Genomic DNA, 47,011 nt, shown 5'->3' on the forward strand with positions numbered 1-47,011 from the left:
CACATAAGCGAGATCATCCGGTTGCCCTTTCTCCGGCAATGCGCTTCGGTCTCCTGCCTCCCAATCGATTTGATCCAGCCACAATACCCGGTCAACCCATTCCTCTGGCACATCCACGCCACGCTCGGCCAACAACAGCTTCGCTTGTGCGTCCGCCAGCATATAGCGAATCCGCTCCTCCGGGTACTCGACATCGATCGGCAGATAAGCCGCCCCTGCCTTCAACACCCCAAGCGTCCCGACCACCATCGCCAATGATGGACGCACCATGATCCCGATAATCTCTTCCCGCTTCACCTCTCGCTCTTGTAGCAAACGGGCCAGTCGATTGGCACGGGCATCCAATTCGCCGTAGGTCAGCGTTTCCTCCCGGTGCACCACTGCCGTCCGTTCGGGCGTGCGCGCCGCCTGTTCCGCTATACACTCGTGCAGGGTTCGGTCTCTTGGATACTCTGCTTCCGTTGCGTTAAACGCGTTCAGCAACCGATCTGCTTCTGCTTCATCCATCAGAGTGAATGATTGGAGTTCCTTTTCTGTACCCGAAACTACCTGCTCCAGCAACCGTATATAATAGCCAATCCACCGTTCAACCGTCGCCCGCTTAAATAAAGAAGTGTTGTATTCTACGGTGAAATGAAGGGTTTCCTGTTCCTCCGCTTCCCATGTCATATCAAACATGGATTGCTTCCATTTCCACCCCGTAAACGGCTTTACATCGATCCCCGGCAATGCGAATGGCTCTTTGTCGACATTTTGCAATACAAACACTGTGTCGAACAATGGGTTGCGACTGCCGTCTTTTGCGCTGGGGAGCGTCGCCAGCTCTTCCAATGGATATTCTCCATGTCCATACGCGGCCAGGACGTTTTGTTTCACCTCTGCAAGGTATTGGTGGAAGGTAAGCTCCGGTGTCGGTTGCGACCTGAGCGGCAACGTATTGACAAACATGCCGAAAATCTGCTCCGCTTCCGCCTGGGTGCGGCCGGCAACGGGAAAGCCTACCGCCAGATCGGTTTGCCCCGACAATTTGGCCAGCATCACCTTATATGCCGCAAGCAAAACCATAAACAGCGTGGCCCCTTCTCGTTCACTCACCCGTTTCAGTTGATGAGTCAATTCCACGTCCAAACGGAACCGAACCTTTTCTCCTGCAAACTGTTGGAGCTTCGGACGCGGCCGATCAGTCGGCAGTTCCAGAACAGGCCATTCCTCATTAAACTGTTGCGCCCAGTATTCCCCCTGTTTTTGGCAAGCGGGGGTGCGCTTCCATTCCTCTTGCCACACCGCCACATCTTTGTAGTGCAGAGCGAGCGGAGGCAATGTTTCCCCGCGGTACAGCTTGCTCAGCTCGCGGCGAAAAATCCGCTCGATAGAAAAGCCGTCTGAAACAATGTGATGAATGTCAATCACCAACACATGCCGCTCTTTTCCCAAATGGATCAGGCCCGCTCGCAATAGAGGTGCTTGCCGCAAATCAAACGGGCGGATAAATTGCTCGATCCATGTTGCGGCCTCTGCTTCATCCTTTGCCTCACATTGTTCCCAAGGCACTGGCACCGCCGGCTCCACTTTTTGCATCACCTCGTCCTCAACCAAGTGGAAGGAGGTACGCAATGATTCATGCCTGTCCACCACAGCCTGCAAGCTTTGGCGCAGACGTGCTACATCCAACCCGCCCGACAGTTCCAGCACCACGGGGTTATGGTAGGTTACCCCGATATTGCCACGTTGCTCCATCGCGTACAATCGGCGTTGCACCGAAGTCACTGGATAATACTCCCGCTCCGCCACGGGTTGGAGCGAAGCGGTGGTATCATGATTCGCTTCCCGCACCATTGCCGCCATTTCGCTTAGCGTAGAGCATTCAAAGAGGCGGGCGATATGAGCATCCATCCCAAATTCGGCACGGATGCGCGCTGCCAGCATCATCAGGTGCAATGAATGCCCACCCAACGCGAAAAACTGATCATTTAATCCAACCCGATCTACTTGCAACACTTCTTGCCACAGCCCGGCCAGCTTCACCTCGACTGGATCTGACGGCGCTACATACCTACTCTCCGGCGTTGTGTTCGCCACTGGCTCCGGCAACGCTTTCCGGTCCACCTTGCCATTGGGGGTAAGCGGCAACCGCTCCAAACGGATAATATGAGCAGGGATCATATATTCAGGCAATTCCTGTGCCAGATGCGCTCGCAACTCGCTGTCACCCACCGGCTCAGTCTCAACCACATATGCACACAAAACAGACTGGCCTGAGGAATCTGCGCGCGCCACCACAACACCATCTTCAATGGCAGGGTGCTGCAACAGCACATTGGTGATTTCTCCGGGTTCAATCCGGTATCCGCGGATTTTCACCTGGTCGTCGATCCGCCCTAAGAACTCCAAATTCCCGTCGGGCAACCACCGAACCAAATCCCCCGTTTTATACATGCGTTCTCCCGGTGCAAACGGATGGGGGACGAATTTGCTCGAAGTAAGATCATCGCGCCCCAAATAACCCCGAGCCAAACTGTCTCCGGCCAGGCAAAGCTCTCCCGGGACGCCAATGGGCTGCAATTGCCCTTCCTCACTCAGCACAAACGCTTGGTTATTGGCAATCGGCCTACCGATCAAAATCGGCCCCTCCGGCTTCACTTCATAGCAAGTGGCGACAACCGTGTTTTCTGTCGGACCGTAGTTGTTAAACAGCCGGTACGGTTGCCGACGCACCTGCCGCAACCGGTCTCCACCTGTCAAGAGCCTGGTCAAGGTGCGGTTCTCCAAACGCATAAACTGCTCCGCCACCGGTGTTGGAAGAAAGCTGATGCTCACCTTCTCCGCTTCCATGTATCGGTTCAACGCCTCCACATCTAAACGGAGCTCTTCAGGGATGACAATCAGCGTCGCTCCTGCGATCAAATAGGGGAAAATCTCCCATACAGAAGCGTCAAATCCAAATCCGGCGTATTTCGTAGCCCGATCCTGCGCCGTCACTGCAAACCGTCTCACATGCCAACTGGCCAAATTTACCAGCGCTCGATGTTCAACCATGACTCCTTTTGGCTTGCCAGTCGACCCCGATGTATAAATCACATAAGCCAACTGATCAGGACTCCCTGGTGTTTCAACGTCGAAGAGGCTTCCTTCTTCCCAAGCAATGCGATCCAAGAATAGTTTGCGCTCCTTCCAGCCGACAGGAAGGGGAAGTCCGGTTTGTGTAAGCAACAGGGAGGCACGGCTGTCCTGCAACATGTAATCAATACGCTCCAACGGATAGTGAGGATCAATGGGCAAAAAGGCGGCCCCTGCTTTTAACACCCCCAAAATGCTAACGATCATCTCCAGTGAAGGCTTTGCCAAAACCCCCACGATCTCTTCCCGTTCCACGCCCCGGTCGCGCAAAGCACGAGCCAGTTGACTTGCCCGCTCGTTCAATTGCCGATAAGTCAATTTTTCCTCTTTGAATACCACCGCCACTTGATCTGGTGTGCGCTCCGCCTGTCGTTCAAACAAGGCATGGATGGTCTGGTCGTGGGAATAAGGCATCGACGTATCATTAAAGGCGCGCACCAAAGCCTCTTTTTCAGCCTCAGTCAGCAAATCGATGGCATGCAATGCTTGCTCAGGATGATAGACAAAGGCTTGAATCACTCGCGCGAAGTGTTGGCCAATGCGCCCAATCCATTCTGAGTCAAAACGTCTTCGGTCAAATGCAAAACGCAAAGTTAACGTGTGGCTAATCCAAATCTGAGTATGCAATCTAAAAATGGAATCATTAGATATAAGTAAATGTTTATTGTATTCAGAAAATATATTTTGCTGATTATCCATCTCATCCAAGTCAGACTCAATCACCCACAAAAGATGCTGCAAAGCATCCGGAGCGATCCCTGTCCACTTCTCCAATTCCGACAACAAGACGGCCTCAACCTCTGGATGCCCCATATTCTTAGCAACCACATCGTAAACCGTCTCCCCTTTGGTGCATTGCACCCGGCGTAATTGGATAGCCAGCTCATCATCGCTTTCCTTTCCGCCCAAAGGGGAAACCGAAGCGAACACCACATCATCCACACGATTGTATTTCTGCAACAAGACTCCCCACATCAAACTGATCAATGTGGGAACCGAGACATTCATTTTATCTGCCAAAGCGCTGATTTCTTTAGTCAACAGGGAATCCAACTGCAAGAAGCCCACACCGTTATGGTCGCCAGCCTCATGCCATGGACCTTCCGCGATCCGTTCTGGTACGATCGGAATGCTATCATTATACCCACGCAAATATTCTTTGTAATATGTCCGATCTTTCCGCTCTGGTTGAACCAATTCATTATAGGACATAATTACCCTCCGACATCGGTTTGATGGTAAATTTATATTATTTTCAAATTGCAACTACGAGTTTATCGGAATTTTCAATCCATGTCAACGTTTGATGGATTTATTCTCCGCAACAACAAATGACCAGATTTAATTTTAAAAAACGAATAAATACATTAACTAACAACAAAATAAACTAAGTATCCCACAAAAATATTTATACTTATTGCAAATCGAATCATTTATACCCCTCTTCTCTAAACCACCTCTTTTCTTTTAAAAAAAACATCCTCCACCCGGCCTGATTTTCTATATTTTTCCTATTTTATAATTCTATCTCTTCCTTATCTCCCCTCCTCATAGAATAAAACAGCAAGAGATCGCCGCGATTTTTGAAGCGATCTCTTGCCAATGTCTTTCAAACCATGTTGCCGCCATACAAAATGAAGCGACCCTTGCCAAAATCAGCAAGAGCCGCTCCGTCCGGTCATACCCAGTTTCCATTGCGAAACAGCGGCACCACCCGTCCCTCTACCGTTACGGCATCGATGTCCAGTTCTGCTGTGCCAACCATGAAGTCCACATGAATGACGCTTTCATTCAACCCATTGCCCGCTCTTTCTTCCTTGGACATCGTTACACCATCCTCAATGCAAAACGGATAAGCCGCTCCGAGGGCAAAATGACATGAGGCATTTTCGTCAAACAAGGTGTTTCGGAAAACCACGCCCAACTTGGACAGAACCGAATCATGGGGCACCAAGGCGACCTCCCCCAAATGAGCGGCACCAGCATCCATCTGAAGCAACGCCTGAAGCGAAGCATTCCCTGTCTCCGCTTCTGCCTGCACAACCCGCCCGTTTTCAAAAGTCAGTGTGAAACCGTCGATTACCTGGCCATGATATACCAACGGCTTACTGTTCCGCACCCGCCCATTTACTCCGTTACGCACTGGCGCGGTGAACACTTCCTCCGTCGGGATGTTGGGAAGAAAGTAGACGCCTTGTCTGTTCTTTAATCCTCCGCCCAACCAGCGGTGGTTTTTAGGCAGTTCCACTGTAAGCTCTGTTCCAGGCCCCCGGTATTGTAACCGCGTGAATTGTTGATCATTTAACCAAGCCGTCCGCTCTTCCAATCGGTTGGCGTATGCTTGCCAATAAGCCAATGGATCGCCATGGTCCAAACGCGTTGCCAATTTGATACTCTCCCACAGTTTGGCCAGAGCCGCTTCTTCCCCCAACTCCGGAAATACCACATTAGCCCATTCCGCTGTGGGCACCACTCCGATCGTCCAGCTTATTTCCCCACCTTGCGCCAGTTCTTGATATTTTTTCATCGCTTTGCCCATCGCCTTCGTCACGGTGGCGATGCGCGATGTTTCCACATCTTTCAACAATTCTGGTTTGGGGGTCAAAATAGAAATGACCGCCGCCCCTCCCTCAATCATGCGGATGAAGTCCTCCACTTTGCCTTCAGGCACGAAAGCAAGCGTTTCCTCCGGCGCCATGCGCAACCGGATACGATTGATCTCATCATCAGACCAATCAACCAATACATGGGGCGCCCCGGATTCATAAGCCACCTCAACCAGTTTGTGCACCAGCGGCGCGGCATCGGTTGACGCCCGAATAGCCAGGTTTTGACCCGGTTGCAAGTTGACACCAAGTTGGACCAACAACCTGGCGTAAGTGGTCAATTCTTTTGCTTTCAACATCGTCTCTACCTCATTCCGCCCCCATATATTACGTATCGCAGGGAATAGTCAGCTTATCTGATGGTTTGTTTTTCGTTTGTATTATAAAGCGTGACCGCGAGGGCTCACAAGACGGTGCGCGTACCTCCTCTTTGTCACCCGCGCGTTGGCGCCAGATGGTTGGCAGTACTTGGCATGGAGGGCGGAAACAGACCCCCTCTGGCAGTTCAGACTACAATTCGCCTAATTTCATCAACCCAGCAAACACGACTCAGTTTGTGCGGGATTTTACTTGTTCCCGCTGGTAATAACGCATCAATTCCGGTGTCAACGATTGGCTAATCAGACGATTAGCCTCCGCTTCGCCCTGCGCTTCGATCAGAGTCACCTTGCGGCTCGTTTCCGCTTCATTCAGACGCTGTCGGGCCAATTGCTCTTTATTGGCCGTCTCGCGCAATATGTATTGATGTTCAATATCAGACTCAACAAGCTTCTGCAAACGTTGCCGCATCCGCTCATCAACGCGCAAATCAGTCAAGGCCAATCCTTCCAATCCAATTCCGTCTTTCGCCAATTCCCGTTTCACCTCGGCTTCGATCTCCCGGCAGACAGTCTCTCTTTGTGTGGCAAACAGACTGACCACCGAATGCCGAAGCGCCACTGTCTGCATGGCAGCTTGCAACCGCCCCCGCAAAATTTGCTGCCGCGCATCTTCCCAATCCTCCTGATGCAAACGTTGCATCAACCCGGGCAAGCGGGCGGGTTGCAAGTGATAGCTCATAAACACATCGATCTGCACCCGTTGTCCGTCCTTACTCACCACAGATACGGCTTGTCCCTTTGCAAACGTTGCCATTTCGGTAGAAACAGGATACGCCGTCACCGATTCCCACGGCCAATGAAGGTGCAACCCATCTCCCAACACTTGCGGCTGAACGCCACTGAAATAGTTGAATACCACGCCTTGGTGACCGGCTTCTACCATTGACAGGCAGCTCCCCAGCAACAAAACAATCAGTATGTAGCAAACCAACACCGCAGCAAATCCGATCCACTGCTTTTTGCGCTTTTTATGTGATTTGACTGGCATCCTTGCGTTTGGTCCCCCCTTTTTTCCGCGGAATCTTCTTTTTTTCAATCGATTCGCACTTCGTCAGCAAGTAATTGCCCATCCGTTCATACCACGGATACAAACCGACCAACAATAACCCTCCTAAAAATAGGACCAGAAGTATGGACACCGTTCTCCCCTTTTCTTTAAAAATATAAAATCCTCACACCATAAAAAAAACAATAAGGACAATGCTCTTTTATTATAAGGGAAACAAGCGTCAGGTCAAATCCCTCTATTAAAAAACTGAAAAAATTTCTGCATCCGTTTCATATTACAAAAAAATGACCAAAACACCAATGAACGAGAATTTTGATAATGTCTATCTTCCATTTCATAAAAAGACATCTATTACATTTTCAGGGATACTCCCTCGGCCAGAGTCTCCCCATTGTCAGCTCTCATACTTTCTCCCTGCACATATCACACTACCTGTAAATGGACAGCCAAAGGAGGGTCTTCGGTGCCGTTGATCGAAGCAAATGGAACAAGGTTGCATTATCATCTTGCAGGACAAGGTCCCGCTCTGGTTTTCATCCATCCTCCCCTTATCACCAGCGCGGTATTTCGCTATCAGATAGCTGAACTCACGACGTCCTTTCGCGTTCTGACATTTGACATTCGGGGTCACGGAGCCAGCGACCCGTCCCCCACTCCGCTGACATATCCATTGATCGCTGAGGATATCAGGCAACTGCTTAACAAACTAGGCATTGAAGAAGCTTACTTATGTGGATATTCCACCGGTGGAAGCATTGTGCTAGAAGCATTGCTTGCCCATCCGGATCGCTTTGCAGGAGGGATTCTAATCAGCGCCATGTCGGAAGTCAGCACACTGTACCTCAAAGCGGCCATTAGAGCAGCGACCCACTTATGCACACCCCTCTGTTTCCGGTCTTTGGCCACTATCTTGTCCTGGAGCAATGCCGATACGCCATTGACATTTGCCAATCTCCACCGCGCCGCGTGCCAAGGCGATCCAAAAAACATCCAGCAATATTTCGCATTTAGCCAACAGTACAATTGCACCAAGCGACTGATAGAGATAAAGCAACCGATATTACTTCTTTATGGAAGTAAAGATCGTAGTTTTCACAAATACACCAAGCTACTTCAAGCCCGGCTTCCTCAAGTGACTACCCAAGAAATCAAGGGCAAACGCCACCAACTTCCCACCAAAGCCTGGCGGCAATGCAACCAGCTCATCTCCGACTGGCTCACGGCAATCACCAACAATACAGGCCCCGTCAACACGGTCTAATGAATCACTCTCATAACAACCTGCTTTCGAACATGCAGACAAAGGGCTGACGGGTCCTTTTTCCGGTGCCGCATGTTTTTCCTGGTTTCGAACGATACTATCATCGGATGATGTTTTTAGGGAGGCGTTGTGATGATCTTATCGCTTGAAGAGATGAACATCCTGTCTGAGCGTTTGGAGAAAGAAGAAGCCCGGTTGCACGAAGCCAATATGCGCGAACCAGGCCGTAAAGAAGCGGAGCACAGCTTAAATTTGATCAGTAGCTTGCAACGCAAGTTGCGCGATGTGGATGCCGACCTGACCGAACAGGAACGCACCTATATCATTGACTTGTTGCGAGAAGAAGTGTCCCATATACACGGATCAGGAACCGGAGTATATCACTCCATCATCAATAAAATGGAACTCTGAGTTACAAACGGGAAGCATCTATCCTTTCGCACAAACAAATCCCCCTCTAACGTGGATGCGGGTCATCAAAATGGCAATGCCCGTGCACCAAACGATTGTGGTGCACGGGCATCCGGTTTTGGATACTTAAACCGCCGCCTCGTTGCGATGTATTCATCGCACCCTTAAGGCCATTCATGAACAGTTGATGGACAACAAACGTAAAATTTAAGTTCTCACATGGTCATCAGAGTTGAGAAAATGCACAAACCGGCCTCGTTCATTGTATTCAATCAAATGAATCCCCGCTTCACTGGTATGAAAATAGTAGTCGTGATGAACTGGCAAACCTAAAAAACTTTCCAATATCCGTGAAATCATCCCTTCATGGGAGACAATCGCGATACGACGATAAGGTTTACTATAATGTTTAATATATGAAAATACGTGCTCGGCTCGCGCACGAAATTCAATACCTGATTCTCCTGTCTCACCCAATTTCACATGTGGGGGGAGGTTCCTGGGAACCGATTTGCCCGCCTGCGAACGGCCAGCAAGCTTTCCGTTGTTATGCTCTTCCAATTCGGGGAGATAGTTAATAGGACAACCAATCGCCCTGGCCAAAATGGATGCCGTTTCACTTGCTCTTTTTAATGTGCTCCCCCAAATATATTCGGGCGGAAACGCTTCCTTCACCCGCTCCGCCATCTTATGCGCCTGTTCCACACCTGCCGGGGTCAACGGAAAGTCAACCCTGCCCTCGTGCACCTCCAATGCATCCGCTTCGGATTGTCCATGCCGGATCAACAAAATTTGCATTACTTCTTCCTCCTTCTAAAGCAGGCACTGTCGCCACGTAACCGGTTTCGTTCCGGCAGTTTGTAGCTCATGCTCTGTTGTCGATTTCCCCTTGATGTAAATATCCTTTCATCGTTCCCGCGCCTGAAGAAGTTACGGCCTTAAGCAAAATGGACTAAAGTGACACTGATGTCACACCATCGGGGCGGTTCGCTTGTCTTCCATGTGATTCGCCACGGGTTGTCGTGTTTTTAGAACACTGCCTCAGTTCATTATAATGAGAACAATCCCGCGCCATGTCTTTTGATTTCTTTTTCTCAAATGCAGTCACACTCCCCCCGATCGTTCCACATCTATTGCTAAAACTGATTGGATCTGATGAAAAATCAGCTTGATTCACCGGACATTCCCAGATCGCCTTTCCAGTGTCATTTTACACTAACATAACCAGTTTAAACTACTTTCTCCCAAGATCCTCTATCAAACGCATTAAAAAAGAGAGCAGAACCTCGCTGCTCTCCAAATTTGCTTCTCTCACCCTGAGCCATTTACAAGGCTTAAAGGGTGATTTCCCTCTTTTGTCATGCTCTTTGCTCATCCAAATCGTGAACGGGGAGAATCTTCACTTCTTGCGGATTGGATTCGCTGTGGACGCGCACTTTTTCTGCGCTTTCATCCACCATCTCGATCCATACCGGCTCGCCACGGTAGGTCACGGCAATTTTCTCCGGCGACTGCAAAATCTCCTTTGCCCGATCGATTTGCATCAAGTCACCTCCCTATCAGAGAATCCATCTCAGATCATTTGTTTGCTCAGCAAAACAATCATGCTAACTTCGCTCTTAGGTTGTGTCAAAGATAGAGAGTTATGCACATGAAACTGGTCGAGATGATGGTTCATAACAAAACGCTCCGAGCGTGAAGAACGCCAAACCCTGTACCTTTCTTTATTAAATAAAAAAATTCATTTTTTTGAAAATATCAGTTGTACTATAACAGTTGCTGTGTTAGTATAGAAAACGAAAAGGAAATCTGTTATATAACATAATGGCACCCAGGAGGGGATCCGGTTTGTTGCGAAAAGTATCATGCCCGGAAAGAGTTGAGATCATAGGCCCAGTCACTGATGCCTATGCCGAAGTTCTCACCTTCTCAGCCTTGCAATTCATTGCTGATCTTACACGACGCTTCCGCGATCAACGCGATCGTCTGTTGCATAACAGAAAAGAACGGTCGGTAAAACTAAAAACTGAACTGCCCGATTTTCTGGATGAGACGAGAGCCATTCGGGAAGGAAATTGGTCCATCGCCCCCTTGCCCCAGGATTTGCTTGACCGGCGGGTGGAGATCACCGGTCCTGCTGGAGATCGCAAAATGGTAATTAATGCTCTCAACTCAGGGGCCCAGGGTTTCATGGCAGATTTTGAAGATGCCAACTCCCCCACTTGGCACAACACCGTGCAAGGGCAAATTAACTTGCGTGACGCAATTCGAGGGACACTCACCTACATGAGCCCCCAAGGAAAATGGTATAAAGTAAACCCCGATCCTGCTGTGCTCCATGTGCGGCCGCGCGGATGGCATCTGGATGAAAAACACGTCCTTGTTGACGGAAAACCGGTTCCAGCCAGCCTGTTTGATTTCGGACTTTATTTCTACCACAATGCAAAGGCCTTGGTGGCCAAAGGATCAGGCCCTTATTTTTACCTCCCAAAAATGGAAAGCCATTTGGAAGCCCGTTTGTGGAATGACGTATTTATTTATGCCCAACAAGTGAAAGGGATTAAACAAGGCACCATCAAAGCGACTGTATTGATCGAAACGATCTTGGCCGCGTTTGAAATGGACGAGATATTGTACGAATTGAGAGAACATTCAGCCGGATTAAACTGCGGCCGCTGGGATTATATCTTCAGTTACATGAAACACTTGCAAAACCATCGTGCCATATTGTTGCCTGACCGCTCGCTTGTCACGATGACAACCCCCTTTATGAAAGCTTATACCCAATTGGCAATCCAAACATGTCACAAGCGCAATGCCCCTTGCATTGGCGGAATGGCCGCTCACATTCCGAGCAGGAAAAACCCCGAAGCGACTCAACGGGCATTTGAATTAGTGCGCGCCGATAAAGAGAGGGAAGCCCAAGCCGGGCATGATGGCACATGGGTAGCTCATCCCGGCCTTGTCCAACTGGCCCGGGAAGTGTTTGATCACTGGATGCCAGACCCCAATCAAATCAGTCGAAAGCAAGAAGAAGTAACCATCACACAAGCCGACTTGTTGCGGGTGCCCACTGGCCCGATTACCGAAGACGGACTGCGAACCAACATTCGTGTCGGCATCCACTATATCGCCGCTTGGTTAAGCGGTTCAGGGGCTGTAGCCATCGACAACCTGATGGAAGATGCAGCCACCGCCGAAATTTCTCGTGCGCAGGTTTGGCAATGGTTGCGCCATCCGGACGCCTCACTGGAGGACGGGCGGCCGATCACCAAAGAGTTATATCAGCAATTGTTGCAGGAAGAAGCGACCCGTCTGCGTGAACAGCTGGGATCCTCCCATCGTTTGGATATGGCGATCCCCCTGTTTTCCGAATTGGTGTTGAGTGATGAATTCACAGAGTTTCTGACATTACCCGGCTATGCGTTATTAGATTAACATGATTAGAAAGGATGAATGATGATGAATCATCAACAGGAAATTGCCGCTTTGGAAAAAGATTGGTCCACCAACCCCCGGTGGAAGGGAATCAAACGCCCATACTCCGCCGCGGATGTACTGAAACTTCGCGGTTCTCTCACCATCGAATACACGCTTGCATCGCGCGGCGCCCGCAAACTGTGGGAAATGCTTCATACGGAGCCTCATATCAAAGCATTGGGGGCACTCACTGGCAACCAAGCCATGCAACAAGTGAAAGCTGGATTGAAAGCAATCTATTTGAGCGGATGGCAAGTGGCCGCCGACGCCAACCTGGCTGGACAAATGTACCCCGACCAAAGCTTGTATCCCGCCAACAGCGTGCCCCAAGTGGTCAAACGGATCAACCAGGCACTGCAACGCGCCGATCAGATCGAATGGGCCGAAGAGAAAAAACAGCGGGATTGGTTTGCACCTATTGTCGCCGATGCAGAAGCGGGCTTCGGAGGGCCGCTGAATGTGTTTGAGTTGATGAAAGCGATGATTGAAGCAGGGGCCTCCGGCGTACATTTTGAAGACCAATTAGCCTCAGAGAAAAAATGCGGCCATCTGGGCGGCAAAGTGCTGATTCCTACTTCGCATGCGATCCGCAATCTCATCTCGGCTCGCCTCGCCGCAGATGTGATGGGCGTGCCTACCATCCTGATCGCCCGCACCGATGCCAACGCCGCAGAGCTGTTGACCAGTGACATTGATCCCGCTGACCATCCCTTCCTCACGGGTGAGCGAACCCCCGAGGGATTCTTTCGGATTCGACCCGGACTGGATACAGCGATTGCCCGCGGATTGGCCTACGCACCTTACGCCGATCTTATCTGGTGTGAGACATCGGAACCTGATCTCGAGGAAGCGCGCCGTTTCGCCGAAGCGATTCACGCCAAATTCCCCGGAAAATTGCTGGCGTACAATTGCTCTCCCTCTTTCAACTGGAAAAAGAAGCTGGATGACAAAACCATTGCCAAGTTCCAAGATGAGCTCGGAAACATGGGCTACAAATTCCAATTCATCACCTTGGCGGGTTTCCACTCTCTCAATTACAGCATGTTCCAACTGGCCAATGAATACGCCTCTAACGGCATGACGGCATATTCCAAACTGCAACAGGCCGAATTTGCCCTTGAAGCGGAAGGATACACCGCCACGCGCCATCAGCGTGAAGTGGGAACGGGCTACTTCGATCAAGTCTCCCTCATCATCACCGGTGGCACCTCATCCACCACGGCATTGAAAAATTCTACCGAACATCAACAGTTTATGTCCTAATGGTCACATAAATTAAGCACCCTTTCGGCATAGCCGGATGGGTGCTTCTCCATTTTGCTTATGATCAGTTGGCCTGGACACATCCTTCCAACAATATCAACGTCCCCTCGCCAGCATCCAAGTCGGCTCGAATACCGATGGGCAATGTCAGGTTCGGCTTGGTGTGTCCAGCTTGAAAGCCAAAATAAGCAGGAACGCCTAGTGGCCGGACAATCTCCTCCAACACTTCGCGCAAAGTTAGGCTTCGCTCCGGGTTCGCCGCATCGCAATCATGAAAGTCGGTGAACAAAATACCAGCAGCCTGTTCCAACTTTCCAGCCAAACGCAATTGCGTCAGCATGCGGTCAATGCGATAAGGCTCTTCTCCCACCTCTTCAATGAACAAAATCTTCCCAGTAGTATCCAGCTCATAAGGAGTTCCCATCGAAGCCGCCAAAAGACAAAGATTTCCCCCGATCAGCCTACCAGTCGCTCTCCCTGGCGTGATCGTATAACAGTGCGCCCGCCCGGTGTCTGGATATTTTCCCAGCTGTTGAGGATTGGAAAGTTGGCGAAATAAAACCGACCAAGCCAGCTCCTCTTCCTCCGAGACATGTTCCAACTCTCCTACCATGGGCCCGTGGAAAGTGATCAATCCTGCCTTTTTCCAAAGCGCCAAGTGCAGGGACGTAATATCGCTGTAGCCTACAAAAATCTTCGGATTCCTCCTGATCATAGCGTAATCGATCCGGTCAAGGAGGCGCTGTGAGCCATAGCCACCCCTGATGCACATGATCGCCCTCACTTCCGGATCAGCAAACATCTCATTCACATCCCGCGCCCGCACTTCATCTGTTCCCGATAAATAGCCATGCTGTTCCTGCACGGAGGCTCCTACTTTTACCCGATAACCAAATCTGCGCAATGTTTGTAATGCACATTTCCGTCTCTCTTCAGGCACCGGGCTGGCAGGAGCGATAACCCCGATCAGATCACCCGGTTTTAATGCTGGTGGTTTCATTGTTTTCCTCCCTATCATCGTCTGGCATAACAGCTTAAAAAGGCTTCAATCATTCTTAATACACTCGACACAGCAATGCATTCTTGCCAAAAGTATACATTCCTTCCGGATCAGCAGTTGAACCCCTTTTCAGCAGACTCCCACAGAACACTGGCTAATCGATCAGCTAAGACTACCTGCAATTTAAACTATCATTGATTTGTGATTTTCCTATGATTGAATGGGTTGCCAAGAAAGGGTTACGATAGGTGTACGCCAATACCATTTCATTGCAAAGGGATGGAGTGCACCCATTCACTGGTTCCTCCATTTCCTTTCCCTTTTTCCCCTCAACCATCCTCATCCCCCATCCAGCTTCCAGCCAGTTCCCCTGACAACCCACCTTTTCCTGCATATCATCATAGGTCAGTTCATACCCCACCCCACCCATGTCCCGAATGATTCTGGCGTTTTGGGACTCTCCTGCCAGCCGATGGCCGGCTTTTTTCACTATGATTATAAACTGAATATTAAAACTATTTAAGCGCGGACCTTTGACTTGAAGAACTGATAGTATCTCAAATATAGATCTATACCCTGTTTTTACTAGAGTTTTTTATAAACAAGGCAGGGACACAAGCAACTTCACTCAATGATCCATATGCTATTCCATATCAACTGATCACATCACAAAGGGGGGTTCTTCATGTCTCGCAGAAGGTCCGCTAAATGCCGTGCCATCAAAAACTTAAAACGTGCCATCAGAGAATTAAACCGCTCTATCGACGCAATCAGAGATGAACGCTTTGAAACGGCAGAAAACCGCATCGCAGACGCACTTGTATTTGAAGGGCGCGCTCTCCGGCAAATTAATCGCGCCGAGAGATTTGACTACTGCTAATCGGTTTTTGCCTGCCAAATGGCAAGTAACTCCGCCGATGACGCATGAATCGGCGCTCTTTGTCGAGCGCAAAAACAAAGAACCCCGTTACTACCGGGGTTCTTCTTCCGATTTTCACGATATCTCATGCTGAATGATCGGCCGCTATAATCACGGGTTGGCGTTCCAATCGACGGAACATCGCCATGTATATGAAACCGCCCAGCCAGGCAAGGCAAGCAAGCACAACAAACATCCATCCATACCCAACCCACGCTGCCAGAGGAATGGAAAAAGGTGCCAATGTTTTGCCAATCGTAAACCGCATGCTGGCAGCAGCAAAATATTGCCCGCGAATGTGTTCTGGAGCTAATTTGGAGACAAAGCTCTCTTGTAATCCCACTACCAACAGCTCTCCAACTGTAAACAGCACCATGGCCGCCAATGCCACCCATATATTTGTGCTGCTGCCAAAAGCCAACATGGAAATCCCGTACAAAAACGCGGAAGAGAGGAAAACCCTTTTCTCCTGCATCCGACCGACCCATCGGCTGACCCAAACAGTAAACAGGGCAATCAATAAGCCATTCTCCGCAACCAGCCATCCGAAAAATGTCGTACCACCCGCTTCAAGCGACCACTCACCAACATGGAATAAGGTTTGTCTCGGGAATTTCTCCGTCACATAAATGCCCAGCGCCAAATCGAGTTGCATAAACGTTTGGGCCACCAAAATCCCCGCCAAAATAAACAGCATGAAGGTGCGGTCAGACAAAATGACTCGATAATCCTGTAAATGACTGTGCACAAATTGCCGCCACCCCTGTGCTTTAAGTCGATTTCCTTGGTGAGCCACCGCTCGCTCCGGAATTGTTTCACTCACAAAACGCCGAATGAGCAACGACAGCACAAAGGCGGTCAACGCCGCTACCAACAACAAACCAAACCGATAATGGAAGAAAAAGATGCTTCCCAACAACGGGCCGATCACCACGGATAAGTTAATAGCTGTATAAAAAATGGCGAACACTTGATTGCGATCTTCCTCTTTTACCAAATCCGCTACCATCGCATGGCTCGCCGGCCAGTAAAGGGATCCGCAAATTCCGAGGGCCGCAAAACTGATGTATGTCAAAATGGGGGAAGTGTACCATGGAGAATTGGCAAAAGCAAACACCAAGAACGAGACGCCTTTAGCAAACGCAGATAGCTCCATCATCCGTTTCCTCCCAAATCGGTCGGCGCAATACCCGCCGATCAGATTGGCGATCACCCCCAACAGTTGTGAAAAAACCAGCATACCTCCCGCCCATTCCTTTCCGAACACTTGCGAGAAATAGACGGACATAAACGGGAAAAACATCCAAAACAACACATTGGTAATCCCTTCGCCAAATAAGCGAATCTTCAAATTCAAATCCCAATCTTTTAAAAACATACCGTAGCCTCCAAAATTCATTTATCAAACAACAACAAAAAACACTGGCAAATATCTTTTACCAGTGTGTGCGCTCTCCATTTCAATTGGGCCAGAACAGAATATCATCCATCCTAGTGTAGAGAATTGATGAGGGGATTGTAACACCGCACGCGGTAAAAAATAAAGCCTTCATTATGCTGATATTGAAATGGTACAATTATCATTACTCGTTTCATCATCACGGTGCATCCCCTTTCTCACATATTTTTGAAAGCATTTATTGTTTTGTTGGATCGCTATCTGTCCAGATAGAACCCACGTTCGTTCTCATTGTACAAAATTCACAATCAATTGTCAAATCAGTAATCAGATATCAATTTATCAATATTCTGTATATAAAAACGCAACCTCCCTCCTCCTTCTGACTCACAGCTTTATGTATTGTTTAAGATGCATATGAATAGTCATCGCTCACTACTTTCTATTTTCTTCCCATTGTTTTATTAATTTTAACCTGGAATATATCCATTCTCTTTTTTGCTTCGTAAACCGGCGGCTGAAATATTCTTCAGTCACGCCGAGATACTTCGCCAATTTTTCGACCATTTCAGAAGGGGTGGTTTTTCTTTTGCTATTTTCACGCCCCATTGATCCAACACTCCTTTGCCCATGCCAGCTAAAAATATCCTGTATTTGTTAATTTATACAAATCTTGTTCATACTCCTTTTCACCTGATGAAAAAAACCCGTTCCCTTGATATTTCCACTGTCACTGGAATGTAATGAATAGGCCAGCGGCTCCAAAACCATTTTCTCATTCGCTTCACGCGTGGAGAGGCTCTCATCGCGAAAAGGTTCAACTTGATTTACCGGACTCACCCGAGTGAATGACAGAAGAATTTTGGACAAACTAACAATGGCTCCGTCTGCTTGGGAAAACAGGTTACAACAGCTTGTTCCCTCTTAGTGCCCCTTAATCAAACAAAAGAGAGGTGCAAAGCCATGGAATCCTTTATCACCTATCTCCCATTCATCCTTTTCGGCGCCATCTATCTCATGTTAGGGTGGCTGGTAATGAAAGGCTGACTCTTTCCCAAGTCCCTTCTTCCATGCATATTACTTGCCGTACATCACTGTTTATCTCTGCAAACAGACCCCACAACAGTAAACATATTAAAAAGCCACAGTCCCTGGACACCCAAGGGGTTGTGGCTTAAGTGGTTAGGTGTTCATCACACTCTGATTCTAAGTTTTTTATATCTAGGTTAATACATATTTGGTCAAAATGTATTATTTAACTTATACATTTAGTAGACTAAAGAAATGCCTTATAACAATAATCTACAACTTCATAAATTAACAACTATTGATTCAAAGTGATACAAAAGTCACTCTCTCTCAAGCTGATAACAATAGTGGCTTACTTAAATTCACAACACGTTCGCTATCAAATTAAAATCGCTTTCCACAAATAAAAAATTGTATAATTTATTTAGTTAATAATACTATAAACAAGGAGATTGACATGTCACAACCTAGACCATGGCTCAATGAGGTTATTGAAGCTATTTCAGAGTTGGGTGGAGAGGGCACATTAAAAGATATAACCGAAAAAATAGTTGAAAGAAATATCATGAATTTCGAAGCTAATCCCCATTTCGAATCTCGAATCAGATCAACAATTTATCATCATTCGAGCGATTGTGATGTATTTGTTGGTGAAAAAGGAAGTAGCAAAGACATTTTTTATGCCGTTCACGGAAAAGGGAATGGTTATTGGGGGTTGAGAAATTTCGAACCCTCTAAAAAAAATGTCAACTTAACTGAAGACGATATAGGCTTTCCCGAAGGAAAAGCAAAGTTAGTGCAACATATTACCAGAGAACGAAATCCAAGAGTTATCAAATTAGCCAAAGAAATATTTAAAGCTAATCACGATGGAAGATTGTTTTGTGAGGTTTGTGGATTTGATTTTTATGAGTTTTACGGCGCTATTGGGGAAGACTATATCGAAGGTCACCACACTATACCCGTTTCAGAGTTAAAAAACGGGCATATGACAAAAGTTGAGGATATCGCCTTGGTTTGCTCTAATTGTCATCGAATGTTACATAGAAAGAGACCGTGGTTAACAAAAGAGCAGTTGAAACAGTTAGTAACGAATAATAAATTGTAGTGACAACCAGGGGTACCCCAGTTCAAAAATTGATTTAGGACTTAGTATATAGGACAGGAAAGAGGAGTAGTCGAACATGCTTTCTTCGCATCATTCAAAGTCATTTCCTTGCCTTTGGGTGAACATCGATGCCAGCATGTTCACCTGCTCCCCTACTGTTCATTGCTCCAAACTTCCTTAAACGCTAATCCCGATAATCCAAAACAAAAAACTATCAGGATCTTCAGGTATTTAAAATTTAAACACCAGGTTAATGCCAGAGCTAAGGCTCTCCATTCTCCTGTAAACAAAGTGCGATGCAACTTGGTTCGGAAGCAACCCCAACAGTGGCGAATCGGTACACATCGGAGCTGTAACTGTAATAGTGGTAGAAGCAGCGGCTGAAAAACCTTTTCCCAATGAGCGCCTCGTCACGCGTGAAGCAAATGGGAAAAACGGTTTTTCAGTCGCCGGCTTATGGAAGGAATGAAGAAAGGGGGCAATATACAAAAGAAGAATAGGTAATATAAAACATATCATTTCCGCCAAACACCGGCCCGGCTAAAATAAAAAAACCACAACCCCTGACGTCTCAGGGGCTATGGCTTATGTGCGGTTACGTTCTGACTATACTTCCATGATAATTGGAAGAATCATGGGGCGGCGGCGTGTCCGCTCAAACAAGAATTTGCTGAGTGCATCGCGAATGCTTGTTTTGAGGGAAGCCCACTCGCTCACTTGGTCTTTCATGCATTTTTCCATGGTCATGCTTACAATCCGATTTGCTTCATCCAAGAGCTGTTCAGACTCCCGGACGTACACGAAGCCACGGGAGATGATGTCTGGTCCGGAAAGGATGGCTCCGTTTGCCTTGCTAAGGGTGACAACAACGACTAAGATACCATCTTGCGATAAGAGTTTGCGGTCTCTAAGTACAATGTTTCCAACGTCGCCAACTCCTAAACCGTCGATGAGCACTTTTCCTGTTGTAATTTTTGGACCGTATCTTGCTTTACCGCCGGAGATCTCAACCGTATCCCCGTTGTCGCAGATAAAGATGTTTTCGGGACGAACGCCTACTGATTCGGCGAGTTGGGCGTGAGCCCGCAACATGCGGTACTCACCATGAATCGGAATAAAGTATTTGGGTTTGATCAAGCTCAACATCAATTTGAGATCTTCCTGGGAACCATGTCCGGAGACATGCACGTGGGAGGTGGTGCTGTAAACGACGTCGGCACCAATGCGGAACAACTGATCCACTGTGCGTCCAATCAGTTTTTCATTACCGGGAATCGGCGTTGCGGCGATAATCACTGTGTCACCGGGCAAGATTTCAACCTTGCGGTGGGAAGCGTTGGCCATGCGGGTCAGTGCCGACATGGATTCCCCTTGGCTTCCTGTTGAGATCACGGCTACGCGGTTGGCCGGCAAACGGTTGATCTCGTCCGGTTCAATGAGCAGGTCTGATGGGATATGTAGATAACCCAATTCGGATGCGATGTTCACCACGTTCACCATGCTGCGGCCCACGACAGCCAGCTTTCTTCCATAAAGCTGGCAAGCATCCACAACTTGTTGAATCCGGTGAATATTGGATGCGAAAGTTGCCACGATAACCCGTTGTTTCGCCTTCCGAAACACCTCGTTAATGCCTTCTCCAACAGTACGCTCAGATCCAGTAAAGCCAGCCCGTTCAGCATTGGTACTATCGGATAAAAGACATAGAACACCTTTTCTGCCGATTTCCGCCATCTTATGGATATCCGCCACTTTTTCATTGACCGGGGTCATATCGAATTTAAAATCCCCCGTGTGAACAACGTTACCTTCCGGCGTCTCAACACAAACTCCGACCGAGTCGGGAATGCTGTGGTTTGTATTGAAAAAGGTCGCCTTCAAGGTGGAACCCAGTTTGATCTCTGAATGGTTATTGATGATATAGCGTTTGGTGTCGTTTAAGATATGCGCTTCCCGCAATTTATGCTCAACCAGTCCCATCGTCAGCTTTGTCGCATAGATCGGGACGTTCAATTGACGCAAAATGTAAGGAAGTCCTCCGATATGGTCTTCATGTCCATGTGTTAAGATGATCCCACGAACTTTTTCCTTATTCTCAATCAGGTATGTGATGTCTGGAATGACGATGTCGATTCCCAACATGTCCTCTTCTGGAAACATCAAACCCGCATCGATCACCACGATGTCATTCTCATACTGCACCACATACATGTTTTTTCCGATTTCGTCCAACCCACCGAGTGCAAAAATGTGTAATTTGCCTCGCTGGTTTTTGCTCAACAAAGTAACCTCCTACATTTAGTTGTCGTCACCCGTAAACCGCACAATTCTCACTTGTTCTCATTATATACGATCAAAAAATGTGTATGCAACAAATTATTTTGTCGCAATATTGGAATGGTTGTCCGAGAACATGTCTTCTCCGCAAGCAAAAAGGCTGACCAGAAAAATGGTCAGCCTTTTTCTCACGCTTTTATTCAGTTGGTTTTCAGCACTTTCAACCAGCTTTCCGCTTGCGCTTTTTCCTGTTCAGACATTTCCACCAAAGGCAAGCGCACATTGGGCTCGCACCAGCCTTGTAATGACATGGCGTACTTAAGTGGTACAGGGCTGGATGTCATAAACAAGCCATTGAACACGGGAAGCAACTTTTGATGCAGAGATAGAGCCAAGGCATGATTTCCCGCAAAAAATGCTTCAATCATCTCTTTCATTTCACGTCCGACCAAATGGCTGGCCACGCTGACGATTCCCGCGCCTCCCACAGCCAAAATCGGCAACGTTAAGCTGTCATCCCCACTGTAGACAGCAACGTCCTCTGGGACTTGCATTACCAATTGTGAAATCTGGTTGAGGTCACCGCTAGCTTCTTTGATGGCGACCACGTTTTCCAGCCGGGCCAAACGCGCCATGGTGTCCGCAGTCATGTTTACACTGGTACGTCCCGGCACATTGTACAGCATAACCGGCAATCGGGTAGCTTCAGCCACTGTTTTAAAGTGTTGGTACAGCCCTTCTTGCGATGGCTTGTTGTAGTAAGGGGCTACCAACATCACTCCATCTACGCCGATCTCCTCTGCTTCTTTGGTCAAGAGGATGGTTTGCTCTGTGTTGTTACTCCCGGTGCCCGCAATGATTTTAGCGCGTCCGGCTGCTTTTTGCTTGGCGAACCGGAACAGCTCCAGTTTCTCCTCATGAGTCAAGGTGGGAGACTCTGCCGTGGTGCCCGCCACTACGATCGCATCGCTACCAGTGTCTATCAAGCGATCAATGCATTCTTCCACTTTACCCCAATCAATGCGATTCTCTTTCGTAAACGGCGTGCACATGGCCGTAATCAACCGACCAAACAGCATAATGGCATTCCTCCATTTGTTTAAGAAAAGTGTATGTTGTGCAAGTCGAATTTTCTATGAAGGGCGCGCACGGCTTTCACCATGTCTTCCCCGCGCACCAATACCCAAATCGTCGTATGCGAGTCAGCCGATTGGAGTATTTGAATGTCTTCTTCTGTCAGGGCTTCGGAGATCTTGGCCATCACTCCTGGCACTCCCGCGATGCCCGCCCCGACTACCGACACCTTGGCACATCCCCCGGTCAACTCCGGATGGAGACCCAATCCGGTCAGCAATTGGGCCGCCCGCTCCGCCATCCCATCATATACGGTATATGCGATCTCGCTGGGGTTGACACTGATGAAGTCAACACTGATCCCGTGATCTGCCATCGTTTTGAACACTTTAAGCTGTGAATCGTATTGACCTTGTTCCAACCGAATTTTGATCTGCGTCACATCAGCCATCTGGGTAATCCCAATAATGGTCAAATCCCTAACTTCCCCGGCCAGGCGATCAGATTCCGTCGCATTGGTCACCAATGTCCCCGGATGATCAGACATCGTGGATCGTACGCGAATCGGTGTATTGGTTTGCATCGCAATCTCCACCGCACGAGGATGAATCACTTTGGCCCCTTGAAAAGCGAGGTTGCACATTTCTGTGTAAGTAACCCTCTCTAAGTAGGAAGCGTCATCCACAATACGGGGATCTGCTGTCATAATCCCTTCGACATCAGTAAAAATGTCTACATAATCAGCGCGCAAGGCCACGCCCAACGCCGTCGCTGTCGTGTCGCTCCCGCCTCGGCCAAGGGTGGTGATTTCGCCATCCGTGGTCTGCCCCTGGAAGCCAGCCACTACCACTACCTGATTCCCTTCCAACTCCCGCAGGATTCGCTTGGGGTTGACCGTGATAATCTGGGCATTGGTATGATGGTCATTGGTGATGATTCCCGCTTGTCCACCAGTCAACACAACATTCTTGATCTCGTGTTTGGTCAACATGCTCGAAATCGTGGTTGCGGAGATGATTTCACCACAGCTCATCAACATGTCTTTTTCGCGCGGCGTAATCTGGTCATCGTATTGCTTCGGCAATTGCAACAGCGTATCCGTCGCGTAAGGGTCCCCTTTTCTGCCCATCGCCGACACGACGACAACCAAGCGGTATTCTTCCGCCAAGGCTTTTCTGATATGGTGCAGAACCCGAGCCCGTTGTTCAGGTGTGGCAACGGAAGTTCCGCCAAATTTTTGCACTAAAATCCCCATGACATATCCCTTCTCTTCATCTATCTTGATCGATGAGCGCTTCGGCGATTTGGACAGCGTTGGTGGCCGCACCTTTTAACAAGTTGTCAGACACAACCCACATATTTAAGCCGCGTGGATGCGTCAAATCACGCCGCAGGCGGCCAATAAATGTTTCCATGCGATCTGTCGCCTGAAGCGGCATCGGATACACTTGCTCTTGAATATCGTCTTGCACAATAACTCCCGGAGCCTCGCTCAACAGTTGTCGAACCTCTTCTAAATCATACTCCGACTTCAACTCGACGTACACGGATTCGCTATGGCCGCGCACCACCGGAACGCGTACGCACGTGGCTGTCACGCCGATGCTGTCGTCACCTAGGATTTTTTTGGTTTCATTGACCATTTTCATCTCTTCAAAGGTATATCCGTTTTCCTGCCCCACATCAATCTGAGGGATCACGTTAAACGCAATTTGATAATGTTTATCCAATTTGCCTACCGGCAGGACGGACGGTGTCACCTCTTCACCATTCAACACAGCTTTGCTTTGCTCTTCCAGCGCGATAGCCGCTTTCCAGCCGGCACCGGATACCGCTTGGTAGGTTGATACGATGATCCGCTCAATTCCATATCGTTCCAACAGCGGTTTCAACGCGACAACCATTTGGATCGTCGAGCAGTTCGGGTTTGCGATAATTCCTTGATGCTCTTTGATTTTGTCCGCATTCACCTCAGGCACAATCAGCGGCACTTGGGGATCCATCCGAAAAGCACTGGAGTTGTCGATAACCACCGCGCCCCGTTTCACGGCTTCCGGAGCCAACACTTTGCTCACGTTCCCGCCTGCACTAAAAAGGGCGATCTCCACGCCTTCAAATGCTTCCGGTGTCGCTTCCTGAATCGTAACTTCCTGTCCCTTAAAAGAAATCGTTCCCCCTGCCGAACGCTTTGAAGCGAGCGGACGCAATTCTTTCACCGGGAACTCCCGTTTTTCCAAGTATTTGACCATCTGTTGTCCCACAGCACCCGTTGCGCCCACAACCGCTACTGTATATCCTTTTATTGTCATAAGTATCATTCCCTCCCAAGCAGCACGCTGTTCATTATGACAAATGTCCCCTAAATCCCATTTCTCGTTTAGGGGACAAATAGGCTTTTAATAGCATACTATATTATTTAGCCAAATCCCGATATTTTTCAACTATTAATGGTTGCAGTTGTCTCCCTTCTATCGCGGCGAGACACGTCTCCGGTATCAACTCCATTCGCGCAACCATCGATTTGGGCTTTTTTTCCGGCGCATCTTGGCCGAAAGGAACGAAGTAAATATCTTTCGCCGCGAGTAGACGGGCGAGGTTTATCGCATTTAATCCTAACGCGTCATTGGTAGATATGGCAAGCACAACTGGCCGATGATTGCGCATTTGCGCCTTGGCGGCCATCAAAACCGGCCCATCCGTCATGGCGTTGGCCAGCCGCGACAGTGTGTTGCCTGTGCAAGGAGCGATCAACATGCAGTCCAATGTTTGTTTCGGCCCGAACGGTTCAACTTCCGGCACCGTCATGAGCGGCGTCCGCCCTGTGATATCCTCGATCTTCCGCCGCCAATCTTCCGCCGTTCCAAACCGGCTATCTACTGTCGCGACGGTGTGAGAAATGATCGGAATCACTTCCGCCCCCAATGAGACCAGTCGTTTCATCTGCGGCAACACTTCATCATGTGTGCAATGAGATCCTGTCAAACCAAAGCCGATGGTGTACCCTTGGAAGTTCATCAAACGTTCCCCTCCTTTTGAAGTTCCATCGGTTTCAACAACTGCGTAATGGTTCGAGCCAAAATCCGGCCCGCCGTTTTAGGTGCGACGATCCCCGGCAAGCTGGGGGCCAAGATCGCTTTAATGCCCCTTTTCTCGGCAAAGGCGTAATCGACTCCACCCGGCTTGGAAGCCAAATCGATGATTACCACATCATGCGGGCACTGGCTGAGCGTCTGGGCTGTAATAATCGGCGCCGGGATGGTGTTAAATATCAAATCCGCCTCTTTCACATGTTGGTTAAGCTCTTGGGTGTCAAACGCCTTGAACCCCATTTCAAACGCGCGCGCGTGATGGGCAGAACTGCGAACCCCCACTCTCACATCAGCACCGATAGCATGCAGGACGCGAGCCAATGAAAGGCCGCATCGACCCATCCCCAATACCAAGCAGACCGATCCGTGTATTGTTATATCCGTGTTCTGAATGGCCATCATCAAAGCGCCCTCTACCGTGGGGATTGAATTGTAGATCGCCACGTCATCCCGTTGCATCAACTCAATCAGCTCAATCCCATATCTTGCGCACAAATCCTTCAAATACGGCTTGGCGATTCCCGCAAATACGATGCAATGCGCCGGCAGTGAAGAGAGGTGCTCTTCCGTGAGGATGAGCGTGTCAGAAGTGAACACACTGCTTACATGTCCGTGTTCATCCGTTCCCACAATCGGCAAGACAAGCACATCTGCTTTACTTAGCACTTCGGTCGACAATTCTTTAAGAGAAGCCCCGCTGAACGGGCTTTGTAAATTGTCATAACCGATGAGGCTCACGCGGGCATTCATCTGAATGCAGCTTTTGATCACTTCCAACTGCCTTGCATCACCACCGAGGAAGACCACATGCTTGCCAGTCAGCATTTGCTCACGACCCCTTTCCCAGGGAAAATAATGATTGAATAAGGGCGCATGCCAAAGTACTATCCTTGCTTGCATCATATGTCACTGGTGGAATAGGGGTTACCTTTTTTCTGAGTGGGTGTCCACAATGACGATTTCCGGACCGATTTTTTTGATCATCGCCCAAGATAAAGCCAGCTGCCGGGCGTTTTTCTTGAGCCACGCACCTCTTGCCGTTTCCAACAAAATGCCTTCGATTTTTCCCGTCGTCGGATTAAATTCCATATCAGCCGCCGCAAAGCTGCCCAGCTTTTCCCCATTGCTCACATCCACGCATTCTTTGACGGCAAATTCACTCCATCTCATGATTCGCCCTCCTCATTTGGGGTGCTGTTATTGAATGTATGGTTTACTTATGGACATATGACTGAAAAACGAAAGAAACCCGGGAAGTATCCCGGGTCTAGATCAACCAATGCGTGTTTGGCGGCATATTCGTTTCGCTTTTTGCATAGCGACGATGAGTGTGTCCAATCGTTTGGAAAGCGGTAACACATGCTCCGCAGACAACCGTGAGGGTTCCCCCTCCACGGATTGGTGTAGCTGCGAGCGAAGGCGTTCCATTTCTTGTTCCAGACGGCTCAGCGACTCTTCGGTCATGCAGATCCCCTCTTCCTTATCTGCCCGTATGACCAAATCCGCCCGATCCGCGCGCGGTATCGTCCAATTGTTCCACCACTTGGATTTCCACTTGCGGAACCGACATGAACACCAATTGAGCAATCCGTTCTCCACGTCGGACCACAAATGCCTCATCTCCCAGATTGAGCATGATCACTCCGATTTCTCCGCGGTAATCGGCATCGATGGTGCCAGGCGTATTTAACACCGTAATCCCATGCTTTAAAGCCAAACCACTGCGCGGGCGCACTTGCGCTTCAAGTCCATTCGGCATTGAAATCGCAATGCCCGTTTTGATTAATTTCCACTTACCCGGTTCGATGAGCACTTCTCCATGTATCGCCGCATGCAAATCAAAACCGCTGGAGCCTGTGGACATTTTCACTGGAAGAGGCAAATCTTCGTTTCCTGGTAATTGAATTAGTTTGACATCAATCAACTTAGTTCCTCCTAAAGGTAGCCGGCACCTTGGCATCTGGAGATATAAGGGCGAGCGACATGGGGGAAGCGATCATTTCCCGAGCCAAGTCATTCACATCGTCCAGCGTGATGTTCTCCACGCTTTCCACGATTTCATCCAATGAGAGGTGACGGCCCAAAAGTAATTCATTTCGACCTAATCGGCTCATGCGGTTGTTGGTGCTTTCAAGTCCCAGCATGAGGTTGCTTTTCAGCTGCTCTTTGGCCTTAACCAACTCCGCATGAGAGATGCCCTTGTCTTTTACTTGCGTCATGATATGTTGGACGCAATCGACCACTTCTTCTTCCTGGCCATGTTTGGTTCCCGCGTAAATGGCGAAAATCCCCATGTCCCGGTGGGCTGAATGGTATGAGTAGACAGAATAGGCCAATCCACGCTCTTCGCGTATTTCTTGAAACAAGCGCGAGCTCATATTGCCCCCCAAGACATTATTAAGCAACACCAATGTGTAAATCCGCGAGTCTTTGACAGCGAGACCAGGCAAACCGATGCACAAATGCGTTTGCTCCGTCGGTTTTTCCTTTACTTTTGTGCCTGGGGTAAAGACCGGGAGATCATCTGTTCGTGTGATGGTCCGGCCTTGGTAGCCACTGAAAACCTCTTCGATCTGTTCGAGATAATCATCCGGCAAGTTGCCCGCTAAAGCCACCACCACTTGTTGCGGCGTATAGTATTGCTCGCGGTAGCGCACCAAATCTTGCCGGGTAAAAGCCTCAACTGTCTCTTCACTTCCCAAAACGGGATACCCTAGTGCGTGCTGCCCAAGAGATGCCTCAGATAAAAGATCATGCACCAAATCGTCCGGTGTGTCTTCCACCATCCGGATTTCTTCGATGATTACCTTTTTCTCTTTTTCAATCTCCTCTTCGGCAAACACCGATTCAAAAAACATATCCGACAAAACGTCGAGTGCTGTTGGGAAATGCTGATCCAGCACTTTGGCGTAATAACAAGTAATCTCTTTGGATGTGAACGCGTTCACTTGACCCCCGATTTCATCAAACGCTTCCGCCAACTGACGGGCTGACCGCTTTTTGGTCCCCTTGAACAGCATGTGCTCAATGAAATGGGAGATGCCGTTATTTTGCGGTGTCTCACGCTCGGAGCCCGTTCCGACCCAAATCCCAAAAGCGATCGAGCGGACATGGGGAATCTTCTCAGCAACTATGCGCACACCATTTGGAAGCGTATGTTTAACGATCACGCAGGATCCTCCTTCTCATAAAAAACAATATCCCTACTATATCAAAACTCTCTTGTTCACTCAATCGTCTCCAGCCGTTCCGATGAGAGCAAACGCCCAACTGTCAACCAGCGGCACCCCTTCTCCTTCATTGTGCGCAAAATCAGCGGCAATGCCTCCACCGTCCGATCCGTGGGATGAGTCAACAGCAAATGACCGGGGCCCATAGCCTCCTTCACCTTGTTCACCATCATTGCGGGAGAAACTGACTTGCGCCAGTCAACTGTATCTACGGTCCATAATACAGTATGCATTCCGTGAGCCGCAGCAACGGCTACCACCCGTTGATTGAAATCGCCTGCGGGCGGGCCAAACCAGCGGCTCTTGACGCCAAGCGTTTTTTCAATCAGCTGATTCGTTTTGCTAATTTCTTCATTCATCCGCTCTGGGGTCAACTGACTCATCATCGGATGGGAATAAGCGTGGTTGCCTATTTCATGCCCCTCTTTCACTATCCTCCGAGCCATGTCTGGATTTTGTTTAAGCCATGATCCGTCCAAAAAAAACGTCGCTTTCACGTTTTCTTGCCGCAATATTTGCAACATTTTCGGCAAATATTCGGTTCCCCAAGCTACATTCACCATCAACGCGACGGCCTTCTTTTGCTCATTCCCCCGGTAAATAGGATGGGCGCCCAGTTCTTCCATTGGTACAGCCGGCTTGACTTGGCGGTACACCCAGCGGATGGGGCGATTCCGTTTCTGCTTTTTGGTCTCTTTGATGGTCGCTTCAATATCCACTTCTCTCCCGTTTAATCCGGGAATGAGCTTCCACACCCGATCAACCCGCGCATCAATTGGCGGAATGAATCGTTTGGGGGCTTCTGCTTGGATTTGCTTGCGCAACAACTCATCTTCATCCGCATGCGCCCATGCCGGGATATCTTTCCCTTGCTTCACAGCAGTCACATAAGCTTCCATAAAAGGCGTATCTGCCATGAAAAACAGCAACAAAATGATAAGGATAAAGGCCGTTAATCTGGCTGGGAAGAACAAGGTGTCCACCTCCTTTATTCCTACCTTATGCGGGTGGACAATTCCCTATTCTGCTGAAGTCTTTAGGCGTAAAAAAAGAGGCAGATCGCTCTGTCTCTTTTTGCCTCTCTTGTTTCACTTGCTATGTTTTTTCTGCTCAGTGTTCTTATCCTCTTGTTTGAGAAGCACTTTGCGCGAGAGATTAATCCGACCTTGATCGTCGATTTCCGTCACTTTAACCTTGATGGAATCACCGACATTAACCACATCTTGCACTTTGGCGACACGGTTCACATCAAGCTGCGAAATGTGGACTAACCCTTCTTTGCCTGGGAACAGCTCCACAAAGGCTCCGTATTTTTCTACTCGCTTCACTGTACCAACGTAAATCTCGCCGACAACTACTTCACGCACCAAATCTTCGATAATCTTCTTGGCACGTTCGTTTTGACTCGTTTCCGGGGAAGCGATATAAATACGGCCGTCTTGCTCGATGTCGATCTTCACGCCGGTTTCTTCGATAATCTTGTTGATCACGCGCCCGCTCGGCCCGATGACGTCACGGATCTTGTCGGGGTGAATGCGCATGGTCAGGATTTTTGGAGCGTATGGGGACAACTCTTTGTTCGGCTCGCTGATGGTCGCCTCCATGTTGTCCAAAAGGGTCATCCGCGCTTTTTTGGCTTGTTCCAGCGCCCGTTCGAGAATCGAGCGGTCAATGCCGGATATTTTAATGTCCATTTGCAACGCAGTCACGCCGCGGCGCGTTCCAGCCACCTTGAAGTCCATGTCACCCAAATGGTCTTCCATGCCTTGAATATCAGTCAACACAACCACTTTGTTGTCTTCTTTCACCAATCCCATCGCGATACCGGCGACCGGCGCTTTGATCGGCACCCCTGCATGCATCAATGCCAAAGTGGAAGCACAAATACTTGCTTGCGAAGTGGACCCGTTGGACTCCAACACTTCGGATACGAGGCGAATGGTGTATGGGAACTCGTCTTCGGATGGAATCACTTGTTCCAATGCCCGTTCACCCAGGGCTCCATGGCCGATTTCACGGCGTCCCGGTGCACGGATCGGTCTCGCTTCCCCTACGCTAAACGGCGGGAAGTTGTAATGGTGCATGAACCGCTTTGATTCTTCCAGATCCAAGCCGTCCAAAATCTGCACATCACCCAAGGCCCCCAAGGTACAAACGCTCAGCACTTGGGTTTGACCCCGCCGGAACAGACCGGAACCATGTGTGCGCGGCAAAATGCCAATCTCGCTGGAAAGCGGACGAATTTCCTCCGGATTGCGACCGTCTGGCCGTTTGCCTTCTTCGACGATCAGGCGGCGCACTTCTTCCTTCACAATCTTGTCCAACACAGTGTTGATATCTTTTTCATGTTCGGCGAATGCCTCTTCGCCCAATTCTTCCAACATTTGTTCAAGGGTTTGTTTTTTCACTTGATCAATGGCATCCTGTCGGGCCTGCTTTTCCGTCACTTGCACGGCAGCAAGCAAAGAATCGGTAGCCAACGCGCGCACCCGCGCATCAATCTGCTCGTCTACCTGGTACAGCTGGACTTCCATTTTCGGTTTGCCCACTTGCGCCACGATCTCTTCTTGGAAGGCCACAATCTTCTTGATTACCTCATGACCGAGGAGAATCGCTTCCAAGATCGTTTCTTCCGGAATCTGTTTTGATCCCGCTTCCACCATGTTGATGCCTTCTTTTGTTCCCGCTACAACCAGGTGCAGATCAGATCGCTCTTGTTGCTCGACCGTCGGATTGATAACCAGTTTGCCATCGACACGCCCTACGATTACACCGCCGATCGGCCCCCGGAATGGGATGTCAGAAATGGAGAGTGCAGTGGATGCGCCGATGAGTGCCGCAATCTCAGAGGAACAATCTTGATCGACAGACATCACAATCGTGACCACTTGCACTTCATGCCGGAACCCTTCATCAAACAGCGGACGAATGGGTCTATCAATCAAACGGCTGGCCAAAATGGCTTTATCGCTCGGGCGGCCTTCTCGCTTGATAAACCCGCCCGGGATTTTGCCCACGGCATACAAGCGCTCTTCATAATTGACTGTCAATGGAAAAAAGTCCGTATCACGCGGTTCTTTGGAAGCGACCACCGTCGCCATCACGACTGTATCGCCATAACGAACCATAACGGAACCGTTAGCTAACCCAGCAAATTTCCCAATTTCAAGTACGAGTTTGCGTCCTGCTAATTCCGTTTCAAATAGTGCTGATTCCATAGTACAAGTATTTCCCCCTCTCAAGAAAAACACACACAAACATTCCATACTTCTTCATATGTACAGTATGTTCCTTCTCTTAACTTTTTAAAAGGAAGGTAAGATAAAAAGCGGGGCAAAAATGCCCCGCTTGTGTTCTTATCGACGCAGACCAAGCTTTTCAATGAGTTCGCGATAACGGGTGATGTCTTTGTTCTTCAAATAGTTGAGCAGGTTACGACGCTGACCAACCATTTTCAGAAGACCACGGCGGGAATGATGATCTTTCTTGTGGTCTTTCAAGTGAGCGTTCAGCTCATTGATACGATGAGTCAGAATGGCGATTTGCACTTCCGGGGAACCCGTATCGCCTTCGTGTTTTTTAAATTGGTTGATGATGTCTCTTTTTACTTCATTGGTTAATGCCATGTCTCATATCCTCCTTATTCTAATCCCCCTTAACCCAGACCACCGTCGAGGCCTCGGCCATCCGAGCTAGGGTTGTCGTGGCATGTTTGCCACCGGAATAGTATAGCATAACATGGTGTGTTGCACAAGAAGCGAGCGCTTATTTCGCGTAGATTTGCAACCACTCTTCCGCATGTTGTTTATCTTGGTTGATCTGCTTGATCAGTTCATCGACGCCTGAGAATTTTTTCTCTTCGCGAATGAACGACAAGCAAGAAACCCGCAACACTTTCCCGTACAAGTCCGCATGTTTGTCAAGCAAATGCACTTCCAGCATTACCTTCGGCGTCGGATCGGAGAAAGTAGGTCGCACTCCGATATTCATCAGGCCGTGGGCCGGCTCCCCGTCCACAGTCACACCGACGACATAAACCCCACGGCGCGGAATTAGGTATGGAGCGGTCAGCTGCAAATTGGCGGTCGGAAAACCCATCTGCCGTCCCCGCTTGTCACCGTCCACTACCACGCCTTCAAAGGAATAAGGCCGTCCCAAAATGCGTGTAACCAATGTCATATCCCCATCAGCCAACGCTTGGCGCAATCGGGTGCTACTGACCGGCCCTTCCCCCAGATCAATTTGATTTACCACGCGTGTAACAAACCGGCCCTGTGCCAAGTCGGCCAAGTCAGTCGCCGTACCGGTTGCCTTGCGGCCAAAAGTGAAGTTGAAGCCAGTCACAACCCCTTTGACCCCCAACGGCAACAACACTTCCTCTACAAATGCTTCTTTGGACAACGCCGCAAAGGTCAAATCGAATTTCATTACAATCGCCCGTTCCACACCCAACTTGGCAAACTGCTTCAACTTTTCGTCAAGCGGCGTCAAATAGCGGGTGATGTGAGCCTGACCCAACACGTCCCGAGGATGGGGGTCGAACGTCATCACCGCAGGGCGGGCATGAAGCTCTTTCGCCAACTGGATGGCTTCACGAATCACCGCTTGGTGACCGCGATGCACCCCGTCAAAGTAACCGATCGCCAGCACCCATTCAGCCTCAGGCGTTTGCGGAATAAAAGGGTAAGTCACATGAATGATTTCCATCAGCGTTCCACATCCCGAAATACTTTTTCCGGCTTGGCTCGTCCAGCCGAGCCCATGCGGTACAAGGCCAAAAAAGCTCCCGTGTCCGCATACACCCGAAATAATTGTCCCGCTTCCACTCCGCTTTCGTCAAGGGTCAGCCACCCGCCGTCCAACACTTTTTTCGCATTGACCCCGTTGACGGTCACCGCCGGGAAATGAGTCAATCCACCGTCGATCGGTGTTAAAACGCGTTTCCATTCCGCTGGCCCGCCCAAAGCTTCCAACTCAGCGAGGTTGTAACACTCTTCCAAGCGGAACGGTCCACTCTGAACGCGGATCAAAGAATTCATATGCGCCGGATATCCCAAGGCTTTGCCCAAATCCACGCACAACGTCCGCACATACGTCCCTTTGGAGCAAAGTACTTCAAAATGGATAACCGGATATCTTCCCTCTTCCAGTTTCAATACCTTTAACTCATGGATGGTAACCTTTCGGCTGGGGCGTTCCACCACTTTTCCTTCCCGGGCCAATTGATACAATCGTTTGCCCTCGATTTTTACGGCAGAATACATAGGCGGCACCTGCTCAATCTCACCCACAAAGCGCTGAATGACTGATTCAACCCCTTCTCGTGTGATGTCAGGTACCGCCTCCACTTGTTCTGTCACCTGCCCGGTTTGATCCTCTGTATCCGTCGCGACGCCAAGCCTAAGCGAACCGCGATAACGTTTCGGCAACGCTTGCACATACTCCACCACGCGAGTCGCCTGCCCTAAGCAAATGGGCAACACGCCCTCCACCTCTGGGTCCAATGTGCCGGTGTGCCCCACCCGCTTTTGCTTGGCCAAGCGACGTATGGCTGCCACCATGTCGTGCGAAGTGCGGCCGCGTGGTTTGAATACCGGCAAAATCCCATGCATTGTCATCTTGCTTCACTCCTAAGCTGCGAACGGATTTCCGCCAACACGCTCGCTTCCGCTTCCGCGATGGTGCCCTGCACTGTGCAACCCGCCGCCCGGGCATGGCCACCGCCGCCAAACTGCTTGGCCACTCTCCCCACATCGACAAGCTCGCGCGACCGCAGGCTGACTTTGACCGTCTGGGGTTGCTCCTCTCTAAACAAGATTCCCACATCAACCCCTAAAATATTGCGGGCATAGTTGACGATACCATCCAAATCATCATGGGACGCATTTGCAATATCGGCCTTGGCCAACTTCATCCACGCGACCAATCCATCATCCGTTTGCTGTAGTGTCCCCAGCGCCGCCTTTAATAAACGCAATTGAGGCAGTGTCACAGTCTCAAGCACTTGATCGGCTATTTGGTGGAAAGAGATGCCCATCTCAACCAATTTGGCCGCTTGCCGCAACACCTTCGGAGATGTGTTGGAATATCGGAAACCGCCGGTGTCGGTCAACAATCCTGTGTAAATATGGGTTGCCAGCTCCTCATTCCACCCCACGCGGCTTTGGTCAATCCAATCATAAAGGATCTCCGCCGTTGCCGCCGCTTGCGGCTGGACGATGTTCATCGTTCCAAACGCATCATTGGTGGCGTGATGATCGATATTAACCACGGAAGCACCTGGGGCGATCAATTCGCAACAAGCCCCCATTCGAGCCCGATCAGCGCAGTCCAAAGCCACCACCCGCTCAAAGGGTTCGCTGACTTCATGGACCTGCTTCACTTCGTCCGCTCCTGGAAGAAACGCGAATTTCTTAGGCAATGGAGACTCATTAACCATAACCACTTGTTTTCCCATAGCCTGTAACATCGTTCCCATTGCAAGCGTAGAGCTGATCGCGTCTCCATCCGGGTGGATGTGAGACACGACCAGCACACGATCCGCTTCTTCAATCCATTGTTCCAAAGGTTGAATCCAGTTCATCTTACTCTTTCTCCTGCGAATTGACTTCTGTCAACAAACGGGAAATATGCTCTTCCCGATCCAGCGAATTGTCTATGACAAAAACAAGCTCTGGAACATGGCGCAATTTGATGCGGCGGCCGACTTCGGAGCGAATGTATCCTTTTGCTTTCTCCAAACCGGACAAGGTTTGCGATTTTTGATCAGCGCTTCCCATCACACTGATGTAAACTTTAGCCACTTGCAAATCACCGCTCATCTCTACCGCCGTCACCGTTACAAAGCCGATGCGTGGATCTTTGATTTCTTGCTGGATGATCTGGCTCAATTCCTTCTTCACTTGCTCTCCAACACGGCTAACACGAATGCGCGCCATGGTCTACCCCTCCTACTTGCACATGTATTCACATAAAGGTGATAGAGGTATAAGTCACTTCCAACCCATCCGTATTTTCCAACACGGTGAGGGCCTGTCGCAACTCCTGTTCCACAACCTTCGCATGACTGCCCACACCGACGACGGCCAAGGCGGTAAGCTGCCGGTTGTCTTGATAACCCACTTCCGCAACGGACAAATTAAACTTGTTGCGCAGTTTTGCCTGCGCACTTTGAATCACACGCCGTTTGTCCTTTAAGGAAGCAGAGACGGGCACGCGCCCCTCCACTTCCAACAATCCGATATGCACGTTTATGTCCGCTCCACTTCTTCAATCACATAAACTTCGATGACATCTCCTTCTTTGATGTCATTGTAGTTTTGCACTGTCAGGCCGCATTCATACCCTTGTGCCACTTCTTTGGCATCGTCTTTGAAACGCTTGAGGGTGTCCAGCTTGCCTTCATGCACAACCACGCCGTCACGGATGAGGCGGACATGCCCATCGCGCACCACTTTACCTTCTGTGACGTAACATCCGGCAATGGTACCCACTTTGGACACTTTGAAGATTTGACGCACTTCTGCGGTACCCACCACACGCTCTTCAAATTCAGGGTCTAACAACCCTTTCATCGCGGCTTCGATCTCTTCGATCACATTGTAAATGATGCGGTGCAAGCGGATATCCACTTTTTCCTGCTCAGCCATCGCTCTGGCGTTTGGTTCTGGACGCACGTTAAATCCGATTACGATGGCGTTGGACGCAGAAGCGAGGATGATGTCGGACTCCGTAATTGCCCCGGCACCCTGATGGATGATCTTGACTCGTGCGCCTTCTACATCGATTTTTTCCAGAGAGCCCCGCAATGCTTCTGCCGAGCCTTGCACGTCAGCTTTGATGATCACGTTCAGGTCTTTCACTTCTCCTTGTTGAATCTGCTTAAACAGATCATCCAAGGACACGCGGCTGTTTGCGCCAAGCTCTTCTTCACGTTGCTTTTGCAGGCGCTTGTCTGCAATCGCCCGGCCTTTTTTCTCATCCTCAAACACCATGAATTGATCCCCGGCGTTGGGCACGTCAGGCAAACCGAGAATTTCCACCGGCATCGATGGTGGAGCCACTTTTACCCGACGTCCGCGGTCATTGACCATTGCACGGATTTTACCAAAGAAGTTGCCCGCGACAACCCCATCTCCCACTTTCAATGTTCCGTTTTGTACCAATACGGTCGCAACTGGCCCACGGCCTTTATCCAGCTCGGCTTCGATTACGACACCACGCGCCCGTTTGTTGGGGTTCGCCTTGTATTCTTGCACTTCTGCTACCAGAAGAATCATTTCCAACAGCTCATCAATGCCTGTTCCTGCCAACGCTGACACAGGAACGAAAATCGTGTCTCCACCCCATTCTTCTGGTACCAGACCATGCTCTGTCAATTGTTGCTTGACACGGTCAGGATTGGAGTCTGGTTTATCGATCTTGTTGACGGCAACGATGATCGGCACTTCTGCCGCTTTAGCGTGGTTGATCGCCTCAATCGTCTGTGGCATGACACCGTCATCTGCAGCGACAACCAAAATGGTGATGTCGGTCACTTGCGCCCCCCGTGCGCGCATGGTTGTAAACGCGGCGTGGCCAGGAGTGTCAAGGAAAGTGATTTTCTTGCCCGATACCTCCACTTGATACGCGCCGATATGCTGGGTGATACCACCCGCTTCCCCAGCGGTTACATTGGTGTGGCGGATTTTATCAAGCAAGGTCGTTTTACCGTGGTCAACATGCCCCATGATCGTAACCACAGGAGGACGTTCAACCAAATCCTCTGGAGCATCCTCTTCCACTTGCTCCTCAAAATTGCTTTCATCCACTTCCTCAACATATTGGACTTTCACATCAAATTCGTCCCCGATGACAACCATGGTCTCCACATCAATTTCTTGGTTGATCGTAGCCATGACCCCATGCATAAGCAACTTCTTGATGACGGCAGAAGCCTCACGGCGCAGGAGCTTGGCGAAATCCCCAACAGAAAGCGGTCCGGACACGGTGATTTCTTTAGGTAGCACAGGTGCCTGCTTTTCGCGTTGTTCAGACCCGCGGCGGTCACCCTTGCGGCGATTGTTACGGCCACCTTTGCCACCTGATCCAGACGAAGCGTTTCCTTTTCCGCCATTGGCTTTGTTAAACTTCCCTTTACGATTGTTGTCCGACTTCTTGCCACCAAAGGCATTTCCGGCATTGGACGTGCCGGCCGATTGTGCGTCGTTAGCCCCGTCATTGGCTTGACGTTTATTTTGATTTCTCGGTGATTGTTGGTTTGGCCGATTGTTTTGACGAGCCCCCCGGTTTTGCCCTTGATTCTTTTGAGCATTCGGGTTTTGCTTCGGCTTCTTTTCTCCCTGCGGCTTCTCTTCTTTACTGTTAGAAGACTTTTTTACTTCGTTTATATACTGTTCCACTTTTTGGATCATTCCTTCGTTCATCACGCTCATATGGTTATTTAATTTCATATCCATACGTTCTAAAATGTTAAGCACTTCCTTGCTGCTCATCTTCATCTGTTTGGCGTACTCATATACTCGGATTTTGGCCAATCCATTCACCCCCGTCAGTTACTCGAAAGCTTACGGAACGAACGGGCAAATCCCTCATCGAGTATAGCGATCACCACCCGTTCTTCTTTGCCGATTGCAGCTCCAAGCTCCCCCCGGGTACCATATCGAATCAATGGAACGCCATAGGAAGAGCATTTGTCCGTTACTTTCTTTTCCACATTTTTCGCGGCATCTGTGGCCAGGAAAACCAGCCGCGCCTTACCCGATCGGATCTCTTGAATGACTAGCTCTTCACCTGAAACCACTTTTCTCGCCCTCATAGCGAGACCCAACAACTGTAGCATCTTATTCATTCAGGTCCATCCCTTTTACCACTTCGCGCAGTTCGTCGTAAATTTCGGATGGAACTTGTGCTTTTAGGGCCCGGTCCAGCGCTTTTTTCTTTTGTGCCATGTCGATGTATTCCAACTTGGCACACAAGTACGCTCCGCGCCCGGATTTTTTCCCGCTCGGATCAATGATGATCTCGTTGTCGGGTGTACGAACAATACGAATTAAGTGCTTTTTTGGGAACATTTCCTGAGACGCCACGCATTTGCGCATGGGAACCTTCCGTTGCTTCATCGTTCAAGCAACCTCCCCATTTTATAACATTTCATCCGCTTCATGTGCGGATTCGGCTTCCTCCGCTACCTGCTCAACCAGCATCGGCTCTTGTTCAATCGGTTCGCCGGCCTCTTGCGCTTCGGATTCGCTCTTGATGTCGATTTTCCAGTTGGTCAGTTTGGCGGCGAGGCGAGCGTTTTGCCCTTCTTTGCCGATAGCCAGCGACAACTGGTGATCCGGCACGATTACACGCGCCATCTTTTCTTCCTCATACACGGTGACACTGATCACTTTGGACGGGCTGAGCGCATTGGCAATCCATTCGCCGATATCTTCTGACCAGCGAACAATGTCGATTTTTTCCCCTTTTAATTCATTTACAACCGTTTGCACACGTTGTCCGCGGTGACCCACACATGCTCCCACGGGATCGACATCCTCATTGCGCGAAGAAACGGCCACTTTGGAACGTTGTCCGGCTTCGCGGGCGATGGCGCGAATTTCGACCACGCCTTCGTAGATTTCCGGCACTTCCAACTCAAACAATCTTTTCAACAAACCAGGGTGGGTGCGAGAAAGGAAAATCTGCGGGCCTTTCGTCGATTTTTCTACCTTGGTAATGTAAGTTTTTACGCGATCTCCATGTTTGAAGCGTTCACCCGGAATCACTTCTGAATGTGGCAAAAGAGCTTCCACTCTGCCCAGATCCACATAGTAGTGGCGATTGTCAGCGCGTTGCACGATCCCGGTGATGATATCCTCTTCACGATCGATGAAGTCTTTGTAGATCGCTGTGCGCTCCGCCTCTCGGATGCGTTGTGTCACCACTTGTTTGGCAGTTTGCGCCGCAATACGGCCAAAATCAGCCGGAGTTACTTCAATCTCAACGATATCGTCCAATTGGTAGTTCGGATCCAATTCACGCGCAGCTGCCAAGCTGATTTCCAAGCGCGTGTCCAACACGTCCTCAACCACTGTTTTGCGCGCGAACACACGCACTTCTCCGTTATGGCGGTTAATGTCGACCCGCACGTTTTGTGCAGAGTGAAAGTTACGCTTATAACCGGAGATCAAGGCTGCTTCGATTGCTTCGATCAATATGTCCTTGCTAATCCCTTTTTCTTTCTCTAATTGACCGAGGGCTTCGATGAACTCAGCATTCATCGGCCAACATCCTCCCTTCGTTTTTAAAAAACGATCGCTAAACGGGCTTTCGCCACTTTTTCCCGTGGGATGTGCACCGTTTTCTTTTTCTCCTCTACCGTCAAAGAGACGCTGTCAACCTCTTTCAATACGCCTTCGAACACCTTTTGCCCGTCAATCGGCTCATAGGTTGTCACGTGCACATGTTTGCCGATAGCTTTGTGGAAATCGTTTTCTTTTTTTAGTGGTCTTTCAGCCCCAGGAGAAGAGACTTCCAGTATGTAAGCGCCAGGAATGGGATCAGTCTCGTCAAGCACTTCGCTCAGTCGCTCACTGACGCGGCTGCAATCGTCCAAGTCCACTGGTTTATCTTCGCGGTCAATAAATACGCGCAAAAACCAGTTTGTCCCTTCCTTTTTATACTCAACGTCGACTAATTCCAGTCCTTCTGCCTCTATGATTGGAAGTGCGATCTTCTCCACCACTTCTGACACTTGTCGGCTCAAGGCCAACCCTCCTTATTTTGAGCCAATTCGATATCACCCCTAGCAAAACGGAAAGAGTGGGTCAGCACCCACTCTTTATTGCCAACAGATGTATCTACACTAAGTATAGCCAACGTGATTATAACACAATCAGCAAAATGCATGCAATTGCCTTTCACGGAAAAGCATGGGGTGCAGGCTTCGTTTTCCTTTATCATGCACAAAAAAAAGATTTACATGAAATTGATGCCATAATCCAGATTTGCATGTTAAAATTCGATAGGATTATAAAAATATACAATATTATCCTTTATTCCGCTAAACAAGCAACGTGCTGAAACAATAGGGAATTTTGTTGTTTCCAGCTTGGTTCCAATCGTTTTTTGTGATTTATTTTTTAATCTGGTTGTAACTAGATAGGAGTGGTTTGATGAGTCGCACACAAGCGAGCATCTATGTATTGATGGGCGCATCATCCTATGGTGTGGTGTCCACAATCACCAAACTAGCCTACCAACACGGGTTTGCCACGGGAGAAATCACGGGTAGCCAAGTGTTTTTTGGTTGTCTCTTTTTGTGGCTGGTAGCCTTGCCAGCCTGCGCCAAAACGAAGCGGCTTTCTCGCAAAAGCCTGCTTTCTCTAATTATGTGTGGGATGGTGTCCGGTTTGACGGGAATCTTCTATTATCTGTCCCTCAAGACGCTGTCCGCCTCCTTTGCCATCATCCTCATGTTCCAATTCACGTGGATCGGTCTATTGTTGGAATGGATGCGTACGCGGGTGAGACCTCGTTGGAATCACTGGTTGGCCACCACTATCATTTTGAGCGGCTCGTTGCTGGCCAGTGCTTCCCAACTCAACGGCGCCTCGCTTCATGCTAAGGGGATTTTCTTCGGTTTGCTGTCCGCTTTGACATATGCGCTATTCATTTATTTTAGCAATTTCGTCGCGATCGATGTCAACCCGATGATTCGTAGCGCCAGCTTTGTAACCGGCGGATTGTTTACTAACCTCCTTATCTTTTCCCCCGCTTTTCTCATCGAGGGGAAGCTATTTGACGGCTTGTGGTTTTGGGGTCTTTTGCTCGGCTTGTTCGGCACTGTCATTCCTACCATATTGTTTATGAAGGGTATCCCTCACATCGGCTCCGGGCTCGCCTCCATCTTGGGTTCCGTCGAATTGCCGGCGGTCATCGTCGTGGCGGCGTTCTTTTTGCATGAACAACCGACTATGCTGCAATGGACCGGGGTGTTGCTGATCCTGCTCGGCATTTTGATATCCGAGGCTCCAAGCATCATCGGGAGGCGATCGATTTCTGCCAAACAATCGTGATTTTCCTCCGCTCTCGAAAGGGTGACAAAACCGTTCGTAGATCGAATTTTGTTCCCCTTTCGAGTATAATGGTAAAAAAGAGGTAAGGGGGCTTTCTATGTCCAAGCAACAAAACAGCAAGCAACTGCCACATCGTTCGGAAGTGCCGGTGGAATACACTTGGCGTTTGGAAGATATTTTCGCAACCGACGACCTTTGGAACGAAGAGTTTGACAAGGTGAAAGCCTTGATACCCAAAGCTGCAGACTTCAAAGGGACATTGGGCGATTCAGCCGAATCCTTGTTGCGCGCGCTCAAGTTCAGGGATGAATTGCATATGCGCCTTGAACAATTGTATACATACGCCCACATGCGGTATGACCAAGATACCACCAACTCCTTCTATCAAGCGCTTGATGCACGGGCAAAAAGCTTGTTCGCAGAAGCGGGAAGCGCGCTCTCTTTTATGACACCCGAACTCCTTTCCATCAGCGAAGACAAAATCAAAGCGTTTCTCGCGGAAAACAGTGAACTCCGCGTGTACAGCCACGCGTTGGAAAAGCTGAACAAAAAACGCCCGCATGTATTATCCGAAAAAGAGGAAGCCATTTTGGCCCAAGCGGCTGATGTATTAGGTGCTTCCGCTACGACCTTTGGTATGTTAAACAACGCTGACCTCACATTCCCAACGATCGTGGATGAAGACGGCACACCTGTACAAATCACACACGGCCGCTACATCAAACTGATGGAATCGAGTGACCGGCGGGTGCGGAAAGAAGCATTTGAAGGCTTGTACCACACGTATGACAAATTTAAAAACACCTTCGCCAGCACCCTGAGCGGAGTAGTCAAGAAAAACAGCTTCTACGCCAAGGTTCGCGGATACGATTCGGCCCGTCACGCCGCCCTGAGCAACAATCACATTCCAGAAACCGTGTATGACCAGCTCGTCAACACAGTGAATGAGCATTTGCCGCTTTTGCACCGCTATCTGGAAATCCGCAAACGGGCATTGGGATATGAAGAACTGCACATGTATGACATCTACAACCCACTGGTGCCTGACGCGAAGATGAAAATCACCTACCCCGAAGCACAGCAAAAATTGCTGGAAGGCCTGGCCGTCATGGGGGATGAATATATCTCCATCCTGAAAGAAGCGTATGAAAACCGCTGGGTAGACGTGATGGAAAACAAGGGCAAACGCAGCGGCGCGTACTCCTCTGGCTCTTACAGCACCAATCCTTACATCCTGATGAACTGGCAAGATACCGTCGACAACCTGTTCACCTTGGCTCACGAATTCGGGCATTCCGTACACAGCTACTACAGCCGCAAAAATCAACCTTATATATACGGGGATTACACCATCTTTGTCGCTGAAGTCGCTTCAACCTGCAACGAGGCTCTGTTGAATGACTACTTGATGAAACACACCACCGACAAGCAACAAAAACTTTATCTTCTCAACCATTATCTCGACTCTTTCCGGGGCACTGTGTTCAGACAAACGATGTTCGCCGAGTTCGAGCATACCATCTACCAAAAGGCGCAAGCCGGCGAGGCATTAACACCTGATCTGCTCACTTCGCTGTACTATGCACTCAATCAGAAATACCATGGCGAAGGAATGATCAGCGATAAGGAAATCGGCCTGGAATGGGCCCGCATCCCCCATTTTTATTACAATTATTACGTATACCAATACGCCACCGGATTCAGCGCAGCCACCGCACTGTCCAAACAGATTTTGACTGAGGGCAAACCTGCCGTTGACCGCTACACAGAATTCCTCAAAGCAGGCAACTCTGACTATCCGATCGAAGTGCTGAAGAAAGCAGGCGTTGACATGACGACTGCGGAACCAATTCGATTGGCGTTGAAAGACTTTGAAGAAAAACTGAATGAGCTGGAGCAACTCCTCTTTACTTGAGCGGGATGAAAACCGAACCGGCCCGGCGCCATCAACATGCGCCGGGCCGGTTCATTGTCCCCTCATTTTTCAAACAGCGGCAAATACTCGCCGTATCCCTCTTTAACCAACTCATCCTTCGGTATAAAGCGAAGGGCCGCGGAGTTGATGCAATAGCGAAGGCCGTTGGGGCCAGGGCCGTCGTCAAACACATGTCCCAAATGTGAATCCCCGTCTTTGCTTCTGACTTCCGTACGAATCATTCCATGGCTTGTGTCTAGTTTCTCAACAATTCTGTCTGGCTCCACCGGTTTGGTAAAACTGGGCCAACCACATCCAGAGTCAAACTTGTCCATGGAAGTGAACAATGGTTCGCCTGATACGATATCCACATACAGCCCTTCTTCGTCATGATCCCAAAATTCATTTTGAAACGGAGGCTCAGTCCCATTTTCTTGCGTAACTCGATATTGTAATGGCGTTAAGCGTGCCTTCAATTCTTCGGGACTATAAGGCTTTTTTTTGTCCATGATATGTACCTCCCCTAGGCAGTCTTCCGTTTCTTATTATCTTAACCTTTTGCAATCATCTGTTGCAGTCCCCCCAAAAAAACAATTCTCCCTCACGCGTTTTTCACAGGACGAGTTGGGCTAATGGATCAAGCAATTCCCCCTCAATCAGCAATAATCGATTTATATTTTACAAAAACATTTATTATTGTGATAATTATATTATTGAATTTGCAAACAAAGGAGCTGAAGTACGAAATGACCACCCCGCTCACCAAGCACCCCAAGCGCATCCCGGTCTGGCGGACGCTGTTCATCACGCTCCTCCTGCTCTTCCTGTTGTCGGCCGGCACCGTCAGTCTCTTCGTGCTCCATCTACTCCCCCAGACAACTGGGGATGTGAAGTTACCTGGACTGAGAGCTCCTGTACAGGTGACACGTGATTCACAGGGAGTGCCGCATATCAAAGCGCAAAACGAGCAAGACCTGTACATGGCCCAAGGCTATGTCACCGCGCAAGACCGTCTCTTTCAAATGGACATGTCCCGGCGTTTGGCATCCGGTCAACTGAGTGAAGTGGTGGGAAAGTCCGCATTGGACAAGGATAAGTTTTTCCGAACGCTGGGATTGCGCCGGGCGGCTGAACGCTCTTACGAAGCTTACTCCGATGAAGCCAAACGCATCTTGTCCGCTTACGCCAAAGGAGTAAATGCATATATCAATGAAGCCAAACAGAATCACCGATTGCCACTGGAATTCACCCTTGCCGGTTATGAACCACGTCCTTGGACACCGGTCGATTCCCTAATCATCGGCAAATATATGGCGTATGACTTGGGCGGCAAATGGAAGGGGCAAGCGTTTCGCTACCTGATGCTGATGCAATATCCACAAGCAAAAGCCCTGGATTTATTTCCGCCAGAAACGGACCGCACCATCCCCAGTAACCAATTGGCCGTCCCATCAAAACACGCGCTCTCCCAATTGACCGCCCATTTGGCCAAAGCTCCTTTCCCGATAGCGTACAACGGTAGCAACAACTGGGTTATCTCCGGTAGCAAAACAGCGACAGGCAAACCCCTGTTGGCCAACGATCCGCATCTGGGGCTTCATCTGCCATCCATCTGGTACCAAACCACATTAAGCGTAAGCAAACCGCACAGACAGGTAAGCGGCGTTGTTTTCGCCGGAGTTCCCGGCGTAATCTTGGGACATAATGAGGCTATCGCTTGGGGCGTCACCAACTTGGCCCCGGATGTGGAAGATCTTTACATCGAGAAACGCCATCCACACAACCCTGATCTCTTTCTGTACAAAGGCAACTGGGAACAGGCGAAAATCATCACGGAAACCATCCTTGTGAAAGGACAACAGCCTGTGCAACACAAGGTGCGGATTACACGTCACGGCCCCATCGTCTCCGAATGGGCTGATCCTAAACAAAGCTTGCCAGCTGACACGGCCTTTGCCCTGCGCTGGACCGCTTTGGAACCAACAACCGAATTTGAAGCAACTTTGCGAATCAACCGAGCGCGCAATTGGGAAGAGTTCAAAAAAGCATTAACCTATTTTGATGCGCCGGCCCAAAACTTCGTCTTCGCCGGTTCGGACGGCACCATCGCATACCGGGCCAACGGCAAAATTCCGGTACGCAAAGGAAACCGGGCTTTGCCTGTTCCCGGATGGACCGATGAATATGAGTGGAATAGCTTCATCCCTTGGGAAGAGTTGCCGACGATCGTCAACCCATCCAGCGGATACATCGCCACGGCCAACCACCGGGTGTTTTCGCATGAATATCCTCACCATATCGCCAGCACGTGGTCTCCTCCGTATCGAACCCAACGGATCCACGAAGTGCTTGCTAACAAAGACAAACTGACGACAACGGACATGAAGCGCCTACAAAGCGACGAAAAAAACCTGCAAGCGGCCCGAATGGCCCCCTTGCTCTTGCGGCAACTAGACTTTAAGCGATTATCCGACATCGAAAGAAGTGCCGCTCGCCTGATGGAAAAGTGGAACCATTATGACACCGCCGATGCAGCGGCACCATTTATCTACCACCTATGGATGGAAGAAATCAAACAACAATTGTACCGGCCGCTTCATCCGAAACTGGGGGAACTGTTTGATGAAAAAGACATCGTCGCCGACACCTTGCTTTCCCAAGCCGCACGCGGAGAAGAAAGTGACTGGGTGACTCAGGCAGGGGGGATCAAGAAACTGTGCACTGAAGCACTCCAACACGCCGTGAAGCGAGCCAGCAACTTGCAGGGGAATGATCCCGGCACTTGGCGGTGGGGAGATTTCCACCAAATCACATTTACCCATCCACTCAGTGTGAAAAAGCCGCTCAATCTCCTATTCGATTCTGCCAGCTATCCGGTTGGTGGAAGCGAGCATACCGTACGAGCCATGGGTTGGAACAAACAAAACGGGAAAGTCGATCATGGCGCCTCTTGGCGTACAGTTGTCGATGTTGGCAACTTAAACCAAGCCGAACACCTGTTGGGTCCTGGTCAATCGGGGCAGCTGGGTAGCGACTGGTATGATGACCAAACGGAAAACTGGGCGATGAACCGTTACTACCACACCACCATCCAAGCCCCGGCCAACTCTGAACATCAGTTGCGGCTCGTTCCGTGATATTGGAACATAACTAGCTGATATTATCAGACACCAGCTTTTTCGTTGGACAAATTAAAAACTGCCAATCCGATTTGGATTGGCAGTTTCTTGCATTCCCTGAAAACTAAAGAGTGAGTATCACGTGACCCAAGAAAATGATCGATAATGCTCTAGAAAGAGCTCCTTAGAAAGGAGGTGATCCATCCCCACCTTCCGGTAGGGATACCTTGTTACGACTTCACCCCAATCATCTGCCCCACC

The 47,011-nt window shown here is 49.4% G+C and carries 41 protein-coding genes, 1 rRNA gene and 1 pseudogene; 9 read left to right on the forward strand and 34 right to left on the reverse strand.

From position 1 onward, the window contains the following. From EDC32_RS15250 to EDC32_RS16780, 4 genes are all read right to left on the reverse strand, one after another. Nucleotides 1-4,329 (reverse strand): non-ribosomal peptide synthetase (locus tag EDC32_RS15250; RefSeq protein WP_132223603.1); only part of this gene is annotated, 4,329 nt, incomplete at its 3' end. A gap of 466 nt (nucleotides 4,330-4,795) precedes the next feature. Next, complete coding sequence (locus tag EDC32_RS15255; protein ID WP_132223606.1) at nucleotides 4,796-6,022, reverse strand: aminopeptidase; 1,227 nt, start codon at nucleotides 6,020-6,022, stop codon at nucleotides 4,796-4,798. Between the two features lie 250 nt (nucleotides 6,023-6,272). Continuing rightward, nucleotides 6,273-7,091: a prohibitin family protein gene (locus tag EDC32_RS15260; RefSeq protein ID WP_132223609.1), complete on the reverse strand. Its 819-nt coding sequence runs from the start codon at nucleotides 7,089-7,091 to the stop codon at nucleotides 6,273-6,275. Next, a complete protein-coding gene (locus tag EDC32_RS16780; protein WP_022738948.1) occupies nucleotides 7,072-7,203 on the reverse strand; it encodes a hypothetical protein in 132 nt (43 codons plus the stop codon). Before EDC32_RS16780 ends, EDC32_RS15260 begins: the two co-directional genes overlap by 20 nt. A gap of 372 nt (nucleotides 7,204-7,575) precedes the next feature. Between EDC32_RS16780 and EDC32_RS15265 the strand changes: the two genes are divergently transcribed. Together EDC32_RS15265 and EDC32_RS15270 are read left to right on the forward strand one after the other, a co-directional pair. After that, nucleotides 7,576-8,373 carry an alpha/beta fold hydrolase gene (locus EDC32_RS15265; RefSeq protein WP_158283411.1) on the forward strand — a complete coding sequence of 266 codons (798 nt, stop codon included), beginning with the start codon at nucleotides 7,576-7,578 and terminating at the stop codon, nucleotides 8,371-8,373. A gap of 132 nt (nucleotides 8,374-8,505) precedes the next feature. Continuing rightward, nucleotides 8,506-8,784 carry a hypothetical protein gene (locus EDC32_RS15270; RefSeq protein WP_022738951.1) on the forward strand — a complete coding sequence of 93 codons (279 nt, stop codon included), beginning with the start codon at nucleotides 8,506-8,508 and terminating at the stop codon, nucleotides 8,782-8,784. A gap of 207 nt (nucleotides 8,785-8,991) precedes the next feature. Here EDC32_RS15270 and EDC32_RS15275 read toward each other — a convergent pair whose 3' ends face one another. Both EDC32_RS15275 and EDC32_RS15280 read right to left on the reverse strand, forming a co-directional pair. Beyond that, complete coding sequence (locus EDC32_RS15275; protein WP_132223615.1) at nucleotides 8,992-9,582, reverse strand: histidine phosphatase family protein; 591 nt, start codon at nucleotides 9,580-9,582, stop codon at nucleotides 8,992-8,994. Between the two features lie 560 nt (nucleotides 9,583-10,142). Next, nucleotides 10,143-10,328: an H-type small acid-soluble spore protein gene (locus tag EDC32_RS15280; RefSeq protein WP_022738954.1), complete on the reverse strand. Its 186-nt coding sequence runs from the start codon at nucleotides 10,326-10,328 to the stop codon at nucleotides 10,143-10,145. A gap of 280 nt (nucleotides 10,329-10,608) precedes the next feature. Here EDC32_RS15280 and aceB point away from each other — a divergent pair, with 280 nt between their 5' ends. After that, entirely contained in the window at nucleotides 10,609-12,222 is a 1,614-nt protein-coding gene (gene aceB / locus EDC32_RS15285; protein ID WP_132223618.1) for a malate synthase A, read from the forward strand. A gap of 24 nt (nucleotides 12,223-12,246) precedes the next feature. Further along, the gene (aceA, locus tag EDC32_RS15290) at nucleotides 12,247-13,527 is read left to right on the forward strand and encodes an isocitrate lyase (RefSeq protein WP_375163143.1); all 1,281 of its coding nucleotides are present in this window, start codon (nucleotides 12,247-12,249) and stop codon (nucleotides 13,525-13,527) included. 64 nt (nucleotides 13,528-13,591) lie between these two features. Here the strand turns inward: aceA and EDC32_RS15295 are convergent, their stop codons facing one another. Next, on the reverse strand, nucleotides 13,592-14,527 hold the full coding sequence (locus EDC32_RS15295; protein WP_132223624.1) for a S66 peptidase family protein: 936 nt from the start codon (nucleotides 14,525-14,527) through the stop codon (nucleotides 13,592-13,594). Between the two features lie 785 nt (nucleotides 14,528-15,312). On the opposite strand from EDC32_RS15295, the gene EDC32_RS15300 reads away from it, so the two are divergent. After that, on the forward strand, nucleotides 15,313-15,540 hold the full coding sequence (locus EDC32_RS15300) for a hypothetical protein (RefSeq protein ID WP_132223627.1): 228 nt from the start codon (nucleotides 15,313-15,315) through the stop codon (nucleotides 15,538-15,540). Here the strand turns inward: EDC32_RS15300 and EDC32_RS15305 are convergent. Both EDC32_RS15305 and EDC32_RS16465 read right to left on the reverse strand, forming a co-directional pair. Beyond that, nucleotides 15,532-16,824 (reverse strand): MDR family MFS transporter, encoded by a 1,293-nt coding sequence (locus EDC32_RS15305; protein WP_132223629.1) that lies wholly within the window; start codon nucleotides 16,822-16,824, stop codon nucleotides 15,532-15,534. The genes EDC32_RS15300 and EDC32_RS15305 overlap by 9 nt on opposite strands. 456 nt (nucleotides 16,825-17,280) lie before the next feature. Further along, nucleotides 17,281-17,454, reverse strand: coding sequence for a hypothetical protein (locus EDC32_RS16465; RefSeq protein ID WP_158283412.1), 174 nt, complete (start codon nucleotides 17,452-17,454; stop codon nucleotides 17,281-17,283). Nucleotides 17,455-18,331: 877 nt separating this feature from the next. Here EDC32_RS16465 and EDC32_RS15310 point away from each other — a divergent pair. Beyond that, nucleotides 18,332-18,982, forward strand: a complete 651-nt coding sequence (locus tag EDC32_RS15310) for an HNH endonuclease (protein ID WP_132223632.1) — start codon at nucleotides 18,332-18,334, stop codon at nucleotides 18,980-18,982. 606 nt (nucleotides 18,983-19,588) lie between these two features. Here the strand turns inward: EDC32_RS15310 and EDC32_RS15315 are convergent. The 23 genes from EDC32_RS15315 to rimP form a co-directional block, all read right to left on the reverse strand. After that, on the reverse strand, nucleotides 19,589-21,265 hold the full coding sequence (locus EDC32_RS15315) for a ribonuclease J (RefSeq protein ID WP_106342210.1): 1,677 nt from the start codon (nucleotides 21,263-21,265) through the stop codon (nucleotides 19,589-19,591). 194 nt (nucleotides 21,266-21,459) lie between these two features. Continuing rightward, the gene (gene dapA / locus EDC32_RS15320; RefSeq protein ID WP_425460179.1) at nucleotides 21,460-22,338 is read right to left on the reverse strand and encodes a 4-hydroxy-tetrahydrodipicolinate synthase; all 879 of its coding nucleotides are present in this window, start codon (nucleotides 22,336-22,338) and stop codon (nucleotides 21,460-21,462) included. A gap of 20 nt (nucleotides 22,339-22,358) precedes the next feature. Continuing rightward, nucleotides 22,359-23,588: an aspartate kinase gene (gene dapG, locus EDC32_RS15325; protein WP_132223638.1), complete on the reverse strand. Its 1,230-nt coding sequence runs from the start codon at nucleotides 23,586-23,588 to the stop codon at nucleotides 22,359-22,361. A 16-nt stretch (nucleotides 23,589-23,604) separates the two neighbouring features. Continuing rightward, nucleotides 23,605-24,642, reverse strand: a complete 1,038-nt coding sequence (locus EDC32_RS15330) for an aspartate-semialdehyde dehydrogenase (protein ID WP_132223641.1) — start codon at nucleotides 24,640-24,642, stop codon at nucleotides 23,605-23,607. A 103-nt stretch (nucleotides 24,643-24,745) separates the two neighbouring features. After that, nucleotides 24,746-25,348, reverse strand: coding sequence for a dipicolinate synthase subunit B (locus EDC32_RS15335; protein WP_132223644.1), 603 nt, complete (start codon nucleotides 25,346-25,348; stop codon nucleotides 24,746-24,748). Further along, on the reverse strand, nucleotides 25,348-26,247 hold the full coding sequence (gene dpsA, locus EDC32_RS15340) for a dipicolinate synthase subunit DpsA (RefSeq protein WP_132223647.1): 900 nt from the start codon (nucleotides 26,245-26,247) through the stop codon (nucleotides 25,348-25,350). Before dpsA ends, EDC32_RS15335 begins: the two co-directional genes overlap by 1 nt. A gap of 99 nt (nucleotides 26,248-26,346) precedes the next feature. Beyond that, nucleotides 26,347-26,592 carry a YlmC/YmxH family sporulation protein gene (locus EDC32_RS15345; protein WP_022738974.1) on the reverse strand — a complete coding sequence of 82 codons (246 nt, stop codon included), beginning with the start codon at nucleotides 26,590-26,592 and terminating at the stop codon, nucleotides 26,347-26,349. Nucleotides 26,593-26,694: 102 nt separating this feature from the next. Further along, on the reverse strand, nucleotides 26,695-26,886 hold the full coding sequence (locus EDC32_RS15350; protein WP_022738975.1) for an aspartyl-phosphate phosphatase Spo0E family protein: 192 nt from the start codon (nucleotides 26,884-26,886) through the stop codon (nucleotides 26,695-26,697). 16 nt (nucleotides 26,887-26,902) lie between these two features. Then, nucleotides 26,903-27,346 carry a dUTP diphosphatase gene (gene dut / locus EDC32_RS15355; protein ID WP_022738976.1) on the reverse strand — a complete coding sequence of 148 codons (444 nt, stop codon included), beginning with the start codon at nucleotides 27,344-27,346 and terminating at the stop codon, nucleotides 26,903-26,905. A gap of 1 nt (nucleotide 27,347) precedes the next feature. Then, the gene (locus tag EDC32_RS15360) at nucleotides 27,348-28,592 is read right to left on the reverse strand and encodes a M16 family metallopeptidase (protein WP_132223653.1); all 1,245 of its coding nucleotides are present in this window, start codon (nucleotides 28,590-28,592) and stop codon (nucleotides 27,348-27,350) included. A 56-nt stretch (nucleotides 28,593-28,648) separates the two neighbouring features. Beyond that, a complete protein-coding gene (locus EDC32_RS15365; RefSeq protein WP_022738979.1) occupies nucleotides 28,649-29,626 on the reverse strand; it encodes a polysaccharide deacetylase family protein in 978 nt (325 codons plus the stop codon). Nucleotides 29,627-29,740: 114 nt separating this feature from the next. Next, on the reverse strand, nucleotides 29,741-31,870 hold the full coding sequence (gene pnp, locus EDC32_RS15370) for a polyribonucleotide nucleotidyltransferase (protein WP_022738981.1): 2,130 nt from the start codon (nucleotides 31,868-31,870) through the stop codon (nucleotides 29,741-29,743). A 138-nt stretch (nucleotides 31,871-32,008) separates the two neighbouring features. Next, nucleotides 32,009-32,278, reverse strand: coding sequence for a 30S ribosomal protein S15 (gene rpsO, locus EDC32_RS15375; protein ID WP_022738982.1), 270 nt, complete (start codon nucleotides 32,276-32,278; stop codon nucleotides 32,009-32,011). Nucleotides 32,279-32,417: 139 nt separating this feature from the next. Then, complete coding sequence (locus EDC32_RS15380) at nucleotides 32,418-33,359, reverse strand: bifunctional riboflavin kinase/FAD synthetase (RefSeq protein ID WP_132223656.1); 942 nt, start codon at nucleotides 33,357-33,359, stop codon at nucleotides 32,418-32,420. Further along, nucleotides 33,359-34,270, reverse strand: coding sequence for a tRNA pseudouridine(55) synthase TruB (gene truB / locus EDC32_RS15385; protein WP_132223659.1), 912 nt, complete (start codon nucleotides 34,268-34,270; stop codon nucleotides 33,359-33,361). The genes EDC32_RS15380 and truB overlap by 1 nt, the downstream gene beginning before the upstream one ends. After that, nucleotides 34,267-35,235, reverse strand: coding sequence for a DHH family phosphoesterase (locus EDC32_RS15390; protein ID WP_132223662.1), 969 nt, complete (start codon nucleotides 35,233-35,235; stop codon nucleotides 34,267-34,269). Before EDC32_RS15390 ends, truB begins: the two co-directional genes overlap by 4 nt. Nucleotide 35,236: 1 nt before the next feature. Next, nucleotides 35,237-35,590: a 30S ribosome-binding factor RbfA gene (gene rbfA, locus EDC32_RS15395; protein WP_022738986.1), complete on the reverse strand. Its 354-nt coding sequence runs from the start codon at nucleotides 35,588-35,590 to the stop codon at nucleotides 35,237-35,239. Nucleotides 35,591-35,618: 28 nt separating this feature from the next. After that, nucleotides 35,619-35,900 carry a DUF503 domain-containing protein gene (locus tag EDC32_RS15400; protein WP_022738988.1) on the reverse strand — a complete coding sequence of 94 codons (282 nt, stop codon included), beginning with the start codon at nucleotides 35,898-35,900 and terminating at the stop codon, nucleotides 35,619-35,621. A 2-nt stretch (nucleotides 35,901-35,902) separates the two neighbouring features. After that, nucleotides 35,903-38,152 carry a translation initiation factor IF-2 gene (gene infB / locus EDC32_RS15405; protein WP_246026974.1) on the reverse strand — a complete coding sequence of 750 codons (2,250 nt, stop codon included), beginning with the start codon at nucleotides 38,150-38,152 and terminating at the stop codon, nucleotides 35,903-35,905. Nucleotides 38,153-38,202: 50 nt separating this feature from the next. Beyond that, nucleotides 38,203-38,502 (reverse strand): YlxQ family RNA-binding protein, encoded by a 300-nt coding sequence (locus EDC32_RS15410; RefSeq protein ID WP_022738991.1) that lies wholly within the window; start codon nucleotides 38,500-38,502, stop codon nucleotides 38,203-38,205. After that, nucleotides 38,495-38,773, reverse strand: coding sequence for an RNase P modulator RnpM (gene rnpM / locus EDC32_RS15415; RefSeq protein WP_022738992.1), 279 nt, complete (start codon nucleotides 38,771-38,773; stop codon nucleotides 38,495-38,497). Before rnpM ends, EDC32_RS15410 begins: the two co-directional genes overlap by 8 nt. A gap of 21 nt (nucleotides 38,774-38,794) precedes the next feature. Continuing rightward, complete coding sequence (nusA, locus tag EDC32_RS15420) at nucleotides 38,795-39,919, reverse strand: transcription termination factor NusA (protein WP_132223671.1); 1,125 nt, start codon at nucleotides 39,917-39,919, stop codon at nucleotides 38,795-38,797. Between the two features lie 23 nt (nucleotides 39,920-39,942). Further along, the gene (gene rimP, locus EDC32_RS15425) at nucleotides 39,943-40,404 is read right to left on the reverse strand and encodes a ribosome maturation factor RimP (RefSeq protein WP_022738995.1); all 462 of its coding nucleotides are present in this window, start codon (nucleotides 40,402-40,404) and stop codon (nucleotides 39,943-39,945) included. 409 nt (nucleotides 40,405-40,813) lie between these two features. On the opposite strand from rimP, the gene EDC32_RS15430 reads away from it, so the two are divergent. Further along, nucleotides 40,814-41,716 carry an EamA family transporter gene (locus tag EDC32_RS15430; RefSeq protein WP_132223674.1) on the forward strand — a complete coding sequence of 301 codons (903 nt, stop codon included), beginning with the start codon at nucleotides 40,814-40,816 and terminating at the stop codon, nucleotides 41,714-41,716. Nucleotides 41,717-41,813: 97 nt separating this feature from the next. Further along, the gene (gene pepF, locus EDC32_RS15435; protein WP_132223677.1) at nucleotides 41,814-43,631 is read left to right on the forward strand and encodes an oligoendopeptidase F; all 1,818 of its coding nucleotides are present in this window, start codon (nucleotides 41,814-41,816) and stop codon (nucleotides 43,629-43,631) included. 62 nt (nucleotides 43,632-43,693) lie between these two features. Here pepF and msrB read toward each other — a convergent pair. Then, a pseudogene (gene msrB / locus EDC32_RS15440) lies at nucleotides 43,694-44,107 on the reverse strand (peptide-methionine (R)-S-oxide reductase MsrB); the annotation flags it as partial. A gap of 237 nt (nucleotides 44,108-44,344) precedes the next feature. On the opposite strand from msrB, the gene EDC32_RS15445 reads away from it, so the two are divergent. Next, nucleotides 44,345-46,768, forward strand: a complete 2,424-nt coding sequence (locus EDC32_RS15445) for a penicillin acylase family protein (protein WP_246026972.1) — start codon at nucleotides 44,345-44,347, stop codon at nucleotides 46,766-46,768. Between the two features lie 170 nt (nucleotides 46,769-46,938). Here EDC32_RS15445 and EDC32_RS15450 read toward each other — a convergent pair. Then, nucleotides 46,939-47,011 (reverse strand): 16S ribosomal RNA (locus EDC32_RS15450); the annotation flags it as partial.

Origin of the sequence: Laceyella sacchari, assembly GCF_004343255.1 — a bacterium.
GTDB classification, from domain to species: Bacteria; Bacillota; Bacilli; order Thermoactinomycetales; family Thermoactinomycetaceae; genus Laceyella; species Laceyella sacchari.

Excerpts from the sequence above, each read along its gene's own strand:
- EDC32_RS15255 (WP_132223606.1), bottom strand. The coding sequence starts at position 6,022 with ATGTTGAAAGCAAAAGAATTGACCACTTACGCCAGGTTGTTGGTCCAA.
- EDC32_RS15260 (WP_132223609.1), bottom strand. The coding sequence starts at position 7,091 with ATGCCAGTCAAATCACATAAAAAGCGCAAAAAGCAGTGGATCGGATTT.
- EDC32_RS15270 (WP_022738951.1), top strand. The coding sequence starts at position 8,506 with ATGATCTTATCGCTTGAAGAGATGAACATCCTGTCTGAGCGTTTGGAG.
- EDC32_RS15275 (WP_132223615.1), bottom strand. The coding sequence starts at position 9,582 with ATGCAAATTTTGTTGATCCGGCATGGACAATCCGAAGCGGATGCATTG.
- EDC32_RS15280 (WP_022738954.1), bottom strand. The coding sequence starts at position 10,328 with ATGCAAATCGATCGGGCAAAGGAGATTTTGCAGTCGCCGGAGAAAATT.
- aceB (WP_132223618.1), top strand. The coding sequence starts at position 10,609 with ATGGCACCCAGGAGGGGATCCGGTTTGTTGCGAAAAGTATCATGCCCG.
- aceA (WP_375163143.1), top strand. The coding sequence starts at position 12,247 with ATGAATCATCAACAGGAAATTGCCGCTTTGGAAAAAGATTGGTCCACC.
- EDC32_RS15295 (WP_132223624.1), bottom strand. The coding sequence starts at position 14,527 with ATGAAACCACCAGCATTAAAACCGGGTGATCTGATCGGGGTTATCGCT.
- EDC32_RS15305 (WP_132223629.1), bottom strand. The coding sequence starts at position 16,824 with ATGTTTTTAAAAGATTGGGATTTGAATTTGAAGATTCGCTTATTTGGC.
- EDC32_RS16465 (WP_158283412.1), bottom strand. The coding sequence starts at position 17,454 with ATGGGGCGTGAAAATAGCAAAAGAAAAACCACCCCTTCTGAAATGGTC.
- EDC32_RS15310 (WP_132223632.1), top strand. The coding sequence starts at position 18,332 with ATGTCACAACCTAGACCATGGCTCAATGAGGTTATTGAAGCTATTTCA.
- dapA (WP_425460179.1), bottom strand. The coding sequence starts at position 22,338 with ATGCTGTTTGGTCGGTTGATTACGGCCATGTGCACGCCGTTTACGAAA.
- dapG (WP_132223638.1), bottom strand. The coding sequence starts at position 23,588 with ATGGGGATTTTAGTGCAAAAATTTGGCGGAACTTCCGTTGCCACACCT.
- EDC32_RS15330 (WP_132223641.1), bottom strand. The coding sequence starts at position 24,642 with ATGACAATAAAAGGATATACAGTAGCGGTTGTGGGCGCAACGGGTGCT.
- EDC32_RS15335 (WP_132223644.1), bottom strand. The coding sequence starts at position 25,348 with ATGAACTTCCAAGGGTACACCATCGGCTTTGGTTTGACAGGATCTCAT.
- dpsA (WP_132223647.1), bottom strand. The coding sequence starts at position 26,247 with ATGCTGACTGGCAAGCATGTGGTCTTCCTCGGTGGTGATGCAAGGCAG.
- EDC32_RS15345 (WP_022738974.1), bottom strand. The coding sequence starts at position 26,592 with ATGAGATGGAGTGAATTTGCCGTCAAAGAATGCGTGGATGTGAGCAAT.
- EDC32_RS15350 (WP_022738975.1), bottom strand. The coding sequence starts at position 26,886 with ATGACCGAAGAGTCGCTGAGCCGTCTGGAACAAGAAATGGAACGCCTT.
- pnp (WP_022738981.1), bottom strand. The coding sequence starts at position 31,870 with ATGGAATCAGCACTATTTGAAACGGAATTAGCAGGACGCAAACTCGTA.
- rpsO (WP_022738982.1), bottom strand. The coding sequence starts at position 32,278 with ATGGCATTAACCAATGAAGTAAAAAGAGACATCATCAACCAATTTAAA.
- EDC32_RS15380 (WP_132223656.1), bottom strand. The coding sequence starts at position 33,359 with ATGGAAATCATTCATGTGACTTACCCTTTTATTCCGCAAACGCCTGAG.
- truB (WP_132223659.1), bottom strand. The coding sequence starts at position 34,270 with ATGACAATGCATGGGATTTTGCCGGTATTCAAACCACGCGGCCGCACT.
- EDC32_RS15390 (WP_132223662.1), bottom strand. The coding sequence starts at position 35,235 with ATGAACTGGATTCAACCTTTGGAACAATGGATTGAAGAAGCGGATCGT.
- rbfA (WP_022738986.1), bottom strand. The coding sequence starts at position 35,590 with ATGGCGCGCATTCGTGTTAGCCGTGTTGGAGAGCAAGTGAAGAAGGAA.
- infB (WP_246026974.1), bottom strand. The coding sequence starts at position 38,152 with ATGAAGATGAGCAGCAAGGAAGTGCTTAACATTTTAGAACGTATGGAT.
- EDC32_RS15410 (WP_022738991.1), bottom strand. The coding sequence starts at position 38,502 with ATGAATAAGATGCTACAGTTGTTGGGTCTCGCTATGAGGGCGAGAAAA.
- rnpM (WP_022738992.1), bottom strand. The coding sequence starts at position 38,773 with ATGAAGCAACGGAAGGTTCCCATGCGCAAATGCGTGGCGTCTCAGGAA.
- nusA (WP_132223671.1), bottom strand. The coding sequence starts at position 39,919 with ATGAATGCTGAGTTCATCGAAGCCCTCGGTCAATTAGAGAAAGAAAAA.
- EDC32_RS15430 (WP_132223674.1), top strand. The coding sequence starts at position 40,814 with ATGAGTCGCACACAAGCGAGCATCTATGTATTGATGGGCGCATCATCC.
- pepF (WP_132223677.1), top strand. The coding sequence starts at position 41,814 with ATGTCCAAGCAACAAAACAGCAAGCAACTGCCACATCGTTCGGAAGTG.